The sequence below is a fragment of the Solirubrobacter ginsenosidimutans genome, assembly GCF_027587205.1.
On the sequence record NZ_JAPDOD010000016.1, the window covers coordinates 57,672 to 115,342 of the forward strand.

The following is a 57,671-nucleotide window of genomic DNA, read 5'->3' on the forward strand; positions in this document are numbered from 1 at the left end:
GTGACGCCGCTCGTGCGCGAATGGAGGTCGCCGCCGCCGAGGTCCTCCGCGCTGACCTCCTCGCCGGTGGCGGCCTTCACCAGCGGCGGGCCGCCGAGGAAGATCGTGCCCTGCTCGCGGACGATCACGCATTCGTCGCTCATCGCGGGCACGTAGGCGCCGCCGGCGGTGCACGAGCCCATCACGGCCGCGATCTGCGGGATGCCCTGGGCGGACATCGTCGCCTGGTTGAAGAAGATCCGGCCGAAGTGCTCGCGGTCGGGGAAGACCTCGTCCTGCAGCGGCAGGAACGCCCCGCCCGAGTCCACGAGATAGATGCACGGGAGCCGGTTGTGGAGGGCGACCTCCTGCGCGCGCAGGTGCTTCTTGACCGTCATCGGGTAGTAGGTCCCGCCCTTGACGGTCGCGTCGTTGGCGACGATCACGCACTCGCGGCCGGCGATCCGGCCGACGCCGGTGACGATGCCCGCGCCAGGCGCGTCCCCGTCATACATGCCGTGCGCGGCCAGCGGGGAGAGCTCGAGGAACGGCGCGCCCTTGTCCAGCAGCCGGTCGACGCGCTCGCGTGGCAGGAGCTTGCCGCGGCTGGTGTGCCGCGCGCGGGCCTTCTCGCCGCCACCGAGCCGCACCCGCTCGAGCTGCTCGCGCAGGTCGGCGACGAGCGCCTCGTGGTCGGCCGTATTGGCCCTGAATTCGTCAGTCGTCATGCGGCCTCGACCTTCGCAACGGTCTCGTCGCGCCCGACCTTGTCGCCCACGGAGACGGTGAGCTCGGTCACCGTGCCGTCCACGGGCGCGGTCAGCGCCAATTCCATCTTCATCGACTCCAGCACCACCACGGTCTGCCCCGCCTCGACGGCGTCACCCACGGCGACCGGCACCAGCAGCACGCTGCCCGGCATCGGCGCCCGCAACTCCCCATCGGCGTGCGCGTGATGCACGTCCTCGGCCGTCGCCTCGGTCACGTGCCATGCCCACCCCTCGTAGCCGAGCCAGCCATGCACGTACGTGAACCGGCCCGCGACGGGCTCATGGTCGAGCACCACGTCGAGCGGCTCGCCGCCGTCGACCGACAGCTTCCAGAAGGAGGGCGCGCGGACGCCGCCGAGCCGCCAGCCGTCGCGGCGCTCGAACGGATCGTCGCCGGCGCTCGCGGTCTCGCGCGCCATCGCGAGCGAGGCGGCCGCGCGGGCGACCTGCTCGTCGGTCAAAGGAGGCGTCGGCGGGTCCATCCTGCCGATCAGGCCCGTGTCCATCTCCCCCGCGCGCACGTCCTCGCGGGCGAGCAGCGCGCGCAGGAAGCCCGTGTTCGTGGTCAGACCGAGGATGGCGGTGTTCGCCAGGGCGCGGTCCAGGCGGGCGAGGGCGCTCGCGCGGTCCGGGCCGTAGGCGATCACCTTGGCGATCATCGAGTCGTAGTCGGTGCCGACCACGGAGCCGGTCTCGACCGCGGCGTCGACGCGCACGCCCTCCGGATAGCGCGCCAGCACGACGGGACCGGCCGACGGGAAGAACTGCGCGTCCTCGGCGTTGATGCGCGCCTCGATCGCGTGCCCGGACAAGGTGACCTCGACGTCCAGCGGCTCGCCCGCCGCCACCTGCAGCTGCAGCGCGACGAGATCGAGGCCCGTGACCAGCTCGGTCACCGGATGCTCGACCTGCAGCCGCGCGTTCATCTCCAGGAAGAAGTGGACCGACGGATCGTCGGCGTCGGCGATGAACTCGACGGTTCCCGCCCCGCTGTAGCCCGCGGCCTTCGCCAGCGCGATGGCCTCCTCGCCCAGCCGCGCCCGCAGCGCCTCCGACACCACCGGCGACGGCGACTCCTCGAGCACCTTCTGGTGGCGGCGCTGGAGCGAGCACTCGCGCTCGCCCAAAGACAGCACGTTCCCGTGCGCGTCGCCGATGACCTGCACCTCGATGTGCCGCGCCCGCGGCAGGAAGCGCTCGATGAACACGCGGTCGTCGCCGAACCCGGCGGCCGCCTCGCGCTGGGCGGCCGCGATCGCCTCGTCCAGCCCCTCGGGCGACTCGACCACCCGCATCCCGCGCCCTCCTCCGCCCGCTGCGGCCTTGACCAGCAGCGGATACGCGTCCGAGACGCGCGCCTCGTCGACGCTCAGCGAGTCGACGACCGGCACGCCCGCCGCGGCGGCCGCGGCCTTGGCCCGGACCTTGTCGCCCATCAGCTCGATCGCGTCCGGCGACGGCCCGACGAACACCACGCGCGCCTCCGCGCACGCTCGCGCGAGGCCGGCGTTCTCGCTCAAGAAGCCGTAGCCGGGATGCAGGGCGTCGACGCCGGCCGCCGCGGCCACGACGTCCTCGATCGACAGGTAGGAGCCGACCCGCACCGCCGCGTCGGCCTCGCGCACGTGCGGCGCGCCGGCGTCGGCGTCGGTGTAGATCGCGACCGAACGGATCCCCGACGCGCGCAGCGTCCGGATCACGCGCCGCGCGATCTCACCTCGGTTGGCGACAAGGACGGAGCTGAACACGGCTCTACGCGCCGAGCGCGCGGGCGATGACCATCTGCTGCACCTCGTCGGTGCCCTCGCCGATCGTGAGGATCTTCGCGTCGCGGTACATGCGGCACACCGGGTACTCCTCGATGTAGCCGTAGCCGCCGTGGATCTGGACGGCCTCCTCGGCGCAGCGCACGGCCAGGCGGCCGGTCTTGAGCTTGGCCTGGGCGGCGGTCAGCGAGAAGTTGCGGCCCTGATCCTTCTCGAACGCCGCCTTGTAGACCAGCAGCCGCGCGGCCGCGATCTCGGTCGCCATGTCGGCGAGCTTGCCCTGGATCGCCTGGTACTTGGAGATCGGCTTGCCGAACGCGCGCCGCTCCTTGGCGTAGGCCAGCGCCTGGTCCAGCGCGCCCTGCGCCAGGCCGACGCCCATCGCCGCGACGCCGATCCGGCCGATGTCGAGCACCTGCAGGAACTGCTTGAAGCCGCCGCCGCGCGGGCCGAGCAGGTTCTCCTCGGGCACGATGCAGTCCTCGAAGGTCAATGGCCGCGTGTCGGACGCGTTCCAGCCCATCTTGCGGTACGGCGTGCCCTGCGAGTAGCCGGGAGTGCCGTTGGCGACGATCAGGTTGGAGATCTCGTCGTCGCCGGTGCGGGCGGTGATGCACACGACGCCGCTGATGTCCGTGCCGGCGTTGGTGATGAACTGCTTGGTGCCGTTGATCGTCCACTCGCCGTCCTCGAGCACGGCGCGCGTGCGGACGTTGCCGGCGTCCGACCCCGCCTCGGGCTCGGTCAGGCCGAACGCGCCGAGGATCTCGCCCGACGTCAGCTTCGGCAGCCACTCCTGCTTCTGCTCCTCGGTGCCGAACAGGTAGATCGGCTGCGTGCCGAGCGACGTGTGCGCGCACAGCGTGATCGCCACCGACGAATCCACGCGCGTGAGCTCCTCGACCGCGATCGCGTAGGCGAGCGAGTCGCCGCCGCCTCCGCCGTACTCCTCCGGGAACGGGATGCCCATCAGCCCGAGCTCCCCGAGCTGCTTGACGATCGCGTACGGGAACGCCTTGGTGCGGTCCAGCTCCTCGGCAACTGGAGCGACCTCCCCTTCCGCGAAGTCGCGCACCGTGCGCCGGATCAGCTCGTGGTCGTCGGGGAGATCGAAGTTCATGCGGTAATTTATACCGAACGCCCGTTACAAATGTCCCAGCCGCCGACATCCCCCGCGCTCCGCGAGCGCTATGACCGCCGCCAGCAGGCGGTCGTGACCACGGCCGCCGCGCTGTTCGCGCGGCGCGGCTTCCAGGCGACGAGCATGGACGAGCTCAGCGAGGCGACCGGGCTGCGCAGCGGCGGCCTGTATCACTACATCGGCTCCAAGCAGAACCTGCTGCTGGCGATCTTCGGCCAGCTGATGGACCCGCTGCTCGCGCGTGCCGCCGAGATCGAGGCGGGCGAGGACGACCCGCAGACGCAGTTGCGCGCGCTGGTGCGCGCCTGGCTCGCCCACATCGAAACCCACCTCGACCACATGGCGGTGTTCGCGCAGGAGCGCCACACGATCGAGCACGAGCCCGAGTGGGAGCAGGTCCGAGCGAGCCGCGACGCCTTCGAGGCGATCCTCGCCCGCCGGCTCGCCGCCGTGGGGTTGACCGACCGGCTCGCGCTCTTCGCCCTGCTGGGCATGGTCAACCACACCGCCACCTGGCTGAAGCCCGGCGGTCGCCTGACGAGCGAGCAGATCGCCGACGGCTATTGCGACATGCTTCTGCGCTGAGTGATCCGCACCGCCCTACCCGCCGACGAGCCGATCCTGCGCGAGCTGGACCGCGTGACGTGGTCGACGCTCCACAGCCCCGCCCCCGCCCCGGCCGCCGATCGCCCGTTCGAGCTCGACGGCGTGCTCGTCGCCGAGCTCGCCGACGGCCTGGCGGGCTACGTCAAGCTCGGCCAGGCGCTGCCGCTGCGCTCCAGCGAGCACATCCTCGAGATCAAGGGCCTCAGCGTCGCCCCCGAACACCGGCGGCGCGGCGTGGGACGGGCGCTGATCGGCGCGGCCGTCCAACAGGCCCGCGCCGCGGGAGCGCGACGGCTGATGCTGCGGGTGCTCGGGCACAACCTGGGCGCCCGCGAGCTTTACGCCCAGTGCGGTTTCGAAGTCGAAGGCGTGCACCGCGAGCTCTTCCTGCTCGACGGCCGCTACGTCGACGACATCTGGATGGCGCGCTCGCTCACCTGAGCAGCGCGAGCAGTTCGGCGAGGACCCCGTCGATGTCGAGCGGCTCGTCTTCGAGCTGCTGCTGGAGCTGGAGGCCGTCGAGCAGCGCGAGGACCGAGGTCGCGAGCCGCTGCGGCGTCGCCGCACTCGTGATTCGCCCCCTGGCCTGCTCGGCCGCGATCCATTCCGCGACCAGGATGCGCCCGCGCCGGTAGCGATCGGCGAACCAGTCGTGCGCCGGGTGCTCCGGGTCGACGCTCTCGGCCGACAGGATCGTGAACAGCGCGGCGAGCCCCGGCCGCTGCGCGTTGTGGCGCAGCACGGCCCGCAGGATCTCGGCCAGCGGCGTGTCCTCGCGCGCGCGCAGCGTGCTCAGCAGCTCGGAGTCGTCCTCGTCGCGCCGTTCCAGGACCGCCACCAGGAGGTCGACCTTCGACGGGAAGTGGTGCAGCAGGCCCTGGCGGGTGACGCCCACCTCGGCCGCGATCGTGTCCATCGTGACCCCGTGGTAGCCGCGCTGGGCGAAGGCCTGCATGGCGGCACGCACGAGTTGGTCGCGCCGGGCGCGTCCTTCAGGGGTCGTGTAGGCCACTCGCGCCATCGCCGCCCCCAGGGTAATTCGCGCCGGGCCGACGGGTGGGGCGACCCCGCCGGCCCGACACGGTTCTAGAACCGGATGCGGTTCAAGTAGTTGAAGCCAACCGACGCCGTGGTCAGGGCGTTCGCCCCGGCGTCGTCGCGCTCGACGATGTACTCGTGGTCGCGGACATCGCCGGCCGCGGCGAAGATGCGGGCGAAGTCGATCACGCCGGTGCCGTCGTCGGCCCAGGTCGGCGCGTGGTTGACGTAGGCCAGGTCCTTGACGTGGAACTGGCGGATGCGATCGCCGAACGCGGCGATGATCGGCACCGGGTCGTGGTGCGCGTACCAGGCCCAGTACAGGTCGATCTCGAAGTGCACGAGGTTCGGGTCGGTCTCGGCGAGCAGGATGTCGTAGCCGACCAGCGGGGTGTCGTCGGTGAGCGGCGCGAACTCCCAGAAGTGGCTGTGGTAGCCGAACCGGAGGCCCGCCTGGCGCGCGATCAGCCCCGCCTGGTTGAGGTCGGCGGCGTAGGACTTCCATTCCGCGGCGGTCTGGAAGCCCTTGATGTTCGCGACGTTGCCGTCGGCGGGAAAGGTGATCGGGCTGGCCGGCGTCACGATGAAGCGCTGGCCGACGGTGACGGCGTCCGCCACCTGCTTGCGCCAGGCCGTCGCGTCGAACGGCTGCGGGATCGCCTGGTGGCCCGACGTCGCGCGCAGCCCGTACTTGCGCAACTGGGCCCGGAACTGCGCCGCCGTGAGCGCGCCGAAGCCGGCGTGCTCGACGGTGGTGTAGCCGATGTCGGCGAGGCCCTTGAGCTGCTGGTCGAGCGGCAGCGAGCGCAGCGTGTAGAGCTGGATGCTGATGTTCTCGCGCGGGATCGAGTGCCGGCCCCGCCCGTGGTCGTCGTCGCCGCCGTGGGCGAGTGCGGGCGCCGCGAGGACGCCTCCGACCGTCGGCAGCGCGACCGCGGTCGCCGCTGCGCCGCGCAGGAAGCCTCGCCGATCGAGGCCGAGCTTGTCCATCGCCATGCCGTTCCTCCTCCTCCGAGATGCCGGCGCGGGTCGCCGGGTCGCGCACAACCTACTCACAAGTAGGCTGCATTGTCAAATAGCAGTCATAAGTCGGTCGACGAACGGCAAAAGCGGCATCTACCGCCGGTCGCCTCGGTTCCGACCGGCGGGCCAGACGTTTCCCCGCGCCCGATTGGAAGGATCGACCGCGGTCAAACTTGGGGAGGGAACCCACTCAATGAAACGTTCTTTGGCGGCGCTCGTCGCGGGCACCGCCGTCCTTGCGGCTGCCGTCCCGGCGTCCGCGGTCACCACGATCACGACGGCCAACGGCCTGAACTGGCAGATCCACGATTTCGCCCCGCCGAAGCTCGACACGGGGTCGATCCGGGCGATCACCGACAACGCGTTCTACGGCTTCGGCGGCATCCGCGTGCGCGTCTCCGGCATCCCGGCGACGGACACGACGGCGCGCTTCAACGGCGAGCTGATGCGCGGCTTCAACCTCGGCTATGACGGCGACGAGTCGTTCACCACCGCGCAGCCGGTCGTGCTCGGCGGGATCGCGATCAGCCGCGCGGTCAAGGTGAGCAAGGCGGGCAACTACAGCCGCTTCCTCGACACCTTCGCCAACACGAGCACGCGGACGATCACGGTCGACGTCGCGTTCGGCGGCAGTGCGGGCCAGAACTCCGGCAGCGCTCAGAGCAAGGTGGTCGACAGCTCCAGCGGCGACACGGCGATCGGCGCCGACGACTCCTGGGTCGAGGTGGCCAACCCCTCGGCCACCGGCGTGAGCAACCGCGGCCCGAGCGCCGTCGTCAACGGCACCCAGTCCGGCACCGGCAACTTCCAGCGCGATCCGTTCGGCAACCCGCTGCCGCTGACCGGCCTCGAGGCCAACTTCTACGGCTACAAGAACACCTTGACGCTCGCCCCCGGGCAGACGAAGTCGCTGCTGCGCTACGTCGTCGCGGGCCGTGCCGAGGCCGCCGCCACGGCCGGCCAGCAGGTCGCCGCGGTCAAGACCGGCGCCACGACGCTGGCATCCGCGCCGGACATCGCCGGCATCCCGGCGGGCGTCGGCTGCACCGTCGCCAACTGGGCGCCGCTGTATGACGCCGCGACCTGTGCCGCCTCCCCCGCACCGGCGGTCACGCCCGAGCAGCCCACCAAGCTCCCGGTCACCACGTCGGGCTACGACGTCTTCAACAAGTCGATCACGCAGCTGGCGGCGGACATGAAGTCCGGCCTGACCACCTCGCAGGCGATCACCCGCGCCTATCTGGACCGGATCGCGGCCTACGACTCGGGCCCGTTCGGCTTCCACGCGTTCATCACGGTCTCCGACACCGCGATGGCGCAGGCCAAGGCCGCCGACGACCGCCGCGCCGCGGGCGACACCAGCGAGCTGCTCGGCATCCCGGTCGCGGTCAAGGACCTCTACGACACCAAGGACATGCCCACGACCGACGGCAGCCTCGCCTTCGAGGGCTGGCGGCCGGAGCGCGACGCGGGCCAGGTCAAGCGCCTGCGCGACGCGGGCGCCGTGATCATCGGCAAGACCAACCTGTCGGAGTTCGCCAACTCCGGTTCCTACAGCGATTCCGGCTACGGCATGGTCTGGAACGCCTTCAAGCCGTCCAAGACCTCGCTCGGCTCCTCCGGCGGGTCGGCGGTCGCGACCGCGCTCAGCCTCACCGGCTTCGCCATGGGCACGCAGACCGGCGTCTCGCTCTACGCGCCCTCGACCGGCGCGTCGCTGGTCTCCCTGCGCGGCACCGACGGCATCTCCTCCGGCGCGGGCGTGATGCCACTGACCTGGCTGCAGGACTTCGAGGGTCCGATCGCCCGCACCACGAGCGACGTCGCCCGCATCCTCAACGTCACCACCGGCACCGATCCGGACGACATCGCCACCGTCCACGCCGATGCCGACCACAAGCGCCCGGCCGACTGGAAGACCGCGCTGGACCCCAACGCGCTGCAGGGCAAGAAGATCGGCTACGTCCCGAGCGCGTTCGACGCGTCGCCCAGCTACGGCCAGGAGGACGGGACGATCGACGCGCTCAAGGCGCGCTTCAACGACCTGATCGCCGCCGGCGCGACGATGGTGCCCGTGACGGCGGCGGCGCCCGCCTCACCCGCGACCGGCACGCTCACCGGCAGCCGGACCGAGGAGGGCTGGCAGCGCTACTTCGACCTGCACGCCAATCCGCCGTACCACACGGCGTCGGAGATCCTCTCCTCGCCGAAGGTGCTCCCGTACAACCGCGGCACCCAGAACCCCGCCGCCCGCCTGACCGCCGCCGACATCGACAAGATCTTCGCGCAGCGCGACGAGTACAAGGCGCGCTGGAAGACCTACATGGACACGGCGGGCGTCGACGCCATCGTCTACCCGGGCTTCCGCTCGGACGTCTACGACAACGACGGGGCGCAGACGCTCTCCTCAGACCGCAACAGCGGCGTCCCGACGTCCAATGTCGGCCTGCCGACGCTGATCCTGCCGGTGGGCGCGAACCCGCACGGTGATCCGATGTCGCTGCAGTTCGTCGGCCGCGCGTGGGACGACGCGAAGATGCTCGGCTTCGGCTACGCGCTCGAGCAGCAGCTCGGCGGCGCGGGCCACCTCGTCCCGGCCACGGCGCCGAAGCTCGCGGTCGTGACCCAGGCCACCGCTCCGGTCGGCGGTCAGGTCCCGGCGACGCTCGCGCTGACGATGGGCGCTCCGGCGACGTTCGGGGCCTTCACGCCGGGGATCGCGAAGGACTACACGGCCACGACGACCGCCAACGTCATCTCGACGGCGGGCGACGCGGCCCTGACCGTGTCGGACCCCGGCCACCTGGCGAACGGGACGTTCGCGCTGGCCGCGCCGCTCACGGTCGCCTTCTCGAAGGCGGTCTGGACCGGGCCCGTGTCCAACGACGCGGTCACGGTCACGTTCGGTCAGCACATCGGCGCGACCGATCCGCTGCGCACGGGCGCGTATTCCAAGACGCTGACGTACACGCTGTCGACCACGACGCCGTGACGTAGCCGACTACGGCATGCGGTGGATCTCGGTCCACCGCATTCCGTCAGTTGTTGGGTGCATTGAACCCCGCCGTGAAGTTAGCGTGAGCTGATTGTGAGGGGAAGGTGGCCGTCGGCCACCGGGTTCACGTTCTTCTAGGAGGGAAGTCGATCGATGAAGTACGCCACCAAGACGCTGGCGGCTGCCGCCACGCTGGTGCTGGTCCTGTTCACCGCGGCGACGGCGAGCGCGCAGGGTCCCACGCCGCCGCTGCCGCTGCCTGAGCCGAAGGTCGTCCCGATCCAGGTCACGGGTCCGCCGTCCCAGCGGCTGAACCTGATCATCATGGGCGACGGCTACCAGTTCGATCAGCAGAGCATCTTCCGCGCCGACGTGGACCGGAACCTGTCGGTCATGTGGGCCACGGAGCCGTTCCGCACGTACCGCAACTACATCAACGTCTACGCGGTCGAGCTCTCCTCGATCGACTACGGCACCCGCTGCGACCCGGACGGCCGCGTACGCGCCGCCGACGGCACGATCCGCGACACCGGCGTCCGCGAGGGCCCGATCAACACCAAGAACACCGCGCTGCGCCTGACCTTCGACGGCGGCTGCACCAACCCGCTGGCGCGCGGCACGGTCTACACCACCGCCCCAGCCGGCTGCAACGCGGCCGACCTCGCCAAGTACTACCCCGCGGGCGCGACCTACGCGTGCGAGACGGGCAACCAGGCCCACAACCGCATCCTGGACAACTACGTCGCCCCGGTCCTCGGCATCCCGCGCACGTCGCAGAACCTGCAGACGCTGGCGATCTTCAACACCTTCACCTACGGCGGCATCGGCGGCAGCCAGGCGACCACCTCGGGGGGCTCGCCGCAGGGCCCGCTGATCTCGCTGCACGAGGTCGGCCACTCGCTCGGCACGCTCGTCGACGAGTACCCGTACTCCTCGCGTGACGTGATCCGCTCCTGCTACACCGGCGGCGAGCCGAGCAGCTTCCACCACACGATCATGAGCGCGTCGCAGATGCTCACGGCGCAGACGAAGTGGTGGCGCTGGATCGGCGAGGAGAGCCTCTCCGGCGGCATCATCGGCGCCCACGAGGGCGGCGGCATGTACCCGTGCGGCCAGAAGCGCCCGTCCGAGCACTCGATGATGCGCTGGATCGGCTTCGATCTCGATCAGATCGGCCTCGAGCACATGGTCGCGCGCGTCACCGGTATGCGGAACTCCGGCCAGATGAACGTGCAGAACGCGCCGACCACCGGCACGGTGGCCAAGGACTCGGTCCTGTGGGTCGAGACCGGGCACCCGCGCTTCCACGAGGAGCTCGTGACCTGGCGTACCGGCGGCGCGACCGGCCCGGTGATCGCTTCCGGCACCCGCAACCTCGACCTCGAGGCGCTGAACCTGCCGGCCGGCACGGTCGTGTGGGCCGAGGTCCGCGACCCGGTCGGCCCGACCGGCATCGACTGGGTCCGCAACCCGTCGGCCAACAACGCGGCCGCCGACTCGGGCTTCAACGGCTCGCGCTTCGTGCAGACCCGCACGTGGACGGTCGGCGACACCACCACGACGGCCTCGCCCGCCCTGGCCGACATCACCGCCTCGACGGCGACCACCCACCCGGTCGCGGCCGACGAGGTCGTCTACGTCGAGACCAACCATCCCAACGACCGCGTCCTGCCGGTCACGTGGACCCTGAACGGTGCGGTCGTCCCGAACACGAACAACAGCCGCAACCTGGACCTCGGCGCGCTGGCGCTGCCGTCGGGCACGCACACGCTGAAGGCGACCGTGACCGACGGCGCCTCCTCGGACTCGGTCGAGTGGAAGATCGACAAGACCGACCCGACGATCCCGCGGCGCCTCTCCGAGCCGCTCGTCACGCTTGGAGGCGCGACCGAGCACCCGGTCTACTTCAACGGCTGGGACATGTGGCTGGATCCGAAGGACGACCGCACGGGCTACGAGGGCAGCCCGGCCGTCGTGGGTCAGCTGCGCCTGGACCGCGACGGCTGGTTCAACTACTTCGGCTTCCCGGAGAAGCCGATGCCGGAGTCGCCGTTCGAGTTCCGTCACTCCGGCACCGAGGTCAAGGCGCTGACCTACGGCAACCTCGGCACCGGCGGCCTGTCGCGCGCCGCGTTCGAGCAGACGCTCCCGGACAACCATCCGAGCGGCGGGTTCATCCCGGGCTTCGGCACCCACACCGTCGAGCACCGCGCGATCGACCCGGCGGGCAACTACAGCACTCCGGAGTCCTACAAGGCCACGGTCCTGCCGGGCGGCTCGCCGACCTGCACGACCACGGTCACCGGCACGCAGGCGAGCGTCAGCGTCGCGACCGGCGTGACCTGCCTGACGGGCGCGACGGTCACCGGCGCCGTGACGGTCGCGGCGGGTGCCTCGGTCGTCCTGAAGAACACCACGGTCGGCGGCGCGCTGACCGCGACCGCCGCGGAGGCCGTGCAGCTCTTCGGCTCCACGGTCACCGGCGCGGCCAAGATCTCGGGCTCGACCCGTGACGTCACGATCGCCGGCTCGACGTTCCGTGCCGGCCTCGCGCTGACCGGCAACACCCAGGTCAGCGCCAACGACCGCTACTCCCGCCTGGCCGGCGCCTACGGCCCGATCCTCGCGGGCAGCACGGTCAACGGCCAGCTCGAGTGCTCCGCCAACAGCTCCGACGTGAAGGACTTCGGCGCCCCCAACACCATCCGCGGCGGCTACAGCGGCTGCGCGCTGGCGGCGGTCACGCCCGAGGCGCCGGTCGGCGGCACGGTGCCGGCGACGCTCGCGCTGACGCTCGGCGCAGCGGCCTCGTTCGGTCCGTTCACGCCGGGCATCACCAAGGCGTACACGGCCACGACCGCGGCCAGCGTCATCTCGACCGCCGGTGACGCGACCCTGACCGTCGCCGATCCGTCCAGCGTGGCCACCGGCCGCCTGGTCAACGGGACGTTCTCGCTGCCGCAGCCCCTGCGGGTCGCGGGCCAGACCCTGCCGGCGACGGTCAAGACGTACGCCACGCCGGTGTCCAACGACCCGGTGACGATCGCGTTCTCGCAGACCGTCAACGCGACGGACCCGTTGCGCACGGGCACGTACGCCAAGACGCTGACGTTCACGCTGTCGACCACGACGCCGTAGAAACACGCTGGCAGAGGAGGTGGGACGCGAAGTAGGGTTGAAGGCAATGGCCGACACCGCCCAACGTCCCACCTCCGCCGACGTCCGCTCGCTGGGCGAGCTGGGCCTCGCCGCTGCCGACCGCTATTCCGGAGACGCGATGCGCGCGCCCGGCCGGCCGTCCGTCACCTACGCCGACTTCGGCCGGGCGATCCGCGAGATCGCGGGCGGGTTGGCGTCCCTCGGCGTGGGCGTCGGCGACAAGGTCGGCATCCTCTGCGGGACCGTGCCGGAGTGGCCGATGGCCGACTTCGGCTCGTTCGCCGCCGGCGCGACCGTCGTGCCCGTCTACCACACGAACTCGCCCGAGGAGTGCGAGTACGTCCTCTCGCACGCGAACGTCAAGGTGCTCCTGCTCGAGGACGCCAAGCAGGCGGCGAAGATCGCCAAGGTCCGGGGGAACCTGCCCGAGCTCGAGCACGTCGTCGTGCTGGTGGGTGAGGCCGAGGGCGCGATCACGCTCGCCGACCTGCGCGAGCGCGGCGCCGCCGACGGCGCGACGATCGCGCGCGAGCGCACCGCGGCCGTCGAGCCCGGCGATACGGCCACGATCGTCTACACCTCGGGCACGACCGGCCCGCCGAAGGGCTGCGTGCTCTCGCACGCGAACCTCCTCTACACGGCCAACGCGTACATCGACCGCCTCGAGATGCGCAAGTCGTCCCCGGTGATCTTCCAGTACCTGCCGCTCGCGCACGTGCTGGCGCGGATGGTCTCGTTCGTCGCCCTGGACACCGGCGGCGTGCTGGCGTTCTCCAGCGGCGACACCAAGAAGCTCGCCGAGGAGATCAAGGAGTTCGGCCCGACCCACATCCCGACCGTCCCCCGCCTGCTGGAGAAGATCCACACCCGCGTGGTCGGCCAGGCCGCGGCCGCCGGCGGCGCGAAGGCCGAGATCTTCGCCCGCGCGCTGAAGACCGGCGAGAAGGTCGCCAAGGCCAAGCGCGAGGGCCGCAAGGTCAGCCCGATCGACCAGCTGCGCCACAAGGCCGGCGACAAGCTCGCGCTGAGCAAGGTCCGCGACGCGCTCGGCCCCGGCAACCCGGTCCTGATCACCGGCGCCGCGCCGATCGGCACCGAGGTCATCGAGTTCTTCTACGCCTGCGGCGTGCCGGTGCTCGAGGGCTACGGCATGACCGAGACCTGCGCGGCAGCGACGCTGAACATCGTCAGCGAGGTGCGCGTCGGCAGCGTCGGCCGCCCGCTGCCCGGCACCGAGGTGTCGATCGCCGACGACGGCGAGGTGCTGATGCGCGGCCCGCTCGTCTTCAAGGGCTATCACCGCAACCCCGAGGACACCGAGACGATCCTCGAGGGCGGCTGGCTGCACTCGGGCGACATCGGCGAGATCCACGACGGCTACCTGCACATCACGGGCCGCAAGAAGGACCTGATCATCACGTCCTCGGGCAAGAACGTCTCGCCCGAGATGCTCGAGAGCGCCCTGCGTGAGACGCGCTGGATCTCCCAGGCGATCGCGGCCGGCGACCGGCGCTCCTACCTCGTCTCGCTGGTCACGATCGACCCGGACGAGCTCCCGCGGCTCGCGGCCGCGGCGGGCGCCGACGCGTCGGACCCGGTCGCCTTCGCGGCGAACGAGCAGGTCCGCGAGATCGTCTGGAAGGACATCGACGCGGTCAATCAGAAGTTCGCCCGCATCGAGCAGATCAAGCGCTTCGCCATCCTCCCGCGGGACCTGTCGCAGGAGGAGGGCGAGCTCACGCCGACGCTGAAGGTCAAGCGCTCGGTCGTCTACAAGAAGTACGCGCCGGACATCGATGCCCTCTACGAGGGCGCCACCGGTGAGTAACTAGACCTGGAAACGGCTCACGAGCGCGTTGAGCTCCTGGGCCGTGCTCGAGAGCGACTGAGCGGACGCGGCGATCTCCTGCGCGGAGGCGCTGGTCTGCTCGGTCGACGCCGAGACCTCCTCGACGGACGCCGAGGACTGCTCCGCGACCAGCGCGACGGCGTTGATGTCGGTCTCGGCCTGGCCGGAGCCGGCGGCGATCTGGCCGACGGCGGTGACGATGTCGCCGACGCGGCTGGTCATCTGCTCGACGACCGAGCCGATGTGCTCGAACGCCTCGCGGGTCTGCTGGACGGTGGCGACGCCGTCCTCGGTGCGGCGCGTGCCCTCGGCGACGACGCCGACGACCTGCTGGGTCTCGTGCTGGATCTCGGCGACGAGGCGGGAGATCTCGCGCGTGGCGGTCGAGGACTCCTCGGCCAGCTTGCGCACTTCCTCGGCCACGACCGCGAAGCCCCTGCCCTGCTCACCGGCGCGCGCGGCTTCGATCGCGGCGTTGAGCGCCAGCAGGTTGGTCTGCTCGGCGAGCGCGGCGATCGTGGTCACGATGCCGCCGATCTGCTCCGAGCGCGAGGAGAGCTCGCGGATCGCGGCGTCGACCTGCGCGGAGGACTCGGCGACCTGGCGGATCGCCTCTGATGCGTTGACGGCCGCCGCGACGCCTTCCTCGGCGACGCTGCGGGCCTGAAGCGCCGCTTCGGCGGTCTCGCGGGCGGTCTCGGCGCTCGCGTCGGCGGCACGCGCGGACTCCTGGAACCCGGCACGCATCGACTCGACCATCCGCACCTGGCTCTCGGCGCCCTGGGCGACGTCGCCGATCGCGTGGGCGATCTCGCCGACGGCGCGACCGGACTCCTCGGAGGTCGCGGCCATCTGCTGCGAGGCGGCGGAGACGCTGCCGGCACCGCGGGACACTTCGCCCATCACGTCGGCGAGCTCGGCCCGCATGTCGTTGTAGCTCTGCAGGCCGCCGTGGATCTTGGCCAGCATCGCGTTGAACGTCTCCGACAGGACGCCGATCTCGTCGGTGCCGTAGTGCTCGATCGGTTCGGTGGTCTGCGCGACCGTGACCCGGAGGTCGCCCTTGGCGACGGCGCCGAGGCCGTCGGCGAGCGAGGTCAGGTCGTGCTCGTCGAGGCTGCGGAAGCGGGTGATCAGCTGATCGACGCCGCGCTTGATGCCGCGGGCGATCAGGAACGCGATCACCGCGCCCGCCAGCAGGGCGAGGACGATGGCGATGAGCGTGATCGCCCGCGCGTCGTGGAAGTCGTGGGTGATCTGGTCGTCGAGCTTGAGGGACTCGGTCTCCTGCACCTTCGAGAGCGAGGCGAGGTCGCTGTCGACCTCGTTGTAGGCGGCCTGCGCGCCCTGGAAGTACGCGCGCTCGGCGCCGGCCTTGTCACCGCTCTTGGCGGCGGTGAGCACGGCGTGGTAGCTCGTGCGGTACGCGTCCCAATGCGTGGCGAAGTCCGCCAGCGCGGCCTTGTCGGCCTCGACGAGGTTGGTCGCCTCGAACGCCTTGATCTGGGCGTCGATCCCGCTCGCGGCCTTGTCGGCGGTGGCCGTGTAGGAGGCCTCATGGGCCGGATCGGCGACGGCGAGCAGGATCTGCCCGTCGATGTCGCCGGCCAGCGAGCGGGCCTGGCCCAGCTGGACCAGCGGGACGACGCGGTCGCCGTACATCGAGGCGCCGAGCGTGTGCACGGCACCGAGGTTCTTGATGGCGAGGAAACCGACTGCGGCGAGGAACAACAGCAGCAGGCCGGCCAGCGCGTACAGCTTGCCCTGCACGTTCAGACGCATATGGAAGAGCTCCGAGGGGATCGTTGGTGCGAACGAAGGATTCGTTCTTGTGTCCGTTGTCGGTCGATCGGTGGACGAACTTAAAACGGGCTTGAAGCCCCAAGCCCGTTATCGCGATCAGACGGCCAGCGTGAAGCGACGCACCAGCGCGTCCAGCTCCTGCGCGGTGCCCGACAGCGATTGCGCCGACGCGGCGATCTCCTCGGCCGACGCGCTGGTCTCCTGGGTCGAGGCGGACACCTGCTCGGCCGAGGCGGAGGACTGCTCGGCGACGAGCGCGACCTCGTTGATGTCCGATTCGGCCTGCGCGGCGCCGGCGGCGATCTGGCCGACGGCGGTGACGATGTCGCCCACGCGGCCGGACATCTGCTCGACGACCGAGCCGATGTGCTCGAACGCCTCCCGGGCCTGGTCGACCGTCGCGACACCGTCCTCGGTGCGGCGCGTGCCCTCGGCGACGACGCCGACGACCTGCTGGGTCTCGTGCTGGATCTCGGCGACGAGGCGGGAGATCTCGCGCGCGGCGGTCGAGGACTCCTCGGCCAGCTTGCGCACCTCCTCGGCCACGACCGCGAAGCCCTTGCCCTGCTCGCCCGCCCGTGCGGCCTCGATCGCCGCGTTGAGCGCCAGCAGGTTCGTCTGCTCGGCGAGCCCGGCGATCGTCGTCACGATGCCCCCGATCGCTTCGGAGCGAGCCGAGAGGTCGCGGATGGCGGCGTCGACCTGTGCGGAGGAGTCCGCGACCTGGCGGATCGCGTCGGTCGCGTTGGAGGCCGCCTCGACGCCCTCGCGGGCGACCTTGCGCGCCTGGATCGCGGCTTCGGCGGTCTCGCGAGCGATGCCGGCGCTCGCGTCGGCGGCGCGGGCCGCTTCCTGGACGGCGGCGCGGGTGGACTCGACCATGCGCACCTGGCGCTCGGCGCCCTGCGCGACATCACCCACCGCGTGCGCGATCTCGCCCACCGCGCGGCCGGACTCGTCCGACGTCGCGGCCATCTGCTCCGACGCCGCGGACACGCTGCCGGCGTTGCGGGCGACCTCCCCGATGACCGTCGCGAGCTCGGCGCGCATGTCGTTGTAGCTCTGCAGCCCGCCGTGGATCTTGGCCAGCATCGCGTTGAAGGTCTCCGACAGGACGCCGATCTCGTCGGTGCCGTAGGGCTCGATCGGTTCGGTGTGCCGCACGACCGTGACCGTGAGATCGCCCGTGGCGACGGCGCCGAGCCCGCCGGTCAGCGACGTCAGGTCATGCGCGTCGAGGCTGCGGAAGCGGGTGATCAGCTGGTTGACGCCGCGCTTGATGCCGGTGGCGATGAAGAAGGCGAGCGCCGCACCGGAGACCAGGGCGAGCACGAGCACGACGAGCGTGATCGTCCGGGCGGAGCTGAACGTGTCGCGGATGGTGCCGTTGAGCGCCTTGGACTCGTCGCGCTGGATCTGCGAGAGCTTGGCCAGGTCGCTGTCGACGGCGGCGTACGTGTTGGCGGCGGCGCTGAAGTAGGCGCGCTTGGCCGCGCCGGTGTCACCGCGTTCGGCGGCTTCGAGCACAGCGGCGTGGTCGGTCCGGTACGCGTCCCAGCTCGTGTGGAAGTCGGCGAGCCCGGCCTTCTCGGCGTCGACGAGCATCGTCGCCTCGTAAGCCTCGATCTGCTGGTCGATGCCGGCCGCGTCCTTGGCCGCCGCGGCGGCGAACGTCGCGCTCTTCGTGGGGTCTGAGATGTTGCGCTGGATCTGGCTGTCGATGTCGCCGAGCAGCGCCCGGGCCTCCCCCAGCTGGACGAGCGGCACGACGCGATCGCCGTACATCGATCCTCCGAGGGTGTTGACCGAGCCGAGGTTGCGGATCGCGAGCGCGCCGGTCACGAGCAGGAACAGCAACAGCACACCGGCCAGGGCGTAGAGCTTGCCCTGCACATTCAGACGCACGAGATGGAGCTCCTTCAGGGTCGAGTGGATCGGTCCTCCCACCGTCTGTCGGCTGGGGAGCGACGACCCTGAATGGCGTGGCGTCAGCGTGCCAGCGCGCACATTACCGGCGCATTACCGAGACGTTGCCGGCCTGGCCGAGGATGCACGCCATGCAGTCGACCGGACAACAGCGAGGCCTCACCGGCGTGTGGCGCGTGGAGCGCAAGGCGCGGTGGTTCTTCGCCGCCCACCTGCAGGGCGCGCTCGGCACCGGCGCCGGCTACGTCGCGCTGCTGCTGCTGGCCTACGAGCAGCTGGGCTCGGCGTGGGGCGCGACCGCGGTGCTGATCGCGGACCTCGCCCCGGCGATGCTGCTCGGACCGGTCCTCGGCGGGCTGATCGACCGGACCGGCCGGCTGCGCTGCGCGATCGCCGCCGAGCTGATCGGCGCCCTCGCCTTCGCCGGCCTCGTCTTCGCCCACGGAACCGTCCCGCTGATCGCGCTGGCGCTGGCGGCCGGGCTGGGAAGCGCGCTGCTGCGCCCCGCGACCTGCGCGCTGCTGCCCGCGGTCGTCACGCCCGCGTCCCTGAACGCCGCCAACGGCCTGTTCGGCGCAGTCCGCGAGATGGGACAGCTGATCGGCCCCGCCGTCGCGGCCGGGGTGCTGCTCTTCGCCGAGCCGGAGCTCGTGCTCGCGCTCAACGCCGTCACGTTCGCCGCGTCGGCGGTGCTGATGACCCGCCTGCGTGGACATCTCCACGCCCACACCGAGCCGCAGGAGACCGACGAGGCAGTGCCCGCCAATCTGCTCGGCGTCCTCCAGGACCCGTTCGTCCGGTCGCTCGTGCTGACGTCCGGCGCGGTGATGCTCGTCGCCGGCGCCACCAACGTCGCCGAGCTCGTGCTCGCCTCCGACCAGCTCGGCGGCGGCCGCTCCGGCTTCGCGCTGCTGGTCGCCGCCTTCGGCTGCGGCATGCTGACGGGGTCGCTGCTCGGCCCGAGCGACGACGGCGCGCTGCGCCAGCGCTACCTGCTGGCGATCGCGCTGCTCGGCGCCGGCCTGATCGCCACCGCCGCCTCGCCGATCCTGCCGCTGGCGATGCTCGGCTTCTCCGTCGCGGGGATCGGCAACGGCCTCTTCCTGGTCACGGTCCGCGTGCTGATGCAGAAGCTGATCCCGGAGGCCGCCCACGGCCGTGCCTTCGGCCTGCTGGACGCGATCGACTCCTGGGGCTTCGGCGCGGCCATCGTGGCCGGCGGCGCCCTCGCCGCGAGCCTCGGCGGCCGAGCGACCTTCGCGATCGCCGGCGCGCTCGCCCTCTTGGTCTTCTTCATCGCCTATCGCACGACATCACGGAGGGAGGTGCACTATGGGCCGCAAGTGGTAAGCACTCGTCCGACGAACCATTTCGCGTGAAATCGCCGCCGGGAATGTCCCGGCGGCCGCGAAATCCTCTCGAGCGCTTTAGAAAACGCTCGAGCAGCCGAGTTCTGGGGGGTGCGCGTCAACGTGCCACTCCCTCTCGCTCTCGGTGCCTCGGCCGTGGCGGCCTACTGGGTCGCCCTCGTCGCCGGCGTGAGCACGCCCTTTCTCACCCGCTGGGGTCTGATCGTGCTGCTGACCGCCCCGGGCGTCCTCGTCCTCTATCGGGCGGCCGCGCACCGCGAGCGGCGCTTCGCCTGGACCGTTCTGGGCACAGGCCTGATCTCCTCCGGGATCGGTTGGATCCTGCAACCGCAGGCGACCGTGGCGCCGGTGCCCGGCCTCGCCGACGGCTTCTGGCTCGCCGCGTACCCCTGCTACCTGGCGACCTTCGCCGCGCTGGCTCGGCCCTGGCTGCGCCGCGCGCCGCGCAAGCTCGCCCTCGACGGCGCCGCGATCATGCTGGCCACCGCGGGGGTCGCGATCGCGCTCGTCCTGCCCAACGCGGCCGCCAACCCGGGCCGTTTGACCGGCATCGAGCAGCTCGTCAACTTCGCCTACCCGGCCGCCGATTGCGTCCTGCTGACCGTCGCGCTGATCGGCGCCGCCGTCGCCGGCTGGCGTGCCGGCCCCGCCTGGAGCCTGCTCGCGGTCGGCATCGTCGCGCTCGTGACCGGCGACATCCTCTGGGCCCTCCACGCCGCGGACGGCACGTGGAACCCGATCATGAGCTCCAACGCGATCTACCCGATCTGGGCGTGGCTCGCGGCCGCTGCCGTCTACGCCGGCCGTGAGATCCGCTGGGTGACGCCCGGCGCCGTGCGCACCCATGCCGCGGCGCTGGTCGCCGCGATCGCCGCGCTCGTCCTGCTGGTCGCCAACGAATGGGTCGAGGTGCCGGCGCTGTCGACCGTGCTGGCCGGGTTCGCCCTGCTGGCGGCGATCCACCGGACCGGGCTCGCCCTGGCCGACGGCGTCCGCCAGTCCCTCGCGGCCGCGCGCGAGCGCGAGATCGTCGACCAGGTGCGCCACGCGCTGGCGCACGGTGAGCTCGACCTGCACTACCAGCCGCTGGTCGACGCCCGCACCGGCACCGTCAAGGGCGCCGAGGCGCTGCTGCGCTGGAGCCGCGACGGCGTCAACATCGCGCCGGACCAGTTCCTGCCCGCCGTCGAGCGCTCGGAGCTGATGGCGCCCCTGACGGACTACGTCCTCGACCGCGCGCTCGCCCAGGCGGCGACCTGGGGCGGCCTCGGCGTGTCGGTCAACCTCGCCACCGCGAACCTCTCCGAGCCCGATCTCCCCGCTCGCGTGATCGCGGCGCTGCGCCGCAACGGCGTCCCGCCGAGCAAGCTCACGCTCGAGATCACCGAGACCGCCGCGGTCGAGGACAGCGTCATGGCCGATCAGGTGCTCGCCGCGCTGGACTCGGCCGGTGTGGGCCTCTCGGTCGACGACTTCGGCACCGGGCACTCCTCGATCGTGCGCCTCGCGCGGTTCCCGATCCGCGAGGTGAAGATCGACCGTTCGTTCGTGCGCGAGATGCACACGTCGCAGCGGCCGATCGTGGCCACGACGATCGCGCTGGCTCACGCCCTCGGCCTGCGCGTCGTCGCGGAGGGGATCGAGGACGCGGGCACGCTGCTCGCCCTGCGCGAGCTCGGATGCGACCTCGCGCAGGGCTACCACATCTCGCGGCCGCTGACCGCGGCCGGCTTCGCGGCCTGGCTAGCGGCTGACGATCGCCGTGCTGGAGACCTTGGCCTTGTCGATCTTGACCGTCACCGCGAAGGTCTTGGCCTTATCGTAGACGTGCCGGCCGCGAACCTCGAAGCCCGCACCGGCGCGCCGCACCCAGCCGGCTGAGCTGGTTCCGTCGCCCCACTTGATCGTCACGTCGTAGTCGCCCGGCCGGGAGTCGGTGTCCGGATCGGTGAACGTCGCGACCGTCCGCTCGGCGCTGTCGTAGCGGCGCATCGTGAACGTCGTGCCGAGCGCGCTGAGCGGCGGGTCCCAGCGCAGGTCGACGCGGCCGACCTGGCCGAGGTTGCCCTGGGTGAACCAGAGGTCGCCGCCGCCGTCGACGGTCAGGCCGTCCGGGTAGCCGGACGGGACCTTGAACTGCTTGGTCACCGCGCCGCCGTAGGTCATGCGCGCGATCGTGCCGTCCTCGTGCTGCGTGAAGTAGAGGTTGCCGTCCGGCGCCGCGACCAGCGCGAGCGGGTTGGAGTTCTCGGTCGGGATCGCGAACTCGTTCGTCAGCGCGCCGTCGGTGGTCATGCGGGCGATCTTGTTCGTGTTGCGCTCGGCGAACCACAGCGCGCCGTCGGCGCCCGCGACGATCGGCCCCGGCAGGCTGTCGGCCGCGGGGAGCGTGAACTCGGTGATGACGCCTTGCGTCGTGATCCGGCCGACCTGGTTCGCGCCGGACTCCGTGAACCACAGCGCGCCGTCCGGACCGGGCGTGATGTCGGCGGCGAACGCGTCGGCCGTCGGGAGCGGGTACTCGGTGAGCTTGCCATCGACGCTCAGGCGGCCGATCGCGTTGCCGCGCAGCTCGGTGAACCACAGCGCGCCGTCGGAGCCGAGCACGATGTCGGCCGGGAACGCGCCCTCGGCCACGGGGTACGACGTCTGCGAGCCGTTGAGTGCGAGCTTGACGATCGCCGAGGTGTCGCGGTTGGAGACCCACAGCGCGCCGTGGGCGGATGCGATGCCGGTGGCGCCGCCGCCGACGTCGAACGACCGCACGCGGCCGTAGTCGCCGATCCGCCAGACCTTGCCGAGGCTCGAGTCCGACGTGTAGATCGCCCCGTCCGGACCGGCGACGATCTCGTTGGGGACCGCGTACTGGGAGCGCAGCGGGGTCTCTGAGACCCGAGGGGAGGCCTGCGCGGCCGACGCGGAAACGACAAACGCCGCGACCATGGTCGCGGCGCCTGTTTTAGTTGCGGAGAGCATTACCCGAGGATGCGCGCCGGCGATCCGGCGCGCATCAGGGAACCTCCTAAGGAGCAGTCGTGCTGAGCGTGAAGGTCAGCGTCTTGCCGTAGCTGCCGGCGCGGAGGGTCTCCGTCGCCGTGATGTTCTGGCGGAACGTCAGCGTCGTGTTGCGGTTGGTCTGCGGAGCCGCGAACGTGATCAGCTGCGTCGGAGCGGCGGAACCGCCCACTGCGCCACCCACGCCGGCCGTGCCCTGCGTGGCCGTCGCGAAGACCTGCAGCGGGTTGGTCAGCGTCGCCGTGCCGTTGACGAGCCGGCCGGTACCGGTGGTCGCCACGTCGGACACGGCCAGGGCCGCGTCACCCGCGGTCGACGTGACCTGGACGACCGCCGTCACCAGGTACTCCTTGGCGGTACCCGGGGCGAACGGCTCGAACATCGCCGTCGTCGCGGGCGTGGTCAGCCCGAGCGTCGTGCCCACGGTGCCACCGGCGACGGTGCCCGGGATGTCGACGCTGTTGACCATGTAGGCGACTTCCTTGGTGGTGATGTTGCCCGACGAGTCGATCGCGGTGACCTTGAACGTCTTGTTGCCGAGCGTGCTGTTGGTCACCTCGGTGCCGGTCGCGCTCGTGCCGACGCACGAGTCGACGCCACCGGCGTCGGTGCACGTGAACGCGGGCGTGAACGTCGAGCCCTGCTTGAACGTCTGGCCCGGCGTGACGCCGGTGATCGCGATCTCCGCACCCGTCAAGTCAGGCGCGTAGGAGATGGCCTGCGTCTGCGGGTTCGACGTCACGAACGTGTTCGTGCGCTTGAGGTGCTCGTTGGCCTGCGCCGCCGTGGCGTCGCCCGCGAGGTTCAACTGCCACGTGATGACGCCGCGCTTGATGTCGGACTCGTAGATGTAGCCGTTGTGCCAGTAGGTCGACCAGTCGCCGCCGAGGATGATGCCCGTAGAGGGCGGTTCCGGGGACGGGTTCTGGAGCGGGGCCGGGTCGGCGTAGGCGATCTCACGCGGAGCCGCCGGGTTCGTGAAGTCGAACACCGAGATGCCGGACTGGTAGGAGCCGACGGTCGCGTAGTAGCCGGCCTTGGTCGGGATGACGTTGAAGTTGTGCCAGGTGCAGTTCTCGCGGCTGTTCTGCGGCCGCGGGTGCAGCATCTCGCCCTTGACGTCGCCCGTGAGCGGGTCGATGAAGTAGAGCGTGCGCTCGACGACCGTGCTGGTCGCCTGGCAGCGCGCGGCCGAGCCGCCGCCCGGCTCATGGCCGTAGATCAGGTACTTGCCGTCGTACGTGAACGAGCCGGAGTGGCCCGTCGTGACGCCGGTCATGGCCTTCGACCAGAGAAGCGTCGGGGTCTCGACGCCACCCTCGGCCGCGGCCGGGAGCGTCAGGTCGAACTTGTACATGGCGAGGCCGTTGCCGCCCGCGCACATGGCGTAGCTGGTCGACGTGCCGCCGACGTTCAGGAGCACGTTGTTGTCGTGGCAGGAGCTGCCGGCGCGACCGTGCGTGACGCGCTTGAGGTACGTGGCGTCGGCCATGTTGGCCAGGCTGATGCGGACGACGTCGATGCCGTTGCAGGTGCCGCTGGAGCCACCGTTGTAGATGTAGAGGTAGCCGCGGGCCTTGTCCGGGACGGCGGTCGCGGTGTGCGAGCCGCAGCCGCTCGGCGCGCCGGCCTCATTGCCGGTCGAGGCCATGCGGAGCTGCTTCTTCATCACGGGGTTGGCCGGGTCGGAGATGTCGAAGATGTGGATGCCTTCGAAGCCCGTGCCGACGAGCTGGCCGGCGCAGGTCGAGCTGGCGCTGGCCGGCGCGTCCCACGAGCGGATCAGGATGTTCTCGTAGACGATGACGTCGCCCTGGCCGACGTTGCAGCCCGTGTAATTGAGGATCTGCGTCGGCGTCGTCTTGTTGGTGACGTCGATGACGCGGAAGCCCTCGTACGTACCGGCGAAGACGTAGTTGTCCTTGAACGCCAGGTCCGAGTTGTAGACGCCGTTGCCCGTGCCGTTGTAGGGCACGTTGCGGGCGGAGTAGCCGAGCGCGGTCAGGTTCTTGATCGCGAAGCCGGCGGCCGAGACGGTCGGGCCGGCCGGGACGCCCGGGACCGGCACGTCCTCGGTCTGCGCGGTCGACTGGTAGATGTACGAGCTCAGGTCATCCGCGCACTCGTGCGACAGATCGCTGAAGGACGGCATGTAGCCCGCCCAGTTGCCGCCGGTGTGGAGCGTCAGGCTGGTGCCTGCGGACTCGACCTCGGACAGACACGGATGTGCCATGGCGGCCGACGGGGCGAACGCCCCTACAACCAGCACAGCGCCTACGCTCGCCAGACCGGCGAGTCCCCTCTTCATGCGCATTGCACCCCTCTCGATTCATGGTCCCCTCATGGACCTAAGATGAGAATAAGCCTCAGAAGAGGATGAGTGCAAAGGACGGGCGTTGAGTTGCCTCCACACCCGGGTCGGCATACTCGACGCGTGACCCGCTCAGACGGCGCTTCAACTCCAGACGACCACATCATCGTCCTCTTCGGCGCGCTCGGCGATCTGTCGACGCGCAAGCTGCTCCCGGGGCTCTTCCACCTGGATCGTGCCGGGCTGATGCCGGCCAACTACCGGATCATCGGCACCTCCCGCAAGGGCGGCACGGCCAAGGACTTCATCGCCGTCGCACGCAAGGCCGTCGGCTCCGCGGCGGGCGACACCTGGGAGCACTTCGCCTCGCACCTGGAGTTCAGCGCGTTCAGCGCGGAGGAGCCCGGCCCGCTGGTCGACGCGGTCGCCACGGCGGAGAAGGAACTCGGCGGCACGCCGCGCCGGCTGCATTACCTCTCGATCCCGCCCAACGCCTTCGGCGCCACCGTCGGCGCGCTCGGCTCCTCCGGGCTGGCCGACCACGCGCGCGTGGTGCTGGAGAAGCCGTTCGGTGTCGACCTCGAGTCCGCGATCGAGCTCAACAAGCTCGTGCACGGCGTCTTCGAGGAGCACCGGGTCTTCCGGATCGACCACTTCCTCGGCCGCGAGGCGATCCAGAACCTGATCGCGCTGCGCTTCGCCAACGGCATGTTCGAGCCGATCTGGAACAAGGACCACATCGACCACGTCCAGATCGACGTCCCTGAGACGCTGGCGGTCGACGATCGCGCCGGCTTCTACGAGGAGACGGGCGCGTATCGCGACATGGTCGTCACGCACCTCTTCCACGTGCTCGGGTTCGTGGCGATGGAGCCGCCGACCGCGCTCGACGGCCGCTCGATCGTCGAGGAGACCGGCAAGGTCTTCCGCTCGGTCAAGACGATCAGCCCGAACTGCGTGATCCGCGGCCAGTACGCGGGCTACCGCGAGGGCAAGGGCGTGGACCCCGACTCCCAGACCGAGACCTTCATCGCGATGCGGGCGGAGATCGACAACTGGCGCTGGTCCGGCGTCCCGTTCTTCCTGCGCACGGGCAAGGCCATGGGCGAGTCGCGGCGGCTGCTGACGATCGCCTTCCGCGAGCCGCCGCGCCGGATGTTCAAGGACGCGGGCGCGTTCGTCGAGGACTACGGCCCCGACCACATCTCCTTCGACTTCGGCGACCCGGGGAAGATCACCACCTCGTTCCTGGCCAAGGTCCCCGGCCCGAAGATGCGGCTCGGGCAGGCGACGATGGAGTTCACCTACGAGGAGTCGTTCGGGACCCAGGGGCTCGAGCCCTACGAGCGGCTGATGTACGACGCCATGCTGGGCGACCGCACGCTGTTCACCGACTCGGAGGGCATCGAGCGCCTGTGGGCGGCGTCGGCGGAGCTGCTGGCCGATCCGCCGCCGCTGCACCGCTACGCGCGGGAGTCATACGGCCCGCAGAAGATGCACGAGCTGATCGCCCCGCGCCGCTGGTGGCTGCCGGAAACCTAAACGCCACCTAAGGGGTCTGGCCCCTTAGGTGGGCTTTAGGTTCAGCCGCCGATGAAGCGCACCGAGCCGTCGGCCGCCAGGTTGATCCCTTGGAGGCCGTCGGCGGCCGGCAGGGTGGCGACGGAGAGCTGCTTGATGATCGCCGGGTCGACGCCGTCGTAGACGTCGACGGCGCGCAGGCCGCACATGATGCACTCGGGGAACGGGTTGTAGGCGACGTACCGGTTCAGGATCTCGTCGGAGATCTTGATGCACAGGCGCCGGAACGTGCGCCCGGAGGACGCGGAATAGGTCAGCGTCGCGTTCTTGACCTGCAGCGCGCGGACGCGGACGACGTACTGGTGGCCGTTGACGAGGCCGCCGATCGGCGTGCTCAGCCCGGAGACGAACTTGTGGCCGGCGGCGCCGGTGGTGAGATCGCCGATGTCGACGCGGTAGGAGACGATGGCTGCGCCCGGATCGGGGATCGACTTCGTCCACGACGCGGTCACCGTGTCCGCGCAGGTGTTCACGGGGATCGGGTTCATGATCGGGGTCGTCGGCGCGGCCTGGGCGGCGGCGGCGAGGGTGAGCGAGGCGGCGACCGCGCCGAGCGCGATGCCGAGACGACGGAGCATTGGGACTCCTTCGGGGAGGATGGTGGGTGCGGTTGAGAACCCTGCCGACGCGCTCGCTCATGGTCAGTGTCGGCTTCGTCTCGCGTCGGTATCAGCGGCGGTCTCGCGTGCTCTTGAGCGTGATGCCCGCACCACCGCGCACCCTCGCCAGCCGGATCGCCCGCCGTGAGAACGCCGCCTTCGTCGGCCGCACCCGTGAACTGCTGATCGCCGAGACCGTCTTCGCGGATGAGGCCCCCGCGAGCGTGCTGCTGGTCCGTGGGCCGGCGGGGATCGGCAAGAGCGTCCTCGTTCGCGAGATCGCACGGCGGGGCGAGCGCGCGGGCTGGGCGCGCGTGGGCCCCCGCCCGCTGATCGTCGTCGACGATCACGATCCCGCGGACGGGCCCGCGCTGCGGGCGCGGCTCGCGGCCCTCCCTCCCCACGCGGTCGCGGTGGTCGCGAGCCGTGAGGGCTTCGACCCCGGGTGGTTCGAGGGCGGGTGGGAGACGAGCGTCGTCGAGCTCGTGCTCGGCCCGCTCAGCGACCACGAAGCGCACGCGTTCCTGCGCCATCAGGACCTCGCCGGCGATCCGCGGGCCGGCGCGATCGTCGGCTGGGCAGGCGGGCTGCCGCTCGCGCTGCGGCTGGCCGCTGGCGCTGCGCGCACCGATCCCGCGTGGCGTCCCGGCGCTCCCGCGCCCGCCCTCCGCCACCTCGGGCCGTCGGCGGTCGACCCCGAGACCGTGCGCGACGCGCTGCGCAAGCTCCAGGTCCCCCGCGCGGTGCCCGCCGAGCTGCGGGCGCGGCTCGACGACGCTGCCGAGCGCGCCTTCGGCGATACGCCGGACGAGCAGCTGCTGCGCCGGGTGCTGCTGCGCGGCTACTTCGAGCCCGCGCCGAGCCACGAGCACGCGGCGCACGAGCTGCATCTCTCGCGCGCCGCGTACTTCCGCCGCCTGCGCTCCGCTTCAGAGCGCGTGGCGGCGTGGCTGGCTATGGATTCGTCGTCGACAGCGTGAACGTCAACGTCTTGCTGTAGGCGCCCGTCCGGAGCGCGTCGGTGGACTTGACGAGCTGCTTGAAGCCGATCGCCACCGCGGCGTTGGACACCGGGCCCGACCAGGCGTTCGGGGCGATGTCGACCTGCAGCGGCTCCGGCAGCGAGAACGCGCCGTTGGTCAGGTGACCGGGATCGCTCACCGTCAGCGACGCGTCGCCGGCGCTGCTGGTGACATTGGCGGTCGTTGCGGCCGTGTAGGTCTGCGTGATGCCCGGGATGAACGCGCCGAAGCTCGCGGGCGCCCCGAGGGTGAGCGCGAGCGTCGCCGGCACCGTGCCGCCGACACCGCCGCCGACCGGGCCGGTCTGGCTGTCGCCGATGCTGAAGTGCGTCGCGCCCGAGCCGACGGTGAACGTCGTCTGGCCGTCGGCGGTGCCGACGAGCTGCGGCGCGCCCGCGCCCACGCCGACGTACTTGACGCCGTCCGGGTTCGGGATCATGACGGTCGCCTTCTGGTTGGCGGGAACGGTGACGTCGAGGACGTAGCTCCCGTTGGTCTTCTTCCAGGACACGGCGACGTTGCCGCGCTGCGTCCAGGCCGAGCCGCTGACGCGGTGCAGGTCAGCGTCCTGGACGGCCGGCGGCTGGATCTTGACCGTCGAGGCGGCCGTGCCGGTCACCTGGACGCCGAGCAGCTCCTCGACCATGTCGACGATGCCCCACGAGCCCCAGCCGTGCGACATCGACTCGTTGTTGGACGGGTTGCAGGGGAACGTCGTCGCACAGCCCGGGTTCCACTGCTCCCACATGTAGGTGCCCTGCTCGTCGAGGATCCGCTTGGGACCGTCGGCGTTCGGGTCGGTCAGCAGCTTCACGACCTGGTCGTAGCGGCCGCCGTCGGCGAGCGCCTTGAGCAGCACGTGCCACGTCATCGGGCCCTGGTTCATGCCCAGCGACGTGATCTTGTCGAGCAGCTTGGCCTGGTTGGAGGCCGGCGCGATGCCGTAGTAGAGCGGGTAGCTCTGGGCGTGCTCGGCGGTGTTGTTGATCTGCGGGTTGCCGGCGTCGCCGCTCAGCCCGTCGGTGTAGAGGCCGTCCGGGCGGATCAGCTTGGCGTTCATCGCCGTCGCGATCGAGGCGGCCCAGCCGGTGTACTGCGCCGCGTCGTCGGGATGGCCGAGCGCGGTGGCGGCGCTCGCCACCGCGCGCAGCGCGCCGACGGCCTCCGCGTTGTGGATCGTGCGCGCGGCGTTGTTGGTGAACGTGTAGCCGTAGCGCATCTGCGCCGGCCAGTCGATGATCCCGTACTGGTAGGAGCTGGTGCCGCCGAACAGGTTGTAGATCAGGCCGGAGGCGTTCCCGGTGGTCTGCGTGTTGGTGTTCAGGTAGCCGGCGATCGCCTTGAGCTGGTTGTAGCTCGCGGCCAGGGTCGCCTTATCGCCGCTCTGCTGGTAGTAACGCCAGATCCACTCGGGCACGAACTCCGTGTAGTCCGGGATGTCGCGCATGTTGTCGCCGTTGGGATAGACGGAGTTCACGCGGCCCGGGGTGCCGAGGCTCGGGAAGGAGCAGGGCAACTGGGCGGCGGTGCAGTAGCCGCTCGCGGCGGCCTTCCAGGCGTGGGTGCCCGAATCGACGATCTCGCGGATCGCGCGGGCGGTCGCGGTGCGGTCGCCGGCGGAGGCCATCGTCGCGTAGGAGATGTCGACCGAGTCGCCGGTGAACTGGCCCTTCTCACGCGTGGGCGTGTCCAGGAACGTCTCCTGCGAGGAGTCGATCGCCGAGTGCTGCATCAGGTCGAAGACCGCGTTCAGCGTCGGGTTGTCGGAGTCGAACGTCGCCTGGCGGTCCGCCGGCGCGCTCTGGTGCTGGACGACGGCGGCGATGTCGTCGGCGCTGAGGTCCTCACCCGCGCCGGGCGGGAGGATCTGCAGGTAGCGCCAGCCCCAGTAGAGGTGCGGCTGGGCGACCTGGGCGCCGTCCTTCTCGGTGTACCACCAGCCGAGGGTCGAGCCCTGCGTGTCGTGGGTGCTGGTGCCGGCACGCGAGCCCTCGACGAAGCGGGCGTTCGCGTGGGCCCGGCTCAGCGGGGCGTCGAGCGTGATGCCGGTGCCCGTGGCGCCGGCGGTGCCGACGGCCGTGATCGTGCGGGTCTCCGGATCGCCCTTGCCGAAGCCGTTGGCGGCCTGGTCGATCGTGATCTTGTCGCCCACGACGAAGTTGCTGACGGACGCGACCTTGATGTTGGTGTCGCCCGCGGCGGTCGCGGCGCTCGTCGTCGTGTTGTTGAGCCGGTAGCTGGTCTGCATCACCAGCGCGCGGCCGGCCACGCCGCTGTGCAGCGTCAACTGCGGAACGCTCGAGTAGACCTTGCCGAAGTCCGCGACGACGCTGCCGTCGGCGAGCTTGGTGATCGACTTCGGGTGGATCGTCTGGTATTCGAGGTGCGAGATCGCCGGGTCGAGATGGCTGAAGGTCTCGCGGACCGGGTTCAGCGGGCGCGGGTGCGGCCCGATCGCGTAGGCGGGCTGCCAAGCGGAGTCGTCGAAGCCGGCCTTGTCCCAGCCGGGCTGCTCGTTGCGCGCGTCGTAGCGCTCGGCCTTGTCGCCGGAGTCGCCGTTGCGGGTCGTGACCGTGGCGGTGGTGAACTCCGCCGCCTTGGAGACCTTCCAGGTGCCGTCGGTGACGAACGTCTCGCGCGTGCCGTCGGCGTGGTCGACGACGGCCTTCATGATCATGCCGCTGGGGCCCGCGTAGTCGAGCACCGCGGCGCCGCTGGCGTGCGCGGTCTGCAGCGCCGGGGTGACGGTGATGCCCGTGCCGGTCGCGCCCGTGGTGCCGATCGCCGTCACGGTCGTGGTCTCGCCGCCGACCGAGATCTGATCACCGAGGTCGAACACGTTGACCGCGCCGACCTTCAGGTTGGTCGCGCCCACGGCCTGGGCGGCGGAGAGCGTGGTGTTGGACACCGGGCCGTTCGCGCGGCCCTGGCAGGTGCAGGTCCAGTAGTGGTAGAGCGCGCCGAGCGCGAGCGGCTGGCCGGCCGTGACCGCGTCGGTGGCGTCGAAGGCGTAGTACTGCGCCTCGCTCGGATAGTCGTAGTTGTCGCCGCGGGCCAGGAGCTTGCCGTTGACGTGGATGTCGTACTGACCCATCGCCGAGGCGTAGATGCGGGCGCGGGTCACCGGACTCGCGCTGAGTGCGGGGAACTGCTTGCGCGCGTAGGTCCAGTCGTCGGTCGAGTCGTTGCCGGTCGTGACGCGGCGGATCCAGTTCGCGCCTGACCAGCCCTGGTCGGTCAGCCCGGTCTCGAAATGACCGGTCGCGGCGGGTGAGACGTCGCCGCTCGGATCCCACGTCTTGACGGTCCAGTCATAGGCCTCGCCGTTGGCGAGCGCTGGGCCGGCGTACGGCACATACGACTGGTCGGACGACGCGACCTTGCCGCTGTCCCACACGGTCGCGCCGTTGCGCGAGACCGTCAGCTGGTAGGCGCTCTGGTCGGAGGCCGGCATCCAGCCGAACTGCGGTGGACCTTCCACGTTCAGCGGCCGGGCCTGGTCGCCGACGGTCAGCTGGGTCGGTGGCGCGGCCGCGTGCGCGGTCCCCGTCAGCCCAAGGCACAGCAGGACGGCTGCGCCGACTACCCGGAGCTTCATGCTCTCTCCCCCTCCGCTCGAATTGAGCGAATGCGTTCGTTTTCGGGAGAAATACGCCTCAAGCGATCAGATGTCAAGCAGACATGAGCGCGCTCTTATTCTGTGCTTTGTGGTCCTCATCGATTTCCGCCCCGGTCCGAGCGCGAATCTCGTCCTCGTGGACGGCGAGCGACCGGTCTTGATCGATTCGGGCTCGGGGAGCGTCGCGTCCCTGCAGCGGACCCACGCCTTCCTCGCCGAACACGGCGTGCGCGCCGGTGACCTCGCCTGGCTGGCACTGACCCATTTCCACGCCGACCACGCCGGCGGAGCCGGCGCGCTGGGCGTGCCCGTGGCCGCCCATGAGCTCGAAGCCTCGCTCGTCAACGCCGGTGACCCGCGGGCCGGCGATCCGTGGCTCGGGTTCCCGATCGGGCCGTACTCCGTCACGCGCGGGTTGCGCGACGGCGAGGCGCTCGAAGGGCTGACCGTCGTCCACACGCCGGGGCAGACGCCCGGTCACGTTGCCTACTGGGTCGCGGAGAAGCGGGTGGCGATCACCGGCGACCTGCTGCAGGACGGGGACGTCGCCTGGGTGCCGTTCGGCGGGCCGTGGGCGCGCGACGCGCTCGACGCGACGATCGCATCGGTCGAGCGGATCGCCGCGCTGGACCCCGTGATGACGATCCCCGGCCACGGCCCGCCGGTGACCGACGTCCCGCGCGCGGTCGCCGCCACCCTCGAGCGCTATGAGCGCTTCCGCGCCGACCCTTCGCGGGCGGTCTGGCATGCGGTGCGGCGGGCGCTCGTCTCGCACCTGATGATCGCGCCGCGCGACGTCGCGGGTCTGATGGCGTTGCCGTGGGTGCCGATCGCGGCTCGCGCGCTGGAGCTCACTCCGGCCGTGGTCGTCGAGCGCACGCTGGCCGGCCTTCGCGAACGCGGCGTCGTGGTGCGCGACGGCGGAACCTACGACGTGACGGTGCCCTACGAGGCACGCGAGCCGGGGATGTCGGCCACGTCGAAGTAGACGGGCAGGTCGCGCTGACGCGCGATCGCCACGTCGAGGTCTGCGCCCTTGGACTCGCCCGGCAGCCGCAGGACGGCGTCGCAGTGCGCGAGCAGGCGCTCGGCGGTCGGGTAGAGCACGTCGGCGGCGAGCGGGCCGGTGACGCTCGGCTCCCCCGCGCTGCGCAGGACGGGGAGCGCGACCCACTCGCCGATCATCGGCACGTGCCCGGCGCGGAAGATCGGCCACGCGGCCTCCTCCAGGCGGGTCAGGTTCTCGGCCATCAGGGCGGGGTCGTCGCCGGTGCCCGAGCGGTACGGGCCGGCGATCAGGATCAACATCGGGGAGGACATATGCGTAGAATACGCACAACTGTGGATAAACGTGGAGAAATGTGAATGCTGCCGGTTCAGCGCAAGGACTTCATCCTCGAGCGGCTCCGCAGTTCCGGGCAGGTGATGGCCAAGGACGTCGCAGCCGAGCTCGGCGTGACCGAGGACAGCGTGCGCCGCGACCTGCGCGAGCTCGCGGCCGACGGCCTGGTCCAGCGGGTGTACGGCGGCGCGCTGCCGGTCTCCCCCGCGCTCGCCGACTACGCCGCGCGCCGCACGGTGGCCGTCGACAACAAGGCCCGCGTCGCCCGGCGGGCGATCGAGTTGATCGAGCCCGGGTCCACCGTGATCCTCGACGGCGGCACGACGACGCTGGCGATTGCGCAGGCGCTGGCGCCCGATCTGCGGGTGACCGTGGTGACGCACAGCCCGACCGTCGCGGCGGCGCTGGTCGAGCACCCGACGGCCGAGGTCTACCTGCTCGGCGGGATGCTCTTCAAGCACTCCGCGGTGACGTGCGGCGCGGCCGCCGTCGAGGCCGCGCAGGCGGTCAACGCCGACCTCTTCTTCCTCGGCGTGACCGGCGTGCACGCGGAGGCCGGCTTGACAACCGGCGACGCCGACGAGGCGGCGATGAAGCGCGCGCTCTCGCGGCGCGCCGCGGATACCTACGTGCTGGGCAGCGCGGAGAAGATCGGCGCGGCGTCGCCGTTCACGGTCGTCGGGCTCGGCGACGTCGCGGGGATCATCACGGACGCGCCGCTCACCGATCCGACCTTGAACGCGCTGGTCGACGCCGGCGTGTCGATCGTGCCGGCTTAGACGCCGACGACCCTGAGCGTCACGCCGGTGGCGCGCATCGGGTCGAGTGCCGCCGCCGGGGCGCCGTGGGCGAGCACCGTCGAGACCTCGTTCACGCGCGCGATCGCGTTCTGCCCGCGCGTGCCGAGTTTGGAGTCGTCGAGCAGGAGCACGGACTCGCCGGCTTGCGCGATCATCGCGCGCTTGACCTCGGCCTCGAGCTCGTCGGCGTCGGTCAGGACGCCGTCGCGGGTGACGCCCTTCACGCTCAGGAACAAGCGGTCGGCGTAGTGGCCGAGCACGGTGTGGATCGCGTACGGGCCGACGAACGAGCGGGTGAGCGGGCGCAGCGTCCCGCCGATCCCGACGAGCTTGACGTTCGGGGTCTCACGCGCGGCGACCGCTTCCATCACCGGCAGGCTGTTGGTGATGACGGTGACGCCGAGGCCGAGCTCGACGATCCGGCGGGCGACGAAGTAGGCGGTGCTCGAGGAGTCCAGCAGCACCGTCTCGCCCGGCGAGAGCATCGCGACGGCCGCGTCGGCCAACTTGGCCTTGGCCTCCGTCGCGACCTCGACGCGCGCGGCGAAGGAGTCCTCCTGCGCGGAGATCGAGGGCAGCACCGCGCCGCCGTGGGTGCGCCGCGCGAGCCCCTGGCGCTCGAGCTCCATCAGGTCGCGGCGGGCGGTCATCGGCGAGATGCCGAACTCGGCCTCCACCTCTGTGACGGTGATGGCGCCGGTTTCGCGCAGCCGCGCGGCGATCGCCGATCGGCGAGTCAGAGCGAGCATCGGCGTCAGGCCTGATAGTCGCGCAGGCCGGCCCAGTACTGCTTCGCGCACCAGCGGTCGAATCGCCAGAAGCCGAGCGCGACGTTGAAGCACAGCAGCAGGTAGCCCACGAACTCGCTGATCGCGTGGCCGACGATCGGCACGAGGAGCATCAGCCCGACGAGGAGGAGCACCCAGAAAATAAGGCTCCACGGGATCCGCCACATGCGATTGCTGCGGTCCTTGTCCCCGTCTCCGTTGCCCTCCGGCGGCTCCCATCTGGGGTCACTGACAAGGCCGACGAAGGGCATCCCTTGAGGCTACTCCGACGTCTAAACGCTTACAAGGCGTTAGTCACTTCGAGGTAACTGAAGATGAGATTTCTAAGTTCGAGCTCGACGAGCCCGGAGAAGGTGCGCGGATCGTGGCCGGTCTCGGTCGCGATCCGTTCGAGGCGGTAGCGGACGGTGTTGGGGTGGACGTGGAGGGCCGCGGCGGCGCGGCTGACGTTGAGGTCGGCCGCGGCGAAGGCCTCGACGGTCGCGGCGTCCTCGTCGTCCAAGCTCGGCTTGGCGGCGATGACGGCGCGGGTGGTCGCGTCAGCTCCCACGAGCAGGCACTCGAAGGCGGACAGCTCGGCGAGAGCCACGATCGGGCGGGCGCCGGTCGCGTAGCCGCGGGCGAGGCTGGCTTCGCGGTAGGCCTGGCGGATGCCGGTGTAGTCGCTCGCGGGGAGGCTGACGCCGAAGTGGCCGCGCTGCTCGAGCGCCGCTCGGGTGGCGTCCGCCGCCGTGGCGACGATGACGATCTCGTCCTCGCGGCGAGCGATCAGCGCGCGCGGCAGGCGCTCGCGCAGCGCGTCGCGCGCCGCCTCGTCGGTGGCCTGCCCGACGATCGTCACGAACGGGGCCGCGGGGAGCCGAATATCGCCCGGCGGGCGGCCGCTGAGCATCCGCTCGATCGCGTCGCGGGCCTGGCGGCCTGACTCCACGCGCAGGCGCGCCTCCTCGCGCAGGTAGCCCTCGGCGGCCTGGCTGGTCATCAGGTCCATCGCGTCGAGGGCGCGTTTCGCGAGGTCCAGGCTCTCGTCGCGCGAGAGGTCTGCGCGGGTCGCCTCCTCGGCGCAGGCGTCCCAGTAGGCGAAGAGGGCGACGCGGTAGGCGTGCAGGAACGCCTCGAGGCTGACGCCCTGGTGGACGCGGCGGGCGGCGAGGTCGCGGATGACGGCGAGGTCGGCGCGGTTGAGGTTCCCTTCGAACGCGCGCGCGAGCAGGCCGACGGTCGCGGTCGCGCCGGCGAGGAGATCTTCGAGCACGTCCTCGGGGGCGCGCGCGTACTCGGGGATCTCGTCGACGACTCGCCGTGCGATCGCCCGGCCGATCTCGGCCTGGCGGGCGGCGAGGGCGTCCGCGATCATTGGCGGATCATACATGTAACTGCGGTTGGAGCTGTCGGATACGCCAAGATCTCGCGGGCGATCGGCGCGAGGCTCTGTGGCATGGAACGAGCACTCATCACCGGAGCGACGTCGGGCATCGGCCGGGCCGTCGCCGAGAAGCTGGCCGCGACGGGCTACGACGTCGTCATCCACGGCCGCGATGCCAAGCGCGGCGCCGAGGTGGCGGCGGCCACCGGCGGGACCTTCATCGCCGCCGATCTGGGCGACGTCGACGACGTCCGCCGGCTGGCCGAGGCGGCAGGCGACGTGGACGTGCTGGTCAACAACGCGGGGATCTCCGTCTGGGGCCCGACCGGCACGTTCGACCTCACCGCCTACGACGCGATGTTCGCCTCAAACGTCCGCGCGCCGTTCATCCTCGTCGCCGCCCTGGCGCCGGGCATGGCGCAGCGCGGCCACGGCGCGATCGTCAGCGTCTCGAGCATGGCCGCCCGCGTCGGCATGGCCGGCGGCGCCGCCTACGGCGCGACCAAGCTCGCGCTCGAGGGCTTCACCCGCTCGTGGGCGAACGAGTACGGCGCGGCGGGTGTGCGCGTGAACGCGATCGCCCCCGGCCCCGTCTACACCCCCACGCCCTCCGGCCCGGAGTTCATCCGCGCCCTCGGCGAGACCACCGCGATGCACCGCGCCTCGCAGCCCGAGGAGATCGCGGAAGTCGTCGCCTTCCTCGTCTCCCCGGCCGCGTCCTACATGACCGGCGCGACCGTCGCCGTCGACGGCGGCCGCACCGCGATCTAAAGCCCACCTAAGGGGCCAGACCCCTTAGGTTCCCTTTACGTCGCTTTCGGCCGCGCAACGAGGTTCTCGCTACGGGTCGTGACCTAAAGGCGAGATAAGGGGTCTGGCCCCTTAGGTGGCGTTTAAGTTCAGACGACGAGGCCGTGGCGGACGGTGTTCTCCGTGACCGCGCGGGCTTCGACGAACTGCAGGAGGTAGTCCGGGCCGCCGGCCTTGGGGCCGGTGCCGGAGAGCTTGCCGCCGCCGAAGGGCTGGCGGGCGACCATCGCGCCGGTGATCTCGCGGTTGACGTAGAGGTTGCCGACCGGGGTGCGCTCGCTGACGTACTCGATCGTGCGCGGGGAGCGGGAGAACAGGCCGCCGGTGAGGGCGAAGTTCGAGGCGTCGACGAGGTCGCAGGCGTGCTCGATGCTCGTGACCGTCTCCAGGGAGAGGACCGGGCCGAAGATCTCCTCCTGGATGACCCGGGAGTCGGACGGCAGGCCGGCGAAGATCGTCGGGGCGACGTAGAAGCCGTCGTCGCGGGTCGTGGCCTGCGCCAGCGGGGTGGCGGAGTCGATGTAGCGCTGGATCTTCTGCTGCGCGGCGACGTCGATCACGGGCGGGACGTCGGTGCCGAAGTCGGCCGCGGGGCCGACGCGCAGCGTGGTGATCGCGCCGGCCATGCGCTCGGCGAGCTCGTCGGCGATCGCTTGGTGGACCAGCGCGCGGGAGGCCGCGGAGCACTTCTGGCCCGCGAACGCGAACGCGGACTTCAGCAGCGCGGGGACGACGTCGTCGAGGTCGGCGTCGGAGTCGACGATGACCGCGTTCTTGCCGCCCATCTCGGCGATGACGCGCTTCAGATGGCGCTGACCCGGAACGACCTTGGCCGCGCGCTCGAGGATCTGGAGGCCGACGGCGCAGGAGCCGGTGAACGCGATCGTGTGGATGCGCGGGTCGGCGACGAGCGCCTTGCCCGCCTCATCCCCGCCGGGCAGCAGGTGCAGCGCGTCGAGCGGGACGCCGCCGGCGTGCAGCGCGTCGACGACGGCCTTGGCGCACGCGGGGGTCTGCTCGGCCGGCTTCAGCACGACGGCGTTGCCGGTCGCGAGCGCGGCGCTGACCATCCCGGCCGCGATCGCCAGCGGGAAGTTCCACGGCGCGATCACGCCGGTGACGCCGCGGGCGACGTAGCGCATCGCGTTGCGCTCGCCCGGCAGCTGCAGCAGCTCGCGGCCGGCGCCGAGCGCGAGCGCGCCCTGGGCGTAGTACTCGAGGAAGTCGATCGCCTCGCAGACGTCGGCGTCGGCCTCGGCCCACGGCTTCCCGGCCTCGCGGACGGCGAGGGCGGCGAGCTCGAGGCGGCGGTTGCGCAGGATGCCGGCGGCGCGGGAGAGCGCGGCTGCGCGCTCGGCGGCCGGCTTGCGCGACCACGCGCGGTGACCCGTCTCGGCGCTGGCGATCGCGTCCTTGACGTGCTGCTCGGTCGCCTCGTGGGCGTGGGCGACGATGCGCGTGGGCATCGAAGGGTCGACCGAGGCCATCTGGCGGCCGGTGACGACGGCCTCGCCGATCAGCATCGGGACCTCGAGCGGGAGCTTTGCGTCCAGCGTCGCGAGCGCGTCCAGGGCCTCGCGGCGGACGGACTCACGGCGCAGCTCGAGCAGCGGTTCGTTACGGAACATGGCTTAGGGAGCCTCCAGGAGCTGGGCGGTGGTCGTGCCGCTGGCCGCGGCGGCGAGGAAGGAGTCGTTGGCGGTGTTCTCCAGCAGGCGGCGGACGAGGTACGCCATGCCCGCGACGAGGTCGCCGACCGGGCAGTAGCAGCGCACGCGCCGGCCGGTGGCGGCGATCGCGGCCTGCGTGTCGTCACCGAGGCCGCGCAGGATCTGGAACTCGAGGAGGTCATTGCCGACGCTGCGCGAGTCCGCGTAGGCCGCGGCGGCAGAGATCGAGCGGAGGTTGTGGGACGCGATCGCGACGCGGATCGGGCCGGCGTTGTCGATCAGGACCTTGGTCAGCTTCTCGAAGTTGCGGTCGCACTCGCGGCGGTCGGTGAAGACCGGCGGCGCCCAGCCGTTCTGCGCCGCCTGGACGACCTCGTGGTCCCAGTAGGCGCCCTTGACCAGGCGGATCGTGAAGGGGTGCTTGCGCGGCGTGGCCTTGGCCCAGGCGATGAGCTCGTCGAGGTACTCCGGGGAGTCGACGAGGTAGGCCTGCAGGACGATGCCGGCGGACGGGCCGTTGGCGAACTCGGGCTGCGACAACAGGTCGAGCGTGAGGCGGGTGATCGCTTCGCGGGTGTCGAAGGACTCCATGTCGACGTGCAGGTGGGCGCCGACGTCGCGGGCGACGGTGAGCAGGTGGCGCAGGCGCGGGCGGGCGCCCTCGATGCCGCGCTCGGGCGCCATCGGGTTGCGCAGGAGCGGCGTGAGCGCGGAGACCTTGACCGAGAGGTTGACGTCGCGGTTCGGGTACTGCTTCGCGGCCTGCGCGAGGGTCCGGAGGGCGTCCTCACAGCGCTGCATGTACCGGTCGGCCTCGGCCTCGCTGACAGTCGCCTCGCCGAGCAGGTCGACGGTGGCGTCGACGCCGTTCTTCCACAGGCCGGTGATCGTGGGCAGCGAGTCCTTGGCGTCGGCGCCGACGATGAAACGCTGGGCCATCTGCTTGACGCCCGTGGCGGCGATCGCGGCCACCGGGCGAGAGGCGAGCTTGCGGCCGGTGATGGTGGCGGCGCGGCCGGCGAGGCGGGAATCCTCAGCCTCGGCGAGCAGCTCGTGCAGGTGGCGGGTGACGTCGGCGGGTGTCGCGCACGCCGGGCGGACGTCGACGAAGCGGAAGAGCGCCGCGCGCAGTGCGGGGTCGCTCATCATCAGCTCTTGCATGCGCCGCTCGACCCGGGCCGTCGAAACGGCACGGGGACGCGGCATCCTGGTGGCGAGATCGGTGCCGATCCGCATGATCGGACCTTCGAGGTCGTCCATGCGTTCCTGGGTCGTTGCGGCCATGGCGGGAATGCTCGTTTCCCGGGGCCGCGGGTCCCAGAGGGGTTCAGTCGCGGTTATCGCGGCGGGGGTGCGACAGTTGTCGCGTTCAACCGGTGGAGCCTGAGTCCGAGGTGGGCGAGCAGGCGGTCGTCGCCCTTCTGCAGGTCGAGGCCGGTGATCTCTTCCACCCGCTGCAGACGGCGGTAGAGCGTGGCGCGGTGCATGTTGAGCCGCTTGGCGGCGTCGGCGACGTCGCCTCCGTGATCGAGCAGTCCTTCGAGCGCCTCGACAAGCTGATCGCCGCGGCGGTGCTCGACGAGCGCGAGGATCGCGGGCAGCGGTCCCGGGTGGTCCGCGGCGCTCCAGAGCTCGGCGATCATCGCCCAGCTGCCGAGCTGGTCGTAGGCGGCGACAGGGCCGAGATTCGGTTGCGCGCGGGCGCACAGCGCGGCGGTCTCGGCCTGACGGCGGGCGGCTGGCGCGTCCTTGAGATCCGTAAAGGGCGCACTCAGACCGCCGTTCCGTACGTTCAGCGCGTTCTGTACCGCGGCGGGCTCGCGGATCAGGATCGTGACTCGGTCGCCGCGCTCCAGGGCGGCGACGTCGAAGGCCGCGCGGGTCCGGCGCAGGCGTTCGGCGATGGTGTCGTCGCCCTCGCAGACCGCGACGACGTAGGCGCCGCGCTCGGGCCAGCGAAGGGTCGCGGCGAGGTCCTGGGGCGCGCGGGCATCGCCGGCGAAGAGGCGCTCGAGCAGCTCGGTCGTGCGGCGGCGCCGGTCGTCGGCGGCCCGGTGGCGCGCCCAGAGGTTCGCCGCCACCTCCTCCCCGCCGCGCTGCAGGCCGGCACGCTCGGCGTCGGTGAGCGGGCGGTCGCCGACGATCACCCACAGGAATCCGAGCAGCACGTCGCCGTGGCGGATCGGCAGGCAGCCGCGCCGGGTCATGCCGAGCTCGTCGTTGCGGGGGACGTCGACCAGGTCCCTCGCTCGCTGCAGGCCGAGTCCGTCCAGCCAGGCGGCGACCGGCGGGGACGTCTCCCGGGTCAGGATCGACGAGCGGCGGACGGCGTCGGCCTCGTCGGGCTGGGCGCTGTGGGCGAGCAGGCGCCAGCGCCGGTCCTCGACCGAGATCGGCCGCCGGATCTCGGCTTCCAGGTCGTCGACGATCTCCTGCAGGTCCGCCACGCGCCCCAACCCTACGATGCGGGCGGATGGACGTCGCGATCGTGGGTGCGGGGATCTGCGGGCTGGCCGCGGCCGATGCGCTGCAGCGTCGCGGCGCGCGGGTCGTCGTGTACGAGGCCGAGCGTGTCGGCGCGGGTCAATCCGCCGGCCTGGCGCGGATCTTCCGGATCGCCCACGCGTCGCCGCGGCTGTGCGCGCTGGCGCTGGAGGCGCGCGCGGGGTGGCTCGCGTGGGAGCGCTCGCTCGGCGCGGGCCGGCTACTCGGCGAGGAGGGTTTGATCGTCGCGCGCAACGAGCGTCGAGTTTCTCGTGCTGTAGTCGAGAAAGTCGACCTTCGCGCCGCGGCGATGCAGGCGGCAGGGGCGCCGGCTCAGGAGCTGACCGCCGGGGAAGTGCGGGAGCGGCTGCCGTTCTTCGACTACGCGTGGGGCGGCGGGCTGTGGGATCCGCTGGCGGGGGCGCTGCGGATCCGGCGCGCGCTGGACGCGCTCGCGGCCCGCGTGACGATCCGGCGCGAGACGGTCACCGACCTCGAGGCGCTCGACGCGGACGCGGTGCTCGTGTGCGCCGGGCTCGGGACGCAGGCGCTCGTTCCCGAGCTCGACTTCGAGCTGAGGACCGAGCCCCACGTCCGGCTGACGTACGACGCGGGGGCGGCGGCCCCGTGCGTGATCTCGGCGGAGCTGTATGGGTGCCCGATCGGGAGCACCGGCCGGTTCGCGGTCGGGATGCACGACCAAGCGGCTGCGCCGGCGATGGTGCCGCTGCCGGTGGTCGACCGGGTCGAGTGCGTGTCGCTGTTCGCGCCGTGGCTCGACGCCCACGGCGACGGCTTCCTCGCGCTGCGGACGGGCCGGGTCACGGCGTTCACCGGCGCGAACCTCATGAAGTTCGGGCCGCTGCTGGGCGATCGGCTCGCACGATCGGTGCTCGACGGCGCGATCCACGCCGATCTGACGTTCGGCCAGTGACCGCGCGAGTGTTCAGGTGGGGAACATCCCGGTCGACGACTGGGGTGTGCGCATCTCGTTCGCCCTCGGCATGCTGGTCGCTGCTCTCGCGTTCCCGGCCGTGGCGTCGGCCGACGACGCGATCATCGTCAAGCGGGTGCCGGGGCTGGATCGCGCCGAGCGCGCGGCGGTGCGCGACGACGCCGACGTGGCGTTCGATGGGACGCTCGCGCTCCCGAACACCGAGGTCGTGACGGCGCGGCCGGGTGAGGTCGACGAGGCGCTGGACGCGCTCAACGACAACCCGGACGTCATCTATGCCGAGCCGGACGTGCAGGTCGCGCCGGGTTCCAACGACCCCCAGTTCGTCAACCAGTGGGGGCTGAGCAACGTCGGGCAGACGGTCTGGACCGCCGGGACGCCGGACGCGGACATCGACGGGCCCGAGGCCTGGGCCACCACCCGCGGGGCGGGCGCGACGGTCGCGGTGGTCGACACGGGCGTCGAGACGACGCACCCCGACCTCGCCGGCCAGTGGACCGGCAATCCGGGCGAGCGAGGCGGCGGCAAGGAGACCAACGGCGTCGACGACGACCACAACGGCTTCGTCGACGACTGGCAGGGCTGGGACTTCGTCAACAACGACAACACGCAGGAGTCCGAGGGCAACTTCCACGGCACCCACGTCTCCGGGACGGTCGCGGCGCTGGCCGACAACGGGATCGGCGTCGCGGGCGTCGCCCCGCAGGCCAAGGTCCTGCCGGTGAAGATCTTCGGCGCGCCGAACACCACGGCGTCGTCGAGCGTGATCGGGCAGGCGTTCGACTATGCCGGGACGCTCGGCGTGGATGTCGTCAACGCCTCGCTCGGCGGGCTCGGAACCTCGCAGTACATCACCGACGTGATGAACGCCCACCCGAACACGCTCTACGTCGTGTCGGCCGGCAACAGCACCGACGACGCCGCCCTGTACATGCCGTGCAACTCGTCCGCGCCGAACCTGGTGTGCGTGGCGTCCAACGACAACCAGGAGCACCGCTCGGACTTCTCCAACGTGAGCGCGACCGCGGTCGACCTCTTCGCCCCGGGCTCGTTCATCGTCTCCACGACGATCAACGGCACGTACGGGTACGCCAACGGCACGTCGATGGCGGCACCGCACGTGAGCGGCGCTGCCGCCCTGCTGGCGGCGGACGAGCCGGCCGCGACCGCCGCGCAGCTCAAGGCCGCGCTGCTGGGTTCGGTCGACGTGAAGCCGGCCTACAGCGGGCTCGCGCTGACGGGCGGGCGGCTGAACGCGGCGCGGGCGCTCGCCGCACTGGAGGCGTCGGTGACGCCGACGCCCACGGCGACACCGTCGCCGACCGCGACCGCCACGCCGATCCCGACCGCGACCGCCACGCCGACGCCGACCGCGACCGCCACGCCGACGCCGACCGCGACCGCCACGCCGACGCCGATCCCGACCGCCACGCCGACGCCGATCCCGACCGCCACGCCGACGCCGACCGCGACCGCCACGCCGACGCCGATCCCGACCGCGACGCCGGGTCCCGCACCCACGCCCGCCCCGGTGCCCACGCCGACGCCGGGCCCGACCGCCCCGCCCGCGCCCACCCCCGACCCGCCGGTCGCCCCCACGCCCCCCGTCGCCACACCCACCCCGGCCCCCACGGCCGGCCCGCCTACGCCCGCGCCCGCGCTCGTCAAGACGCTCAAGATCACCGGCGCGGTCACGAGCAAGCAGCCCGCCAAGGTCAGCTACACGCTCAGCGCCGACGCCCATGTCACCTACGTGATCCGCTGCACCGGGGCCAAAGCGTGCGCGAGCACCTCGCTGGCCAAGGTCTCGCGCCGTGCGAAGTCCGGCAACGGGTCCTTCGCGCTCACCCGCAAGCAGGGCGGCAAGAACCTCGCCGCGGGCAAGTACACGCTGACGCTGAGCGCCGGCGCGTCCTCGCGTAGCGCGGCGTTCACCGTGAAGTAAGCGCGACGCACCCGCCGGGCGTCCCGCCATGATGCGGGTAGGCGCCGATGAATGACCCCTTGCCTCGCCCGATGACGCCCGCCCGGACCCTTGCCGTCGCGCTCGCCGCGGTGGCGTGCGGGGTGGCGTCGGCGCTGGTCGCGCTCGCGAGCGACCGGGTCGACTCCAACCTCGCCTGGGCGATCGCGGGCCCACTCGTCGGCTGGAGCGCGGTCGGGACCGGGCTATACGCGTGGAGCCGCCGGCCCGAGAACGGGACCGGCCGGCTGATGGTGCTGCTCGGCTTCGCGTGGTTCAACTCGACGCTCGTCAACGCCGACAGCGAGTTCCTGCACGACTACGCGCGGGTCACGGCCGGGCTGTGGGGCGCCGTGTTCCTGCACCTCGGCATCGCGTTCCCGGAGGGGCGGCTCAGGCCGCGCGCCGACACCGCGATCGTGGTCGCCGGCTACGTGATCTTCCCGCTCGCCTTCCTACCGGGCCGGGCGGTCGGCGGCGTGCTCTACAGCATCCTCTTCGTCGTCGTGGCGGTCCGCTCGGCGCGGTATTGGCGGGCGGCGGACCCGTTCGAGCGCATCCAGCTGACGCCGGTCTACACGTTCGCGCTGCTGACGTTCGCGCTGGTCACGGTCGCGCAGACGGCCGGCAGCGAGTCGGCCTGGTGGGGCGCGTTCGTCACGACCGGGCTGATGCCGTTCGCGTTCATCGTCGGGCTCACGCGGAGCCGGATCTCTCACCTGGACGCGGAGCTGCACGAGCGGATGGAGGAGTTGCGGGCGTCGCGCTCCCGCGTCGTCGCGGCAGGGGACGCGGCCCGGCGCAAGCTGGAGCGCGACCTGCATGACGGCGCGCAGTCGCGGCTGGTCGCGCTCGCGCTGACGCTGCGGATGGCGCGCAACCGCGCCGGGGACGACGGGGAGCTGGCGATCCTGCTCGACCAGGCGCAGGACGAACTGAAGACCAGCCTGGCGGAGCTGCGCGAACTGGCGCGCGGGATCCACCCTGCCGTGCTGACGGAGCGGGGGCTCGAGGCCGCGGTGCAGACGCTCGTGCAGCGCGCACCGGTGCCGGTGACGGTCGAGGCGGCCTGTGCGGGCCGGCTTCCGGAGCCGGTCGAGTCCGCCGCCTACTTCGTCGTTTCCGAGGGGCTGGCGAACGTCGCCAAGTACGCGCGCGCGACCCACGCGTCGGTGGCCGTGTGGCGTGATGATGACCGGGTGACGATCGAGGTGGCCGACGACGGCGTCGGCGGAGCCGATACGGCGAACGGCTCAGGTCTGCGAGGGCTGGCGGACCGCGTCGCGGCCCTGGACGGCACCCTCACGCTGGAGAGCCCGGCCGGCCGCGGGACGCAGCTTCGAGCCGAGATTCCAGTGGCGTGAAGTGACGGGAGGAGGATCGTCGTCGCGGCTGGCGCGGTCCCCATTGCGGTGTGTGCGCTTCATGCCCTCTATGACCGCCCTCCTCCCGAAAACTCATCGCACTTCGACGAGAAATTTCTCCAAGGTCTGCGTCGTGAGCGTCGGGGCGTAGTCCAGCGGCTGGTCAGGGACCGCCCGCAGGCCCGGGTGACGGTCGAGCAGCACGTCGAGCGCCACCCGCGCCTCAAGCCGCGCGAGCGGCGCGCCGAGGCAGAAGTGCGTCCAGCGGCCGAAGGCGAGATGGTCCTGCTTCGGGCGATCGAGGTCGAAGTCGCGCGGAGCGGGGAACCGCGCCGGGTCGTGGTTGGCGGCCGCGAACAGCACGTGGACGATGTCACCGGCCGCGATCTCAGCGCCGCCGACCACGACGTCGCGGGTCGCGCGGCGGAAGAGGCCTTTGCTCGACCCGCGCCGGCGCAGCGTCTCCTCGACCGCCACCGGGACCAGCGACCGGTCCGCCCGCACGCGCTCCCAGCGCGCGCGATCCTCGAGCAGGAACGCGACCATGTGCGCGATCAGGTTCGCGGTCGTGTCGTTGCCGGCGATCACCAGCTCGAGCGCCAGCGTGACGACGTCCTCGTGATCCAGGTCGGGCGCGGCCAGGACGGAGATCACATCGTCGCGCGGGTCGACGCGGCGCGCCTCGATCAAGGCGTGAGTCCGGGCCATCACCGCCCGCATCCGGGCGATCCGCGCTGGGTCTCCCCCGTCCTCCGACCCCGCGGCGGGCGTGGCGAGCACGAGGAAGTCCTCCGTCCACTGCCGCAGCTCCGGCCCCTCGGACGCCTCGAAGCCGAGGATCTTGGTGATCACCCGCAGCGGGAGCGCGTTCGCGTACTCCGCCATCAGGTCCGCCCGCAACGCCTCGGCCAGCTCGTGACAGGTCGCGACGATGAACGGCTCCAGCTCCGTCACTCTTCGCGGGGTGAACGCGCGTTGCATGCGCTTGCGCAGCTGCGTGTGCTCCGGTGGGTCCTTGGCCACGAGCATTCGTGGCCGCGGGAACCCGCGCAGGGCGAACGCGTCGGCCGACGAGAACGTGGCGGTGTCGCGCAGGACCGCGAGCACCTCGTCGTAGCCGGTGACCGACCAGAGGCCGAGCTGCTCGTCGTAGAACACCGGCGGGCGCTGGGCCCACGCCGGATACGGGTCGCGCAGCTGCTCCGGTGACAGCGGGTCGTACGGACAGACGGTCATGCCGACTTCCGCGAGAGCCGCGCGAGCGTGACCGCGATCAGCAGCGCCGCGCCGTTGAAGAGCTGCTGCACGAACGGCTGCGCGCCCTCCTGCTGCAGCCCGGTAATGCCGGTCGCCACGAGGTAGACGGCGATCAAAGTGCCGATCGCGTTGAAACGCCCCGGGCGAATCGAGGTCGCGCCCAGGAACGCGCCCGCGAAGGCCGGCAGCAGCGCGCCGAGGCCGACCGTCGGCGACGACGCGCCGAGGATCATCACGCTCAGGCATCCCGACAGCGCCGCCAGCAGCGCGGCGAAGACGAACACCTGGACGGTGCGCCGCTCGGTGCGCACCCCCGCCAGCAGCGCCGCGCGGTCGTTGCCGCCGGTGGCGTAGCACTCGCGCCCCCACGGCGTGTACTCCAGCGCGAGCCACAGCACCGCGCACGCGACGAGCACGTAGACGAACGGCAGCGGCACCCCGAGCACGGAATTGCGCCCGAGGTCGGTGAACAGCGCCGGCAGCGCGCCGGTGATGGTCACGTCCTTGGTCAGCCATTGCGTGAGGCCGAGGACGAGGATGCCGACGCCGAGCGTCGCCACGAACGAGTTGAGCTTGACCTTGGCGACCAGGACGCCGTTGACGAGGCCGATCAGCAGCCCGGCGGCGAGCGTGACGAGGATCGCGGCGCCGGCGGGCACGCCCTCGTTGATGATCAGGTGCGCGCAGAGGCCCTGCGCGAGCCCGAACTGGTAGCCGATCGAGATGTCGAACTGGCCGACGACCAGCGGCAGCATCGCCGCCAGCGCCAGCAGCGCGACCGTCGCCTGCGTGGACGCGATCGTCTGCGCATTGGCGACGGTCGGGAAGATCTCGGGGTTGAGCAGGCTGAAGAGCCCGACGATCGCGGCGAAGACCACGATCAGCGCGTACTTCTGGCCCGCCGCGGCGCCGAGGCGCTTCAGCCGGCCGGTGTCCCGCGTCACGGGCGGGGCGAGGGCGGTACTCACAGCGTCACCTCCGTCAAGTTCGAGCTTCCGTACGCGGCGCGCGCGAGGCGCTCCGCGGTGAGCTGGTCGCGCGACAGCTCGTCGGCGACGCGCCCGTGGCGCATGACCAGCGCGCGATCGGCGACCGCGGCGATCTCCTCGAAGTCCGTCGAGGCGAGCACGATCGCGGCACCGTCGGCGGCGCACTCGCGCAGGAACCCGTGGAGCGCGAGGCGCGAGCCGACGTCGACGCCCGCGGTCGGGTCGTCGAGCACGAGCAGCCGCGGCTTGGCGTGCAGTGCGCGGGCGAAGATCACCTTCTGCTGGTTGCCGCCGCTGAGCGAGGCGAGCGGCCGCTCGACCGCGTCGCGCGGACGCACGTCGAAGCGCCGCACGAGCTCCGCCGCGGCAGCCCGCTCGCCCCGCGGCCGGCGGGCGAGAAACAGGTTCTCGCGCACCGCGAGATCGAGCACGGCGCCCTCGCGAACCCGATCCCCGGGCACGTACGCTACGCCCGCCTGGGCCAGCGCGTACGGATCTCCGAGGGGCAGCTCGTGATCGTGGAGTGTCGCCGAGCAGTCTCCTGAGGCGGCGCCGCCCAGCACCCGCGCGACGTCCCGCGAGCCCGAGCCGATCAGGCCGCAGACGCCGAGGATCTCGCCCGCGCGCACGTCGAACGAGACGGCGCCGTCGACCCGCAGGGCAACCTCTCCCAACGGGCGCTCCTCGCGCACCGCCGGCTCCAACGCGTCGCCGAGGATCCACGAGACGAGCCCGTCGTGCGAGACGTCGGCGACGTCGGCGGTCGCGACCCGGCGACCGTCGCGCAGCACCGTGACGCGGTCTGCGAGGTCGAAGACCTCTTCGAGCCGGTGGGTGACGTAGATGTAGGCGACGCCCGACTTCCGCGCCGCGCGCAGCGACGCCGCCAGCCGCGCCATCTCCGGTGCGGGCAGCGAGGAGGAGACCTCGTCGAGCACGATCGCGCCCGCGCCCGCCGAGACCGCGCGGGTCACCGCGACCATCACCTTCTGGTCCTGCGCGAGCGACCCGACCAGCGCCGACGGCGAGACGTCGACGCCGACGGACTCCAGCAGCGCGGCGACCCGCGCCGACGTCGCGGCGAACGAGATCAGCCCGCGCCGCCGCGTGTACCCGAGCTCGAGCGCGATGTTCTCGGCCACGCTGAGCTCGTCGATCAGGCCGAGGTCCTGGTGGACGAACGCGAGCCCGGAGCCGGCGACGATCGTCCCCGCGTCCCGCGCGACCACGCCCGCGAGGATCTTGATCAGCGTCGACTTGCCGGCGCCGTTCTCCCCGAGCAGCGCGTGGATCTCGCCCCGGCGCAGCGTCAGATCGACCCCGGACAGCGCCTGCGCCCCACCGAACGCCTTGCTCAGCCCGCGGATCTCGAGGGCGAGCTCGCTCACCGTCCCCAGAGCTCCTTGTACGCGGCCTGGTAGTCGACATCGCCGGTCCAGCCCTTGCCCGATGGCACGTTGGACTTGTCGAACAGCCGCTGCGGCAACACCGCGTTCTGCACCGGCGAGCCGGCCATGTGGCGGACGAGCAGGTCGACCGCAGCCCAGCCGCCCCACGGCGGAACGGTGGCGAGGTCGACCGCCTGGCCGCCGGTCTGGACGCCCTGGATGCCGTTCGGGTCGCCCTCGGCGCCGACCATCTTCACCGTGCCCGCCTTACCGGCCGACCGGATGCCCTGCCCCGCGAAGATGCCGCTCGAGTCAAACGGCGCGACCACGTACCCGACGTCCGGATGGCGCTGCAGCGAGGAGGTGACGGCGCCCGCGAGCTGCTGCGCCATCGTGCCGATGTTGAACTCGACGGTGTCTGACACCGTGCACCCGGGACAGGCGGCCTTGAGCTCGTCCAGCAGCGCGGTGTTGCGCTTGACCAGCTCCGGGAAGGCCTTCTCGTCGAGCATCAGGACCTTGGCCTTGCCGCCGGAGTCCTTGATGATCCAGTCGGCGAGGATCTTCCCGCCCAGCGCGTGGTCGGTGGACGCATAGCCGTCCACGGTCGCCGAGCCGAGCTTCGGGATGAAGGTCGACACGACCGGGATGCCCGCGTCCTTGGCCTTGGCCAGCGCGCCCGCCACGAGCTGCGGGTCGACCGCGAGCAGCACGATGCCGTCCGCCTTGGCCGTCACGGCCTGCTGGATCGCGCTGTTCCACGTCGCGGGATCGCCCTTGCCGTCGGCGACGGTGACGTTCCACCCGAGCACCTTGCCCGCCTCCTGCACGCCGATCCCGCCCTGCACGCAGCCGTAGCCCTGCGAGCTGCAGGTGATCGCGACGACGCGCTTGCCCGTGGGTGCCTTCACGGCATCGCCGGCGGCGGCGAACTTCTGCACCGGCGCCATCGCGGTGCTGACGGTGTCGGTGACGGTCGCGCTGGCGCCGCCGGACGCCGGCGCGGCGCTCTTGGTGTCGCTTGACGAGCCGCACGCGGCCAGGGTCAGCCCAGCCGCCAGCACGGCGACGAATGCACGCATGATCTCTCTCCTCCGATGGATTTAGACGGCGACGGGAACGCGCAGCCGCGCTGCGAGGTCGTCGACGAGGGCCGGCAGCTCGGCCAAGGTGGGCGCGGCGCCGAAGACGTAGAAGTCCGGGCGGGCGATCGAGACCTCGATCCCGCGCACGGCGAAATGGTCGGCGTACTCCCCGCCGACGTGGGCGAAGACGCAGCCGAGCGACTCCAGGAACTCGACCTGCCCCGCGCGCAACACCGTGCGCGGGTCGGCGACGGTGCTGAGCACCTGCCAGCGGCCGGCGGCGTGGTGCGCGCGATCGAACAGCTCGCCGTCGACCCGCCCCTGCAGCGACAGCTCACCCGCACACGGAGCGGCGGCGATCACGCCGTGGCGCACCTGCGGGAAGTCCGGAAGCGGCGGGCGGAAGCCGTCGCGGAACCGCTGATCGCGCTCGGCGGCGGCGTCCACGTCGGTGATGCACGGCACCCGCCCCGCCTCGAGCGAGATCACCGTCCAGTCGAGCACGTAGGGCCGCAGCTCCTCCTCGAACGTATCCAGGAGCGCATCCGACGCGAGCCCGCGGAGCACCAGGTCGAGCTTCCAGACCAGGTTCTTGGCGTCGCGCATCCCGCTGCACATGCCCTGGCCCATGAACGGCGGCATCGTGTGGGCGGCGTCGCCGATCAGGAACGTCCGCCCGCGGCGCCACTGCTCAGCCGTGCGCGCCTCGAACGTGTACACGAGCTGGCGCACGATCTCGAGATCGTCCGGGCCCAGCCCGAGATCCGCGAGCAGCCGCCACGCCGTCTCGGGCTTCTCGAGCTCCTCGACCGTCTCCCCCGGCAGCAGCGCCCACTCCCAGCGGCGGTGGCGCTTCCCGAGCGGCAGCACCGTGATCGGCCGGGCGGGATCGCAGATCTGGCCGCAGTCGAAGTCGAAGGTCAGCGGCCGCTTCATCCGCGCGTCGACGTCCAGCCAGCGCTCGTTGAAGCCGAGATCTGAGCGCTCGATGCCGAGCCAGCGGCGCACCGTGGACGACGCCCCGTCGGCGCCGATCAGGTAGCGCCCACGCAGCACGCGCTCCTCGTCGGTCACGATCGGCCGCGGGTTGCCGGGCTCGTAGACGGTCTTGCGCACGACGACCTCGACGTGGTCGTCGTGCTCCTCGAACGCGACCGCCTCCCACCCGCTCAGGACGGTCACCTCGGCGGCCGCCCGCACCCGCGACGCCAGCGCGTCCTCGAGCACCGGCTGGTACTGCATGTAGTCGGAGTTGTAACCCGAGACCGCCTTCGCGCCCCAGTCGAACTCGAGCAGGGTCTCCCCCGCCCCGTTGACCCAGCGGTAGTCGAGCGTGGGATAGGAGTCGGCGAGCACCGGGCCTTCGCAGTCCAGCGACTGCAGGATCCGGACGATCTCATGGTCGATGTGGCCGGCCCGCGGCAGGCCGTAGAGCCCTTGATGGCGCTCGATCACCGCGACCGAATGGCCCGCCTGGGCCGTCAGCGCCGCCATCGTGAGCCCCACCGGCCCCATCCCGACCTGGACGACGTCATAGATCATCGCTCGCTCCATTCCAGCCGCTCTCTCAACAGCTCCACCGCGGCGTCCCACACCCGCCGCGTGTCCTCCTCCGGCCGCTGGTACGGGCCGCCGGACGGCCCGTCGCCGAGCAGCTCCCGCACCGCGGCCGGGTCTGAAACGCCCGCGAAGGCGACGACCGGCTTGCGCCCCGCCGGCATCTCCACGCCCGGCAGCCGCACCGCGGCGAAGTTCTCCACCCACGACGCGTGCCCGACGTCGTCGATCTCCCCCGCCAGCCCCCAGATCTCCGGGTCGATCAGCCAGGAGTGGAAGCGCACCGACTCGTACTCCTCCGCCAGCCGCTGCGCCGGCAGGTTCCCGCCGTGCCCGTTGACCAGCAGGACGCGCCGGAAGCCCTGCTCCAGCAGCGAGTCGATCACGTCGCGCACGAGCGCCAGAAACGTCTCCTCGCGCAGGTTGATCGTGCCCGGGTAGGCGGTGAAGGTCGGCGTGAGGCCGAACGGCAGCGCCGGCAGCACCGGGATGCCGAGCGGCGCGGCGGCCTCGGCGGCGGCGAGCTCACAGAGGATCGCGTCGGTCCCGAGCGAGAGCACGCCGTGCTGCTCGGTCGAGCCGAGCGGGACGACCACGCGGTCGTCGCGCTCCAGATAGGCCTCGACCTGCATCCAGTTGGCGTCCCAGAGCCTCATGCCGGCACCCGCGCCATCCGCAGCCGCGCGGTGATCGCGTGGCCGTGCATCTCCTCGGCATCGCAGATCGCCGCCACGACGGGCGCGATTCGCGCCGTGCCCGCGTCGGTCAGCCGCTGGTAGGTCAGCGTCTTGAGGAACTTGCCGACCCACAGGCCGCCCGTGTAGCGGGCGGCGCGCTCGGTCGGGAGCACGTGGTTGACGCCGATCGCCTTGTCGCCGTAGGCGACCGTGGCGCGCTCGCCGACGAACAGCGAGCCGTAGTTAGTCAGGTGGGCCTCGAACCACGCGTCGTCGCGGGTCTGCACCTCGAGGTGCTCGGGCGCGTACTGATCGCTCACCCGCGCCATCTCCGCGTAGTCCTCGCACACCACGATCTCGCCGCGCGAGCGCCAGGCGGCGCCCGCGACCTCGGCCGTCGGCCACGTGTGCAGCCAGCGCTCGACCGCGTCGCGGACCGCGACGCCGAAGTCGAGCGAGTCCGTGACGAGGATCGCCGGCGACGTCGGCCCGTGCTCGGCCTGCCCGAGCAGGTCGGCGGCGACGAGATCCGGGTCGGCGCTCTCGTCGGCGAGCACGAGGATCTCCGACGGGCCCGCGATCAGATCGATCCCGACCGGTCCGAAGAGCTGGCGCTTGGCCTCGGCGACGTACGCGTTCCCGGGCCCGACGATCATGTCGACCGGCTCCAGGCCGTCGATCCCGAACGCCATCGCCGCGAGCGCCTGGACCCCGCCGAAGCAATAGACCTCGTCGGCCCCGGACGCCAGCATCGCGTAGAGCTGCGGCGGGTGGATGCCCTGCCCGCCCCGCGGCGGCGCGCAGGCGACGACCCGCGCCACGCCGGCCACCTTGGGGACCGCCACGGTCATGATCGAGGAGCCGATCAGCGGGTACTTGCCGCCCGGCGAGTAGGACCCGACGGCGTTGACCGGCACGTGGCGGTGGCCCAGGGTGATCCCGGGCAGGGTCTCGACCTCGAGGTCCCGCAACGTCGCCCGCTGCGCCGCGGCGAACCCGCGGACCTGGGTCAGAGAATCGTCGATGTGGTCGCGCAGCTCGACGGAGATCTCCGGGACCGTTTCGACGCGGAACGACGGCGGCGACCAGCCGTCGAGTGCCGCTGAGTAGCGCCGGACGGCCGGCTCGCCCTCGCGCTCGACGGCGAGGAGGATCTCGGAGACGGTGTCGCGCACCCCTTGGGTGATCGCCTCAGGCTGTGCGGCGGCGCGCTTCCAATATTCAGGCATTCGGGGTTCTCCTCACTGAGCGGTGTAACCGCCGTCGACGACGAGGCTCGTGCCGGTGATCAGGCGCGCGGCGGGCGAGCAGAGGAAGACGACGGCGCCGGTCACGTCGGCGGGCTCGCCGATGCGGCCGAGCGGGATCGCGGCCTCGGTAGCGGATTCGAAGGCCGCGTCCGCGAAGAACGGCGCGGTCATCGGCGTGCGGATGTAGGTGGGCGCGACGGCGTTGACGCGGACGCCGCGGGGCGCCAGCTCGACGGCGAGCGCCTTGGTCAGGCCCTCGAGCGCGTGCTTGCTGGCGCAGTAGACGGTGCGGTTGGCCGCGCCCACGTGGCCCATCTGCGAGCTCACGAAGACGATCGACCCGCGGCCGCGGGCGGCCATCCCGCGTGCGACGGCCTGGGCGGTGAAGAACGCCGCCCTCAGGTTGAGGTCGAGGATCAGATCGAAGGTCTCACCCTCGACCTCCAGGAACGGCTCGGGCACGTTGGTGCCCGCGCTCACCACCAGGATGTCGGCCTCCGGAAGCGCGCGCACCGCGTCCGGATCGGTCACGTCGCACGGCAGCGCGCGGCAACCGTCGAGCGTCTCCAGGTCGGCCGCCGTGCGCGCGACCGCCGTCACGTTCGCCCCCGCCGCGGCCAGGGCGCCCGCGATCGCGCGGCCGAGCCCACGGCCCGCGCCGGTGACGAGCGCGGCCTGGCCGGTGAGGGCGAACGAGGTCATGCGACGACCGGGACCGCGATCGGCGTTGCCGCGTCGACGAACTCGGCCGGCGGCGCCGGGTTGCCCCAGCGGTTGACGGTCAGCGGCTCATCCGGCCAGACGCGCGGCTCGTAGGCCCCCTCGTCCTCGATGCGCTGGATGCCCGCCGAGTACTCGACCACCGCGCCGTCGCCGTCGCGGAAGTAGCAGAAGTAGTTGTCGCCGATGCCGTGGTGGCCGGGCCCCCAGAGGAACGTGCCGCCGTGCTGGAGCAGGTGGTCGCCGACCCGCGCGAACGTCGCGAACGCGTCGAGCTGCCACGCGTAGTGGTGCAGCGCGTCGACGCCGGCGCCGATCACGCTCACGCCGTGGTGCTCGTCGCTCGCGCGCAGCCAGGAGACGGCGTCCTCGGCGCGGTCGGAGAGCCGCAGGCCGAGCACGTCGATCAGGACGGCCTCGAGCTCGTCCTTGCACGTCGACTTGACGGTGACGTGCTCGAACTTCAGCGGCCGCGGGGCGACGCTGTCGTAGTGGCGCGGCTGGTCGTGCGCCATGCCGTGGAAGACTTCGATCACGAAGCCGCCGGGCGCGAGGAAGCGGAACGCATCGGCGACGCCGGGCGAGCCGCGCTCGATCACGTCCACCCGCACCTCGATCGCCGCGAAGGTCTGGCGGTCGACCTCGAACGCGATGTGGTCGAGCGCCGAGCGCGAGCCCGCGTGCAGCGAGAGCTCGTGATGGCGGTCGTTGCAGGTGAGGTACGCCACGTCGCGTTCACGCGCGGAGACCCGCAGCCCGAGGATCCGCTCCGCGTACGCGACGCTCGCCTCGAGATCGGCGACCTGCAGCCCGACGTGGCCGACGCGCAGCATCAGGACTCCACGGCGACGAGCGCCGCGACCCGGTTGGCCAGCACGCCCAGGCCTTCGATCTCGACCTCGACGACGTCGCCGTCTCCCAGCAGCACCTGCGGCGAGCGCGAGATGCCGACGCCCGCGGGCGTGCCCGTGGCGATGATGTCGCCGACCTCGAGCGTCATCAGGCGCGAGACGAACGCGATCGTCTCCGCGACGCCGAAGATCATCTGGCTCGTGTGACCGTCCTGGACCGTCTCGCCGTTGACCCGCGCGCGGATCGCGAGGTCCTGCAGGTCGCCGAGCTCGTCGAGCGTGACCAGCGCGGGCCCGCAGGGCGCGAAGGTGTCGATCGCCTTACCCGCCATCCACTGCGAGGTCGCGTGCTGGATGTCACGGGCGGTGACGTCGTTGAAGGCCATCGCCCCCGCGACGTGCTCGAGCGCGTCCTCGGCCGCGATGGCCTTGCCGCGCCTGCCGATCACGATCGCCAGCTCGGCCTCATAGTCGAACTGCGAGCCGACGCCGGGAAGCACGATCGGCGACGCCGGCCCGGTCAGCGAGTTGCGGAACTTCGCGAACAGCATCGGCGCCGCCGGCAGCGCGAGGCCGGACTCGGCCGCGTGGTCGCGGTAGTTGAGCCCGAGGCAGACGATCTTGTCGGGGTCGGTGATCGGCGCCCCGAGCTCCAGCTCGTCCAGCGCGCCGACCCGCTCCCCCGCCTCGATCGCGCCGGCCTCCAGCGCCGCACGCGTGGTGGCGAACCCGGTGTCGAAGACGTCGCCGCCCAGCACGACGCCGGACCGGGCAAGGCCGTTCCTCTGGTACGTGACCAGTCGCATCTCTCTCCTTCGTCAGAGCCGGCGAGGAAGGTGCCGGCGACAGGAGAGAGCTTCGTGCGCAACCGCACGAAAGTCCAAGACCTTTGCTATCGCGATCAATACGATCGCGACATGGATGCTGAGCCGACCGGCCAGCTCGATCTCGACCTCCGCAAGCTGCGCTACTTCGTCGCCGTCGCGGAAGAGCTGCACTTCGGCCGTGCCGCCGAGCGGCTCTACCTCGCCCAGCCGGTGCTCAGCCGGCAGATCCAGAAGCTCGAGCAGGAGCTGGGCGTGACGCTGTTCGAGCGCACCAGCCGCAACGTCGCCCTGACCAGCGCGGGCCGCCAACTGGTCGACGAGGCGCGCCCGCTGCTGGCTGCCGGCGACGCCGCCCGACGGCGCGTCCGCCAGGCCGCGGAGGCGCGGCCGACGCTGACCGTCGGCTTCTTCACCGGCGACACGACCGTCACCCGCGCGATCCGCCTCTTCCGCGACCGCCGCCCCGACGTGACGACCCAGGTGCGCCGGATCTACTGGTCGGACCAGGCGCAGGTGCTGCTCGACGGCGCCGCCGACGTCGCCTTCGTCCACCTGCCGATCGACGAGCGCGGGCTCGAGCTCGTCCCGCTCTACGCCGAGGAGCGCGTCGCGCTGCTGGCCGCCGATCACCCGCTCGCCGGGCAGGCGTCGATCAGCATCACGCAGCTGGCCGAGGATCCGGTGGTGCTGCACCGCGACGCGAGCGACGCCTGGGAGGCGTTCCACAACCAGAACCCGCGCCCGGACGGTCACGTCGCGCCGGCGGGGCCGACGGTGAGCAACCTCGAGGAGAAGCTCGAGGTGATCGCGTCGGGCGCGGCGATCAGCTTCGTCCCGCTGTCGGTCGCCGGCGCCGCGCACCACCAGCCGGGCGTGGCGTTCGTGCCGGTGGCCGACATCCCGCCAACGCAGGTCTGCCTGGCCTACAACAGCGCGCGGCACACGCCGCTGATCGCCGGCTTCGCCGAAGCCGCGCGAGAAGCGGCGACGAGCTAGGCGGCCGCGCGGACGCGCATGCCCGGGCCCGGCCGGCGCTCGAGCTCCGCGAGCGGCACCTCGTGCCCGTGCTCGCACATCAGCTTCACGCCCACCGATCCGCCGCAGTCCTTGTGCGTGATCAGCAGCGACGGACCCTCGGGGCCGGCGAGGTACTTGTCACCCCATTGCCGCAGCGCGGAGAGCACCGGGTAGAGGTCGGCGCCCTTCTCGGTCAGGTGGTACTCGAAGCGCTTGCGCTGCCCCGGCTCCTGGTAGTCGCGGCGCTCGAGCACGCCGTGCTCGACGAGGTGGTCGAGGCGGGCGCTGAGCACCGACTTGGACACGCCCATGTGCGCCTGCATGTCGCTGAAGCGGTGGACGCCCCACACGACCTCGCGCAGGATCAGCACAACCCACGGCTGACCCACGAGCTCGACGGTGCGCCCGAGTGAACAGTTGGAGTTGTCGACGTCCAGGTATTCCATACGACTCATGATAGCTGGGTTTGACAGAAGAACCTAGCCTGCTAGTCTGCTTCGACATGCTGAGTACGCAAATCGAACCTAGGACCGAACGCCGCACGTTGACGCCTCGCGTCGCTTACGCCCACGTCGCGGCCGTGATCGGCCTCGCGCTGTTCGCGTCCGGCACTCCTTCTCCCCTCTACGGCACCTACCGGGAGCTCTTCGGGTTCTCGCCGGTCGTGCTGACGCTGATCTACGCGACGTACGCCTTCGGCGTCCTCGCCGCGCTGCTGCTCGCCGGCCGGATCTCCGACGAGATCGGCCGCCGTCCGGTCCTGCTCGCCGCCCTCGCCACGCTGATGGCGACGTCGGTGCTGTTCATGCTCGCCGACTCGACCGTGTGGCTGTTCATCGCCCGCGGGATCCAGGGACTCGCCACCGGCCTCGCCCTCGGCGCCGCCAGCGCGTCGCTGCTCGACCTGCACCCCAAGCGCAACCCGGCCGCCGTCGGCCT

General features: G+C 71.5%; 45 protein-coding genes and 1 pseudogene (2 of these 46 cut by a window edge). 17 read left to right on the top strand and 29 right to left on the bottom strand.

Going from position 1 to position 57,671, the window contains the following annotated elements; all coding sequences use genetic code 11:
- The 3 genes in view from OM076_RS17585 to OM076_RS17595 are tightly spaced (at most 4 nt apart) and all read right to left on the bottom strand, a layout consistent with a single transcriptional unit that may run on beyond the window.
- On the bottom strand, positions 1-707 hold the start of the coding sequence (locus OM076_RS17585) for a carboxyl transferase domain-containing protein (RefSeq protein WP_270041338.1). It extends 829 nt beyond the left edge of the window; 707 of the gene's 1,536 nt are visible here — the first part of the coding sequence; the start codon lies at positions 705-707; the stop codon falls past the left edge of the window.
- Entirely contained in the window at positions 704-2,497 is a 1,794-nt protein-coding gene (locus tag OM076_RS17590) for an acetyl/propionyl/methylcrotonyl-CoA carboxylase subunit alpha (protein ID WP_270041339.1), read from the bottom strand. The genes OM076_RS17585 and OM076_RS17590 overlap by 4 nt, the downstream gene beginning before the upstream one ends.
- A 4-nt stretch (positions 2,498-2,501) precedes the next feature.
- Positions 2,502-3,635 (bottom strand): acyl-CoA dehydrogenase family protein, encoded by a 1,134-nt coding sequence (locus OM076_RS17595; protein ID WP_270041340.1) that lies wholly within the window; start codon positions 3,633-3,635, stop codon positions 2,502-2,504.
- Positions 3,636-3,665: 30 nt separating this feature from the next.
- On the opposite strand from OM076_RS17595, the gene OM076_RS17600 reads away from it, so the two are divergent.
- A complete protein-coding gene (locus OM076_RS17600; RefSeq protein WP_270041341.1) occupies positions 3,666-4,241 on the top strand; it encodes a TetR/AcrR family transcriptional regulator in 576 nt (191 codons plus the stop codon).
- Complete coding sequence (locus tag OM076_RS17605; protein WP_270041342.1) at positions 4,242-4,703, top strand: GNAT family N-acetyltransferase; 462 nt, start codon at positions 4,242-4,244, stop codon at positions 4,701-4,703. It abuts the gene before it with no gap.
- Here the strand turns inward: OM076_RS17605 and OM076_RS17610 are convergent.
- Positions 4,696-5,283, bottom strand: a complete 588-nt coding sequence (locus tag OM076_RS17610) for a TetR/AcrR family transcriptional regulator (RefSeq protein ID WP_270041343.1) — start codon at positions 5,281-5,283, stop codon at positions 4,696-4,698. The two genes, OM076_RS17605 and OM076_RS17610, sit on opposite strands and share 8 nt — an antisense overlap.
- Before the next feature lie 65 nt (positions 5,284-5,348).
- Positions 5,349-6,296, bottom strand: coding sequence for a sugar phosphate isomerase/epimerase family protein (locus OM076_RS17615; protein WP_270041344.1), 948 nt, complete (start codon positions 6,294-6,296; stop codon positions 5,349-5,351).
- Positions 6,297-6,516: 220 nt separating this feature from the next.
- On the opposite strand from OM076_RS17615, the gene OM076_RS17620 reads away from it, so the two are divergent.
- The 3 genes from OM076_RS17620 (at position 6,517) to OM076_RS17630 (ending at position 14,305) form a co-directional block, all read left to right on the top strand.
- Positions 6,517-9,315 (top strand): amidase, encoded by a 2,799-nt coding sequence (locus tag OM076_RS17620; RefSeq protein ID WP_270041345.1) that lies wholly within the window; start codon positions 6,517-6,519, stop codon positions 9,313-9,315.
- A 156-nt stretch (positions 9,316-9,471) separates the two neighbouring features.
- Positions 9,472-12,456: a M64 family metallopeptidase gene (locus tag OM076_RS17625; RefSeq protein WP_270041346.1), complete on the top strand. Its 2,985-nt coding sequence runs from the start codon at positions 9,472-9,474 to the stop codon at positions 12,454-12,456.
- Between the two features lie 46 nt (positions 12,457-12,502).
- Positions 12,503-14,305, top strand: coding sequence for an AMP-dependent synthetase/ligase (locus OM076_RS17630; protein ID WP_270041347.1), 1,803 nt, complete (start codon positions 12,503-12,505; stop codon positions 14,303-14,305).
- Here OM076_RS17630 and OM076_RS17635 read toward each other — a convergent pair whose 3' ends face one another.
- Both OM076_RS17635 and OM076_RS17640 read right to left on the bottom strand, forming a co-directional pair.
- Positions 14,306-16,108, bottom strand: a complete 1,803-nt coding sequence (locus tag OM076_RS17635) for a methyl-accepting chemotaxis protein (RefSeq protein WP_270041348.1) — start codon at positions 16,106-16,108, stop codon at positions 14,306-14,308.
- A 117-nt stretch (positions 16,109-16,225) separates the two neighbouring features.
- Positions 16,226-18,034, bottom strand: a complete 1,809-nt coding sequence (locus OM076_RS17640; protein ID WP_270041349.1) for a methyl-accepting chemotaxis protein — start codon at positions 18,032-18,034, stop codon at positions 16,226-16,228.
- Between the two features lie 152 nt (positions 18,035-18,186).
- On the opposite strand from OM076_RS17640, the gene OM076_RS17645 reads away from it, so the two are divergent.
- Entirely contained in the window at positions 18,187-19,434 is a 1,248-nt protein-coding gene (locus OM076_RS17645; protein ID WP_270041350.1) for an MFS transporter, read from the top strand.
- A 732-nt stretch (positions 19,435-20,166) separates the two neighbouring features.
- Positions 20,167-21,129 (top strand): annotated as a pseudogene (locus OM076_RS47130) (EAL domain-containing protein); the annotation flags it as partial.
- 39 nt (positions 21,130-21,168) lie between these two features.
- Here OM076_RS47130 and OM076_RS47135 read toward each other — a convergent pair.
- Both OM076_RS47135 and OM076_RS17655 read right to left on the bottom strand, forming a co-directional pair.
- The gene (locus tag OM076_RS47135; protein ID WP_272598112.1) at positions 21,169-22,368 is read right to left on the bottom strand and encodes a Vgb family protein; all 1,200 of its coding nucleotides are present in this window, start codon (positions 22,366-22,368) and stop codon (positions 21,169-21,171) included.
- 79 nt (positions 22,369-22,447) lie between these two features.
- A complete protein-coding gene (locus OM076_RS17655) occupies positions 22,448-24,673 on the bottom strand; it encodes an LVIVD repeat-containing protein (protein WP_270041352.1) in 2,226 nt (741 codons plus the stop codon).
- 201 nt (positions 24,674-24,874) lie between these two features.
- On the opposite strand from OM076_RS17655, the gene zwf reads away from it, so the two are divergent.
- The gene (gene zwf / locus OM076_RS17660) at positions 24,875-26,293 is read left to right on the top strand and encodes a glucose-6-phosphate dehydrogenase (protein ID WP_270041353.1); all 1,419 of its coding nucleotides are present in this window, start codon (positions 24,875-24,877) and stop codon (positions 26,291-26,293) included.
- Between the two features lie 41 nt (positions 26,294-26,334).
- Here zwf and OM076_RS17665 read toward each other — a convergent pair whose 3' ends face one another.
- A complete protein-coding gene (locus OM076_RS17665; RefSeq protein ID WP_270041354.1) occupies positions 26,335-26,910 on the bottom strand; it encodes a fibronectin type III domain-containing protein in 576 nt (191 codons plus the stop codon).
- A 122-nt stretch (positions 26,911-27,032) separates the two neighbouring features.
- On the opposite strand from OM076_RS17665, the gene OM076_RS17670 reads away from it, so the two are divergent.
- A complete protein-coding gene (locus OM076_RS17670; RefSeq protein ID WP_270041355.1) occupies positions 27,033-27,911 on the top strand; it encodes a P-loop NTPase family protein in 879 nt (292 codons plus the stop codon).
- Here OM076_RS17670 and OM076_RS17675 read toward each other — a convergent pair.
- Positions 27,886-31,551 (bottom strand): alpha-L-rhamnosidase-related protein, encoded by a 3,666-nt coding sequence (locus OM076_RS17675; protein ID WP_270041356.1) that lies wholly within the window; start codon positions 31,549-31,551, stop codon positions 27,886-27,888. The two genes, OM076_RS17670 and OM076_RS17675, sit on opposite strands and share 26 nt — an antisense overlap.
- A 109-nt stretch (positions 31,552-31,660) precedes the next feature.
- On the opposite strand from OM076_RS17675, the gene OM076_RS17680 reads away from it, so the two are divergent.
- Positions 31,661-32,560 carry an MBL fold metallo-hydrolase gene (locus OM076_RS17680; RefSeq protein ID WP_270041357.1) on the top strand — a complete coding sequence of 300 codons (900 nt, stop codon included), beginning with the start codon at positions 31,661-31,663 and terminating at the stop codon, positions 32,558-32,560.
- On the opposite strand, the gene OM076_RS17685 is transcribed toward OM076_RS17680, so the two are convergent.
- Positions 32,518-32,880, bottom strand: coding sequence for a DUF4406 domain-containing protein (locus OM076_RS17685; RefSeq protein ID WP_372518053.1), 363 nt, complete (start codon positions 32,878-32,880; stop codon positions 32,518-32,520). The genes OM076_RS17680 and OM076_RS17685 overlap by 43 nt on opposite strands.
- 57 nt (positions 32,881-32,937) lie before the next feature.
- On the opposite strand from OM076_RS17685, the gene OM076_RS17690 reads away from it, so the two are divergent.
- The gene (locus OM076_RS17690; protein WP_270041359.1) at positions 32,938-33,693 is read left to right on the top strand and encodes a DeoR/GlpR family DNA-binding transcription regulator; all 756 of its coding nucleotides are present in this window, start codon (positions 32,938-32,940) and stop codon (positions 33,691-33,693) included.
- On the opposite strand, the gene OM076_RS17695 is transcribed toward OM076_RS17690, so the two are convergent.
- The 3 genes from OM076_RS17695 to OM076_RS17705 are packed head-to-tail and all read right to left on the bottom strand — an operon-like array spanning position 33,690 to position 35,859.
- Entirely contained in the window at positions 33,690-34,463 is a 774-nt protein-coding gene (locus OM076_RS17695) for a DeoR/GlpR family DNA-binding transcription regulator (RefSeq protein WP_270041360.1), read from the bottom strand. The two genes, OM076_RS17690 and OM076_RS17695, sit on opposite strands and share 4 nt — an antisense overlap.
- A gap of 5 nt (positions 34,464-34,468) precedes the next feature.
- Complete coding sequence (locus tag OM076_RS17700; RefSeq protein ID WP_270041361.1) at positions 34,469-34,753, bottom strand: hypothetical protein; 285 nt, start codon at positions 34,751-34,753, stop codon at positions 34,469-34,471.
- A 29-nt stretch (positions 34,754-34,782) separates the two neighbouring features.
- A complete protein-coding gene (locus OM076_RS17705; RefSeq protein WP_270041362.1) occupies positions 34,783-35,859 on the bottom strand; it encodes a PucR family transcriptional regulator in 1,077 nt (358 codons plus the stop codon).
- 81 nt (positions 35,860-35,940) lie between these two features.
- On the opposite strand from OM076_RS17705, the gene OM076_RS17710 reads away from it, so the two are divergent.
- The gene (locus OM076_RS17710) at positions 35,941-36,639 is read left to right on the top strand and encodes an SDR family NAD(P)-dependent oxidoreductase (protein WP_270041363.1); all 699 of its coding nucleotides are present in this window, start codon (positions 35,941-35,943) and stop codon (positions 36,637-36,639) included.
- 128 nt (positions 36,640-36,767) lie between these two features.
- On the opposite strand, the gene OM076_RS17715 is transcribed toward OM076_RS17710, so the two are convergent.
- The 3 genes from OM076_RS17715 to OM076_RS17725 are packed head-to-tail and all read right to left on the bottom strand — an operon-like array spanning position 36,768 to position 40,795.
- Positions 36,768-38,306 carry an aldehyde dehydrogenase family protein gene (locus OM076_RS17715; protein ID WP_270041364.1) on the bottom strand — a complete coding sequence of 513 codons (1,539 nt, stop codon included), beginning with the start codon at positions 38,304-38,306 and terminating at the stop codon, positions 36,768-36,770.
- Positions 38,307-38,309: 3 nt separating this feature from the next.
- Entirely contained in the window at positions 38,310-39,632 is a 1,323-nt protein-coding gene (locus tag OM076_RS17720) for a proline dehydrogenase family protein (RefSeq protein ID WP_270041365.1), read from the bottom strand.
- Positions 39,633-39,685: 53 nt separating this feature from the next.
- The gene (locus tag OM076_RS17725) at positions 39,686-40,795 is read right to left on the bottom strand and encodes a PucR family transcriptional regulator (RefSeq protein ID WP_270041366.1); all 1,110 of its coding nucleotides are present in this window, start codon (positions 40,793-40,795) and stop codon (positions 39,686-39,688) included.
- Positions 40,796-40,821: 26 nt separating this feature from the next.
- On the opposite strand from OM076_RS17725, the gene OM076_RS17730 reads away from it, so the two are divergent.
- From OM076_RS17730 to OM076_RS17740, 3 genes are all read left to right on the top strand, one after another.
- A complete protein-coding gene (locus tag OM076_RS17730) occupies positions 40,822-41,766 on the top strand; it encodes an NAD(P)/FAD-dependent oxidoreductase (RefSeq protein WP_270041367.1) in 945 nt (314 codons plus the stop codon).
- A 16-nt stretch (positions 41,767-41,782) separates the two neighbouring features.
- A complete protein-coding gene (locus tag OM076_RS17735) occupies positions 41,783-43,732 on the top strand; it encodes a S8 family serine peptidase (protein ID WP_270041368.1) in 1,950 nt (649 codons plus the stop codon).
- A gap of 71 nt (positions 43,733-43,803) precedes the next feature.
- Complete coding sequence (locus OM076_RS17740; RefSeq protein WP_270041369.1) at positions 43,804-45,114, top strand: sensor histidine kinase; 1,311 nt, start codon at positions 43,804-43,806, stop codon at positions 45,112-45,114.
- Positions 45,115-45,207: 93 nt separating this feature from the next.
- Here the strand turns inward: OM076_RS17740 and OM076_RS17745 are convergent, their stop codons facing one another.
- Genes OM076_RS17745 through OM076_RS17790 form a run of 10 tightly spaced genes read right to left on the bottom strand, consistent with a single transcriptional unit; the run spans position 45,208 to position 55,694 of the window.
- Positions 45,208-46,350: a cytochrome P450 gene (locus OM076_RS17745; protein WP_270041370.1), complete on the bottom strand. Its 1,143-nt coding sequence runs from the start codon at positions 46,348-46,350 to the stop codon at positions 45,208-45,210.
- On the bottom strand, positions 46,347-47,339 hold the full coding sequence (locus OM076_RS17750; protein ID WP_270041371.1) for an ABC transporter permease: 993 nt from the start codon (positions 47,337-47,339) through the stop codon (positions 46,347-46,349). The genes OM076_RS17745 and OM076_RS17750 overlap by 4 nt, the downstream gene beginning before the upstream one ends.
- Positions 47,336-48,748, bottom strand: a complete 1,413-nt coding sequence (locus OM076_RS17755; protein WP_270041372.1) for a sugar ABC transporter ATP-binding protein — start codon at positions 48,746-48,748, stop codon at positions 47,336-47,338. Before OM076_RS17755 ends, OM076_RS17750 begins: the two co-directional genes overlap by 4 nt.
- Positions 48,745-49,830, bottom strand: a complete 1,086-nt coding sequence (locus OM076_RS17760) for a sugar ABC transporter substrate-binding protein (protein WP_270041373.1) — start codon at positions 49,828-49,830, stop codon at positions 48,745-48,747. The genes OM076_RS17755 and OM076_RS17760 overlap by 4 nt, the downstream gene beginning before the upstream one ends.
- Before the next feature lie 21 nt (positions 49,831-49,851).
- The gene (locus OM076_RS17765) at positions 49,852-51,375 is read right to left on the bottom strand and encodes a bifunctional 3-(3-hydroxy-phenyl)propionate/3-hydroxycinnamic acid hydroxylase (protein ID WP_270041374.1); all 1,524 of its coding nucleotides are present in this window, start codon (positions 51,373-51,375) and stop codon (positions 49,852-49,854) included.
- Positions 51,372-52,046 (bottom strand): creatininase family protein, encoded by a 675-nt coding sequence (locus OM076_RS17770; RefSeq protein WP_270041375.1) that lies wholly within the window; start codon positions 52,044-52,046, stop codon positions 51,372-51,374. The genes OM076_RS17765 and OM076_RS17770 overlap by 4 nt, the downstream gene beginning before the upstream one ends.
- A complete protein-coding gene (gene hisD, locus OM076_RS17775; protein ID WP_270041376.1) occupies positions 52,043-53,296 on the bottom strand; it encodes a histidinol dehydrogenase in 1,254 nt (417 codons plus the stop codon). The genes OM076_RS17770 and hisD overlap by 4 nt, the downstream gene beginning before the upstream one ends.
- Positions 53,297-53,308: 12 nt before the next feature.
- Complete coding sequence (locus tag OM076_RS17780) at positions 53,309-54,019, bottom strand: SDR family NAD(P)-dependent oxidoreductase (RefSeq protein WP_270041377.1); 711 nt, start codon at positions 54,017-54,019, stop codon at positions 53,309-53,311.
- On the bottom strand, positions 54,016-54,870 hold the full coding sequence (locus tag OM076_RS17785) for a VOC family protein (protein WP_270041378.1): 855 nt from the start codon (positions 54,868-54,870) through the stop codon (positions 54,016-54,018). Before OM076_RS17785 ends, OM076_RS17780 begins: the two co-directional genes overlap by 4 nt.
- Entirely contained in the window at positions 54,870-55,694 is an 825-nt protein-coding gene (locus OM076_RS17790; protein ID WP_270041379.1) for a fumarylacetoacetate hydrolase family protein, read from the bottom strand. The genes OM076_RS17785 and OM076_RS17790 overlap by 1 nt, the downstream gene beginning before the upstream one ends.
- 111 nt (positions 55,695-55,805) lie before the next feature.
- Between OM076_RS17790 and OM076_RS17795 the strand changes: the two genes are divergently transcribed.
- Entirely contained in the window at positions 55,806-56,711 is a 906-nt protein-coding gene (locus tag OM076_RS17795; RefSeq protein ID WP_270041380.1) for a LysR family transcriptional regulator, read from the top strand.
- On the opposite strand, the gene OM076_RS17800 is transcribed toward OM076_RS17795, so the two are convergent.
- Entirely contained in the window at positions 56,708-57,178 is a 471-nt protein-coding gene (locus OM076_RS17800; RefSeq protein ID WP_270041381.1) for a winged helix-turn-helix transcriptional regulator, read from the bottom strand. The two genes, OM076_RS17795 and OM076_RS17800, sit on opposite strands and share 4 nt — an antisense overlap.
- A 56-nt stretch (positions 57,179-57,234) precedes the next feature.
- Here OM076_RS17800 and OM076_RS17805 point away from each other — a divergent pair, with 56 nt between their 5' ends.
- Positions 57,235-57,671, top strand: the 5' portion of a protein-coding gene (locus OM076_RS17805) for an MFS transporter (RefSeq protein ID WP_270041382.1). 805 nt of this gene lie beyond the right edge of the window; the window shows 437 of its 1,242 coding nt (coding positions 1-437); the start codon lies at positions 57,235-57,237; its stop codon lies beyond the right edge, outside the window.

Coding starts and splice junctions, on each gene's coding strand:
- OM076_RS17710 (WP_270041363.1), top strand. CDS start 35,941: ATGGAACGAGCACTCATCACCGGAGCGACGTCGGGCATCGGCCGGGCC.
- OM076_RS17795 (WP_270041380.1), top strand. CDS start 55,806: ATGGATGCTGAGCCGACCGGCCAGCTCGATCTCGACCTCCGCAAGCTG.
- OM076_RS17715 (WP_270041364.1), bottom strand. CDS start 38,306: ATGTTCCGTAACGAACCGCTGCTCGAGCTGCGCCGTGAGTCCGTCCGC.
- OM076_RS17760 (WP_270041373.1), bottom strand. CDS start 49,830: ATGCGTGCATTCGTCGCCGTGCTGGCGGCTGGGCTGACCCTGGCCGCG.
- OM076_RS17770 (WP_270041375.1), bottom strand. CDS start 52,046: ATGAGGCTCTGGGACGCCAACTGGATGCAGGTCGAGGCCTATCTGGAG.
- OM076_RS17595 (WP_270041340.1), bottom strand. CDS start 3,635: ATGAACTTCGATCTCCCCGACGACCACGAGCTGATCCGGCGCACGGTG.
- OM076_RS17800 (WP_270041381.1), bottom strand. CDS start 57,178: ATGGAATACCTGGACGTCGACAACTCCAACTGTTCACTCGGGCGCACC.
- OM076_RS17620 (WP_270041345.1), top strand. CDS start 6,517: ATGAAACGTTCTTTGGCGGCGCTCGTCGCGGGCACCGCCGTCCTTGCG.
- hisD (WP_270041376.1), bottom strand. CDS start 53,296: ATGCCTGAATATTGGAAGCGCGCCGCCGCACAGCCTGAGGCGATCACC.
- OM076_RS17695 (WP_270041360.1), bottom strand. CDS start 34,463: ATGCTCGCTCTGACTCGCCGATCGGCGATCGCCGCGCGGCTGCGCGAA.
- OM076_RS17705 (WP_270041362.1), bottom strand. CDS start 35,859: ATGATCGCGGACGCCCTCGCCGCCCGCCAGGCCGAGATCGGCCGGGCG.
- OM076_RS17655 (WP_270041352.1), bottom strand. CDS start 24,673: ATGGCACATCCGTGTCTGTCCGAGGTCGAGTCCGCAGGCACCAGCCTG.
- OM076_RS17600 (WP_270041341.1), top strand. CDS start 3,666: ATGTCCCAGCCGCCGACATCCCCCGCGCTCCGCGAGCGCTATGACCGC.
- OM076_RS17730 (WP_270041367.1), top strand. CDS start 40,822: ATGGACGTCGCGATCGTGGGTGCGGGGATCTGCGGGCTGGCCGCGGCC.
- OM076_RS17625 (WP_270041346.1), top strand. CDS start 9,472: ATGAAGTACGCCACCAAGACGCTGGCGGCTGCCGCCACGCTGGTGCTG.
- OM076_RS17685 (WP_372518053.1), bottom strand. CDS start 32,880: ATGTTGATCCTGATCGCCGGCCCGTACCGCTCGGGCACCGGCGACGAC.
- OM076_RS17790 (WP_270041379.1), bottom strand. CDS start 55,694: ATGCGACTGGTCACGTACCAGAGGAACGGCCTTGCCCGGTCCGGCGTC.
- OM076_RS17745 (WP_270041370.1), bottom strand. CDS start 46,350: ATGACCGTCTGTCCGTACGACCCGCTGTCACCGGAGCAGCTGCGCGAC.
- OM076_RS17645 (WP_270041350.1), top strand. CDS start 18,187: ATGCAGTCGACCGGACAACAGCGAGGCCTCACCGGCGTGTGGCGCGTG.
- OM076_RS17690 (WP_270041359.1), top strand. CDS start 32,938: ATGCTGCCGGTTCAGCGCAAGGACTTCATCCTCGAGCGGCTCCGCAGT.
- OM076_RS17635 (WP_270041348.1), bottom strand. CDS start 16,108: ATGCGTCTGAACGTGCAGGGCAAGCTGTACGCGCTGGCCGGCCTGCTG.
- OM076_RS17785 (WP_270041378.1), bottom strand. CDS start 54,870: ATGCTGCGCGTCGGCCACGTCGGGCTGCAGGTCGCCGATCTCGAGGCG.
- OM076_RS17720 (WP_270041365.1), bottom strand. CDS start 39,632: ATGGCCGCAACGACCCAGGAACGCATGGACGACCTCGAAGGTCCGATC.
- OM076_RS17780 (WP_270041377.1), bottom strand. CDS start 54,019: ATGACCTCGTTCGCCCTCACCGGCCAGGCCGCGCTCGTCACCGGCGCG.
- OM076_RS17630 (WP_270041347.1), top strand. CDS start 12,503: ATGGCCGACACCGCCCAACGTCCCACCTCCGCCGACGTCCGCTCGCTG.
- OM076_RS17700 (WP_270041361.1), bottom strand. CDS start 34,753: ATGCCCTTCGTCGGCCTTGTCAGTGACCCCAGATGGGAGCCGCCGGAG.
- OM076_RS47135 (WP_272598112.1), bottom strand. CDS start 22,368: ATGGTCGCGGCGTTTGTCGTTTCCGCGTCGGCCGCGCAGGCCTCCCCT.
- OM076_RS17675 (WP_270041356.1), bottom strand. CDS start 31,551: ATGAAGCTCCGGGTAGTCGGCGCAGCCGTCCTGCTGTGCCTTGGGCTG.
- OM076_RS17665 (WP_270041354.1), bottom strand. CDS start 26,910: ATGCTCCGTCGTCTCGGCATCGCGCTCGGCGCGGTCGCCGCCTCGCTC.
- OM076_RS17670 (WP_270041355.1), top strand. CDS start 27,033: ATGCCCGCACCACCGCGCACCCTCGCCAGCCGGATCGCCCGCCGTGAG.
- OM076_RS17765 (WP_270041374.1), bottom strand. CDS start 51,375: ATGATCTATGACGTCGTCCAGGTCGGGATGGGGCCGGTGGGGCTCACG.
- OM076_RS17615 (WP_270041344.1), bottom strand. CDS start 6,296: ATGGCGATGGACAAGCTCGGCCTCGATCGGCGAGGCTTCCTGCGCGGC.
- OM076_RS17740 (WP_270041369.1), top strand. CDS start 43,804: ATGACGCCCGCCCGGACCCTTGCCGTCGCGCTCGCCGCGGTGGCGTGC.
- OM076_RS17610 (WP_270041343.1), bottom strand. CDS start 5,283: ATGGCGCGAGTGGCCTACACGACCCCTGAAGGACGCGCCCGGCGCGAC.